46 protein-coding genes and 1 tRNA gene (1 of these 47 running past the window's edge) are annotated in these 57,671 nt (G+C 69.9%); 17 read left to right on the forward strand and 30 right to left on the reverse strand.

Features of this window, described 5'->3' with window-relative positions; all coding sequences use genetic code 11:
- Positions 1-155 precede the first annotated feature (155 nt).
- Positions 156-1,493, forward strand: a complete 1,338-nt coding sequence (locus ACIBLA_RS31660; RefSeq protein WP_399200593.1) for an FtsX-like permease family protein — start codon at positions 156-158, stop codon at positions 1,491-1,493.
- Between the two features lie 84 nt (positions 1,494-1,577).
- Here the strand turns inward: ACIBLA_RS31660 and ACIBLA_RS31665 are convergent, their stop codons facing one another.
- Positions 1,578-1,706, reverse strand: coding sequence for a hypothetical protein (locus tag ACIBLA_RS31665; protein WP_363245272.1), 129 nt, complete (start codon positions 1,704-1,706; stop codon positions 1,578-1,580).
- Between the two features lie 152 nt (positions 1,707-1,858).
- Here ACIBLA_RS31665 and ACIBLA_RS31670 point away from each other — a divergent pair, with 152 nt between their 5' ends.
- Together ACIBLA_RS31670 and ACIBLA_RS31675 are read left to right on the forward strand one after the other, a co-directional pair.
- Entirely contained in the window at positions 1,859-4,480 is a 2,622-nt protein-coding gene (locus ACIBLA_RS31670) for a bifunctional FO biosynthesis protein CofGH (protein WP_399200594.1), read from the forward strand.
- Between the two features lie 119 nt (positions 4,481-4,599).
- Positions 4,600-5,715, forward strand: a complete 1,116-nt coding sequence (locus tag ACIBLA_RS31675; RefSeq protein ID WP_363245274.1) for an ADP-ribosylglycohydrolase family protein — start codon at positions 4,600-4,602, stop codon at positions 5,713-5,715.
- A gap of 65 nt (positions 5,716-5,780) precedes the next feature.
- On the opposite strand, the gene ACIBLA_RS31680 is transcribed toward ACIBLA_RS31675, so the two are convergent.
- The 4 genes from ACIBLA_RS31680 to ACIBLA_RS31695 form a co-directional block, all read right to left on the reverse strand.
- Positions 5,781-7,355 carry a sodium:solute symporter family protein gene (locus ACIBLA_RS31680; protein ID WP_399200595.1) on the reverse strand — a complete coding sequence of 525 codons (1,575 nt, stop codon included), beginning with the start codon at positions 7,353-7,355 and terminating at the stop codon, positions 5,781-5,783.
- Between the two features lie 465 nt (positions 7,356-7,820).
- Positions 7,821-8,030: a DUF397 domain-containing protein gene (locus ACIBLA_RS31685; protein ID WP_363245276.1), complete on the reverse strand. Its 210-nt coding sequence runs from the start codon at positions 8,028-8,030 to the stop codon at positions 7,821-7,823.
- Between the two features lie 203 nt (positions 8,031-8,233).
- The gene (locus ACIBLA_RS31690) at positions 8,234-9,091 is read right to left on the reverse strand and encodes a helix-turn-helix transcriptional regulator (RefSeq protein ID WP_363245277.1); all 858 of its coding nucleotides are present in this window, start codon (positions 9,089-9,091) and stop codon (positions 8,234-8,236) included.
- Between the two features lie 256 nt (positions 9,092-9,347).
- Complete coding sequence (locus ACIBLA_RS31695; protein ID WP_242571894.1) at positions 9,348-10,067, reverse strand: GPP34 family phosphoprotein; 720 nt, start codon at positions 10,065-10,067, stop codon at positions 9,348-9,350.
- Positions 10,068-11,629: 1,562 nt separating this feature from the next.
- On the opposite strand from ACIBLA_RS31695, the gene ACIBLA_RS31700 reads away from it, so the two are divergent.
- Positions 11,630-13,348 (forward strand): serine hydrolase, encoded by a 1,719-nt coding sequence (locus ACIBLA_RS31700; RefSeq protein WP_399200597.1) that lies wholly within the window; start codon positions 11,630-11,632, stop codon positions 13,346-13,348.
- A gap of 194 nt (positions 13,349-13,542) precedes the next feature.
- The gene (locus ACIBLA_RS31705; protein WP_399200598.1) at positions 13,543-15,348 is read left to right on the forward strand and encodes an MFS transporter; all 1,806 of its coding nucleotides are present in this window, start codon (positions 13,543-13,545) and stop codon (positions 15,346-15,348) included.
- An 11-nt stretch (positions 15,349-15,359) separates the two neighbouring features.
- Here ACIBLA_RS31705 and ACIBLA_RS31710 read toward each other — a convergent pair whose 3' ends face one another.
- The 4 genes from ACIBLA_RS31710 to manD form a co-directional block, all read right to left on the reverse strand.
- Positions 15,360-16,409, reverse strand: a complete 1,050-nt coding sequence (locus ACIBLA_RS31710; RefSeq protein WP_399200599.1) for an L-idonate 5-dehydrogenase — start codon at positions 16,407-16,409, stop codon at positions 15,360-15,362.
- Positions 16,406-17,833, reverse strand: coding sequence for an MFS transporter (locus ACIBLA_RS31715; protein WP_399200600.1), 1,428 nt, complete (start codon positions 17,831-17,833; stop codon positions 16,406-16,408). The genes ACIBLA_RS31710 and ACIBLA_RS31715 overlap by 4 nt, the downstream gene beginning before the upstream one ends.
- Before the next feature lie 72 nt (positions 17,834-17,905).
- The gene (locus ACIBLA_RS31720; RefSeq protein WP_399200602.1) at positions 17,906-19,390 is read right to left on the reverse strand and encodes a mannitol dehydrogenase family protein; all 1,485 of its coding nucleotides are present in this window, start codon (positions 19,388-19,390) and stop codon (positions 17,906-17,908) included.
- Positions 19,387-20,595, reverse strand: a complete 1,209-nt coding sequence (manD, locus tag ACIBLA_RS31725) for a D-mannonate dehydratase ManD (protein ID WP_363245283.1) — start codon at positions 20,593-20,595, stop codon at positions 19,387-19,389. The genes ACIBLA_RS31720 and manD overlap by 4 nt, the downstream gene beginning before the upstream one ends.
- Positions 20,596-20,846: 251 nt before the next feature.
- Between manD and ACIBLA_RS31730 the strand changes: the two genes are divergently transcribed.
- The gene (locus tag ACIBLA_RS31730; protein ID WP_363245284.1) at positions 20,847-21,569 is read left to right on the forward strand and encodes a GntR family transcriptional regulator; all 723 of its coding nucleotides are present in this window, start codon (positions 20,847-20,849) and stop codon (positions 21,567-21,569) included.
- Positions 21,570-21,619: 50 nt separating this feature from the next.
- On the opposite strand, the gene ACIBLA_RS31735 is transcribed toward ACIBLA_RS31730, so the two are convergent.
- The 5 genes from ACIBLA_RS31735 to ACIBLA_RS31755 form a co-directional block, all read right to left on the reverse strand.
- Complete coding sequence (locus ACIBLA_RS31735) at positions 21,620-22,705, reverse strand: NlpC/P60 family protein (protein WP_363245285.1); 1,086 nt, start codon at positions 22,703-22,705, stop codon at positions 21,620-21,622.
- Positions 22,706-22,739: 34 nt separating this feature from the next.
- Positions 22,740-23,222, reverse strand: coding sequence for a poly-gamma-glutamate biosynthesis protein PgsC/CapC (locus ACIBLA_RS31740; protein WP_399200604.1), 483 nt, complete (start codon positions 23,220-23,222; stop codon positions 22,740-22,742).
- A complete protein-coding gene (pgsB, locus tag ACIBLA_RS31745) occupies positions 23,219-24,850 on the reverse strand; it encodes a poly-gamma-glutamate synthase PgsB (protein ID WP_399200605.1) in 1,632 nt (543 codons plus the stop codon). The genes ACIBLA_RS31740 and pgsB overlap by 4 nt, the downstream gene beginning before the upstream one ends.
- Positions 24,851-24,856: 6 nt before the next feature.
- Positions 24,857-27,217, reverse strand: coding sequence for a HAMP domain-containing protein (locus tag ACIBLA_RS31750; protein WP_363245288.1), 2,361 nt, complete (start codon positions 27,215-27,217; stop codon positions 24,857-24,859).
- Between the two features lie 221 nt (positions 27,218-27,438).
- A complete protein-coding gene (locus tag ACIBLA_RS31755) occupies positions 27,439-28,743 on the reverse strand; it encodes a CapA family protein (protein WP_363245289.1) in 1,305 nt (434 codons plus the stop codon).
- A gap of 20 nt (positions 28,744-28,763) precedes the next feature.
- Between ACIBLA_RS31755 and ACIBLA_RS31760 the strand changes: the two genes are divergently transcribed.
- Positions 28,764-29,777: a hypothetical protein gene (locus ACIBLA_RS31760; protein ID WP_363245290.1), complete on the forward strand. Its 1,014-nt coding sequence runs from the start codon at positions 28,764-28,766 to the stop codon at positions 29,775-29,777.
- Here ACIBLA_RS31760 and ACIBLA_RS31765 read toward each other — a convergent pair.
- Positions 29,764-30,138, reverse strand: coding sequence for a peptidase inhibitor family I36 protein (locus ACIBLA_RS31765; RefSeq protein WP_355185645.1), 375 nt, complete (start codon positions 30,136-30,138; stop codon positions 29,764-29,766). The two genes, ACIBLA_RS31760 and ACIBLA_RS31765, sit on opposite strands and share 14 nt — an antisense overlap.
- A 272-nt stretch (positions 30,139-30,410) precedes the next feature.
- On the opposite strand from ACIBLA_RS31765, the gene ACIBLA_RS31770 reads away from it, so the two are divergent.
- Both ACIBLA_RS31770 and ACIBLA_RS31775 read left to right on the forward strand, forming a co-directional pair.
- The gene (locus ACIBLA_RS31770; protein WP_399200606.1) at positions 30,411-30,818 is read left to right on the forward strand and encodes a VOC family protein; all 408 of its coding nucleotides are present in this window, start codon (positions 30,411-30,413) and stop codon (positions 30,816-30,818) included.
- A gap of 206 nt (positions 30,819-31,024) precedes the next feature.
- Positions 31,025-32,254, forward strand: coding sequence for a PQQ-binding-like beta-propeller repeat protein (locus tag ACIBLA_RS31775; protein ID WP_399200607.1), 1,230 nt, complete (start codon positions 31,025-31,027; stop codon positions 32,252-32,254).
- Between the two features lie 63 nt (positions 32,255-32,317).
- Here the strand turns inward: ACIBLA_RS31775 and ACIBLA_RS31780 are convergent, their stop codons facing one another.
- Together ACIBLA_RS31780 and ACIBLA_RS31785 are read right to left on the reverse strand one after the other, a co-directional pair.
- Positions 32,318-32,533, reverse strand: coding sequence for a DUF397 domain-containing protein (locus ACIBLA_RS31780; protein WP_399200608.1), 216 nt, complete (start codon positions 32,531-32,533; stop codon positions 32,318-32,320).
- A gap of 5 nt (positions 32,534-32,538) precedes the next feature.
- Entirely contained in the window at positions 32,539-33,417 is an 879-nt protein-coding gene (locus ACIBLA_RS31785) for a helix-turn-helix domain-containing protein (RefSeq protein ID WP_399200609.1), read from the reverse strand.
- A 272-nt stretch (positions 33,418-33,689) separates the two neighbouring features.
- Here ACIBLA_RS31785 and ACIBLA_RS31790 point away from each other — a divergent pair, with 272 nt between their 5' ends.
- The 5 genes from ACIBLA_RS31790 to ACIBLA_RS31810 all read left to right on the forward strand — a co-directional run bounded on the left by ACIBLA_RS31790 (position 33,690) and on the right by ACIBLA_RS31810 (position 39,516).
- Entirely contained in the window at positions 33,690-34,124 is a 435-nt protein-coding gene (locus tag ACIBLA_RS31790; RefSeq protein WP_399200610.1) for an ATP-binding protein, read from the forward strand.
- Positions 34,121-34,552 (forward strand): DUF6415 family natural product biosynthesis protein, encoded by a 432-nt coding sequence (locus ACIBLA_RS31795; protein WP_399200611.1) that lies wholly within the window; start codon positions 34,121-34,123, stop codon positions 34,550-34,552. The genes ACIBLA_RS31790 and ACIBLA_RS31795 overlap by 4 nt, the downstream gene beginning before the upstream one ends.
- A 278-nt stretch (positions 34,553-34,830) precedes the next feature.
- On the forward strand, positions 34,831-36,303 hold the full coding sequence (locus ACIBLA_RS31800) for an alpha/beta hydrolase (RefSeq protein ID WP_399200613.1): 1,473 nt from the start codon (positions 34,831-34,833) through the stop codon (positions 36,301-36,303).
- A 170-nt stretch (positions 36,304-36,473) separates the two neighbouring features.
- Entirely contained in the window at positions 36,474-37,718 is a 1,245-nt protein-coding gene (locus ACIBLA_RS31805; RefSeq protein WP_399200614.1) for a PP2C family protein-serine/threonine phosphatase, read from the forward strand.
- Between the two features lie 595 nt (positions 37,719-38,313).
- Complete coding sequence (locus ACIBLA_RS31810) at positions 38,314-39,516, forward strand: acyl-CoA dehydrogenase family protein (protein WP_399200650.1); 1,203 nt, start codon at positions 38,314-38,316, stop codon at positions 39,514-39,516.
- A 53-nt stretch (positions 39,517-39,569) separates the two neighbouring features.
- On the opposite strand, the gene ACIBLA_RS31815 is transcribed toward ACIBLA_RS31810, so the two are convergent.
- The 10 genes from ACIBLA_RS31815 to ACIBLA_RS31860 form a co-directional block, all read right to left on the reverse strand.
- The gene (locus ACIBLA_RS31815; RefSeq protein WP_363245300.1) at positions 39,570-40,142 is read right to left on the reverse strand and encodes a GAF domain-containing protein; all 573 of its coding nucleotides are present in this window, start codon (positions 40,140-40,142) and stop codon (positions 39,570-39,572) included.
- Positions 40,139-40,792: a GTP-binding protein gene (locus ACIBLA_RS31820; RefSeq protein WP_399200615.1), complete on the reverse strand. Its 654-nt coding sequence runs from the start codon at positions 40,790-40,792 to the stop codon at positions 40,139-40,141. Before ACIBLA_RS31820 ends, ACIBLA_RS31815 begins: the two co-directional genes overlap by 4 nt.
- Positions 40,782-41,156 carry a DUF742 domain-containing protein gene (locus ACIBLA_RS31825; protein ID WP_363245302.1) on the reverse strand — a complete coding sequence of 125 codons (375 nt, stop codon included), beginning with the start codon at positions 41,154-41,156 and terminating at the stop codon, positions 40,782-40,784. The genes ACIBLA_RS31820 and ACIBLA_RS31825 overlap by 11 nt, the downstream gene beginning before the upstream one ends.
- A 2-nt stretch (positions 41,157-41,158) precedes the next feature.
- On the reverse strand, positions 41,159-41,548 hold the full coding sequence (locus ACIBLA_RS31830) for a roadblock/LC7 domain-containing protein (protein WP_363245303.1): 390 nt from the start codon (positions 41,546-41,548) through the stop codon (positions 41,159-41,161).
- A 91-nt stretch (positions 41,549-41,639) separates the two neighbouring features.
- Positions 41,640-43,958 (reverse strand): ATP-binding protein, encoded by a 2,319-nt coding sequence (locus ACIBLA_RS31835; protein ID WP_399200617.1) that lies wholly within the window; start codon positions 43,956-43,958, stop codon positions 41,640-41,642.
- Between the two features lie 709 nt (positions 43,959-44,667).
- Positions 44,668-46,269, reverse strand: coding sequence for a hypothetical protein (locus ACIBLA_RS31840; protein WP_399200618.1), 1,602 nt, complete (start codon positions 46,267-46,269; stop codon positions 44,668-44,670).
- A 374-nt stretch (positions 46,270-46,643) separates the two neighbouring features.
- The gene (locus ACIBLA_RS31845; protein ID WP_363245307.1) at positions 46,644-47,711 is read right to left on the reverse strand and encodes an MAB_1171c family putative transporter; all 1,068 of its coding nucleotides are present in this window, start codon (positions 47,709-47,711) and stop codon (positions 46,644-46,646) included.
- Entirely contained in the window at positions 47,704-48,210 is a 507-nt protein-coding gene (locus tag ACIBLA_RS31850) for a hypothetical protein (protein ID WP_399200619.1), read from the reverse strand. Before ACIBLA_RS31850 ends, ACIBLA_RS31845 begins: the two co-directional genes overlap by 8 nt.
- A complete protein-coding gene (locus ACIBLA_RS31855; protein ID WP_399200620.1) occupies positions 48,207-48,644 on the reverse strand; it encodes a helix-turn-helix domain-containing protein in 438 nt (145 codons plus the stop codon). The genes ACIBLA_RS31850 and ACIBLA_RS31855 overlap by 4 nt, the downstream gene beginning before the upstream one ends.
- 330 nt (positions 48,645-48,974) lie before the next feature.
- Positions 48,975-51,467: an SdrD B-like domain-containing protein gene (locus ACIBLA_RS31860; protein ID WP_399200621.1), complete on the reverse strand. Its 2,493-nt coding sequence runs from the start codon at positions 51,465-51,467 to the stop codon at positions 48,975-48,977.
- 288 nt (positions 51,468-51,755) lie between these two features.
- Between ACIBLA_RS31860 and ACIBLA_RS31865 the strand changes: the two genes are divergently transcribed.
- The gene (locus tag ACIBLA_RS31865; protein ID WP_399200651.1) at positions 51,756-52,499 is read left to right on the forward strand and encodes a hypothetical protein; all 744 of its coding nucleotides are present in this window, start codon (positions 51,756-51,758) and stop codon (positions 52,497-52,499) included.
- Between the two features lie 41 nt (positions 52,500-52,540).
- On the opposite strand, the gene ACIBLA_RS31870 is transcribed toward ACIBLA_RS31865, so the two are convergent.
- Positions 52,541-53,896, reverse strand: a complete 1,356-nt coding sequence (locus ACIBLA_RS31870; protein ID WP_363245311.1) for a right-handed parallel beta-helix repeat-containing protein — start codon at positions 53,894-53,896, stop codon at positions 52,541-52,543.
- Positions 53,897-53,983: 87 nt separating this feature from the next.
- Here ACIBLA_RS31870 and ACIBLA_RS31875 point away from each other — a divergent pair, with 87 nt between their 5' ends.
- On the forward strand, positions 53,984-55,147 hold the full coding sequence (locus ACIBLA_RS31875) for a Dyp-type peroxidase (RefSeq protein ID WP_399200622.1): 1,164 nt from the start codon (positions 53,984-53,986) through the stop codon (positions 55,145-55,147).
- Positions 55,148-55,254: 107 nt separating this feature from the next.
- Here the strand turns inward: ACIBLA_RS31875 and ACIBLA_RS31880 are convergent, their stop codons facing one another.
- Positions 55,255-56,088 carry a PIG-L family deacetylase gene (locus ACIBLA_RS31880; protein ID WP_399200623.1) on the reverse strand — a complete coding sequence of 278 codons (834 nt, stop codon included), beginning with the start codon at positions 56,086-56,088 and terminating at the stop codon, positions 55,255-55,257.
- A gap of 456 nt (positions 56,089-56,544) precedes the next feature.
- Positions 56,545-56,620: transfer RNA gene (locus tag ACIBLA_RS31885), tRNA-Arg, on the reverse strand.
- A gap of 287 nt (positions 56,621-56,907) precedes the next feature.
- On the opposite strand from ACIBLA_RS31885, the gene ACIBLA_RS31890 reads away from it, so the two are divergent.
- Positions 56,908-57,671: the beginning of a PQQ-binding-like beta-propeller repeat protein gene (locus ACIBLA_RS31890; RefSeq protein ID WP_399200624.1), read on the forward strand. Its footprint extends 1,399 nt past the window's final position; only the first 764 of its 2,163 coding nucleotides appear in the window; the start codon lies at positions 56,908-56,910; its stop codon lies beyond the right edge, outside the window.

Below are 57,671 nucleotides of genomic sequence, written 5' to 3' on the forward strand. Positions count from 1 at the left end.
ACTCCGTCGTCTTCCTCGCCGACGGCCGACTCGCCGGACACCTCGACCGGCCCACCGTCGACGCCGTCGCCGAACGCCTCGCCCACCTCGGCGACGACACCATCAGCCGGCCGGCCGCCCCGACCGCCAACACCACGTACGCGGGGGTCTGAGCCATGTTCTCCCTCGCCATCAGCTCCATCCGCCGGCGCCCCGGACGCTTCATCGCCACCCTGCTCTCCACCTTCCTCGGCGCCGCCGTCATCATGACCTTCAGCTCGATGCACGACACCGCCGCGGCTCCGGGTGTCGACAGCCTCAGCAAGGAGCCCATCACCATCGCCGCGAACGTGGTCGGCGGCTACGGCGCCCTCCTCGTCTTCTTCGCCATCGCCTCCACCCTCACCGTCAACGTCCGCCAGCGCGGCGAGGAGATCGCACTGCTGCGCCGGAGCGGGGCAACTCCCGCCCAGATCAAGCGGATGGTGGTCTTCGAGGCCGCCTCGGTGGGGATCGCCGGAACGCTGCTGGCGATCGCCCCCGCGATGATCGGCGGCGAGCAACTGCTCAACGTCTTCAAGGACACCGGCCAGGTCGCCGACGGCGTCGACCACGTCTTCGGGCCCATCGCGCTCACCTTCGGCGCCGCCATCACGCTGCTGGCCTCCGTCGGCGCCGCGTTCCTCGCGGTCCGCCGGGCCACCAGGGAAGCCGCCGGGGGCCGCAAGTCCCGTGGCCGCGCGAAGAACGTCGCCGGCTTCGCCGCCCTCCTCCTCGGCGTCGGCGCCGTCGGCTCCACCTTCGCCATGGACAAGACGGACGTCGCCCTGATGGCCGCCCCCGGCTACGGCGCCATCCTGCTCGCCGCCGGCTTCGCGATCCTCTCGCCCGCACTGCTGCGCATCCTGCTCGGCGCCCTGTCGGGGCCGCTGACCCTGCTCACCGGCGCGAGCGGCTATCTGACCGTCCACAACATGCGGCAGCGCGCCACCCAGCTCTCCAGCGTGCTCATGCCGCTGATCCTCTTCATCAGCATCGCCTCGGCCATCTTCTACATGCAGATCATCGAGAACGACGCGGCCAAGGCCGCCGGGCTCACCCGGTCCAGCGACGACAAGAGCATCCAGACACTCAACTTCGTGATCGCCGGCATCATCGTGATCTTCGCCTGCATCATGCTGGTCAACAGCCTCTACGCGGCGACCACTTACCGCACCAGGGAGTTCGGCCAGCAGCGTCTGTCCGGCGCCACGCCGGGCCAGGTCCTCGGCATGATCGGTCTGGAATCGCTCATCCTGACCGTGTTCGGCGTGTTCTTCGCGACGCTGTCGGCGCTCGCCGGGATCGTCTCCTTCAGCATCGTCCGCACCGACACCGCCGTCCCGGACCAGAGCCTCACGATCTGGCTGGTCGTCGTCGGCATCGGCGCCGTGGCGACGATGGTCACCAGCGTGGGTACGGCCTACCGGGGCCTGCGGACCCCGGCCGTCGAGGCGGTGACGCTGGCGGCCTGACATGACACGACGTACAGCCGCAGAGGCGAGGGGCAGTCGCACCCAGCGACTGCCCCTCCGGGCGTCTCCGCCCGACCGGCCGCCTCACCCGGTGTCGTACGCGCACGGCGACACGACCGTGCCGCTGAACCGCTCCTGATAGTCCGACCAGTCGAAGGCAAGCCGGATGTCGCCCGGCTCGGTGGCGCCCTCGAAGCCCAGCACGTCGTACATCTCCTGGGAGATGCCGCCGATCCGGCCCGCTGCCGTCCTCGCCGGTCACCTCCTCCCCGTTGTTCATGTGATCGACGTTATTCCCGGATACCCGAATGTGGGGATCCGCTCATGTACTCATCTCGCGGCCGGGATTCTCCGACCCCGCTCGTATGCTCGGAGATATGACGACGAGCGTCCCGTCCGCGAACCCCGCCCCCACCGCCAACGCCATGCGCCGCGCCCTCAAACGTGCCAGGGACGGTGTCGCGCTCGACGCCGCTGAGGCCGCCGTCCTGCTCCAGGCCCGCGGCGACGACCTGTTGGACCTCGCCGCGTCCGCCGCGCGCGTGCGCGACGCCGGGCTCGAAGCCGTCGGGCGCCCCGGAGTCATCACGTACTCCCGCAAGGTCTTCATCCCGCTGACCCGCCTGTGCCGCGACAAGTGCCACTACTGCACCTTCGTCACCGTCCCCGGCAAACTCCGCCGCGCCGGGCACGGCATGTATCTGTCGCCCGACGAAGTCCTCGACATCGCCCGCGCGGGCGCCGAAATGGGCTGCAAGGAAGCGCTGTTCACGCTCGGCGACCGGCCCGAGGACCGCTGGCCCGAGGCGAAGGAGTGGCTGGCCGCCGAGGGGTACGACGACACGCTCGCGTACGTACGGGCCATGGCCATCCGCGTCCTGGAGGAGACCGGGCTCCTCCCGCACCTCAACCCCGGCGTGCTCAGCTGGACCGACTTCCAGCGGCTCAAACCCGTCGCGCCCAGCATGGGCATGATGCTGGAGACCACCGCCACCCGTCTCTGGTCCGAGCCCGGCGGCCCGCACCACGGCTCGCCGGACAAGGAACCCGCCGTACGGCTGCGGGTGCTCGAAGACGCCGGCCGGTCCAACGTCCCCTTCACCACCGGCATCCTGATCGGCATCGGCGAGGACTACGCGGAGCGCGCCGACTCCCTCTTCGAGCTGCGCCGCACCGCCCGCGCGTACCACGGCATCCAGGAAGTCATCGTCCAGAACTTCCGCGCCAAGCCCGACACCGCCATGCGCGCCATGCCCGACGCCGAACTGGAGGAGCTGGCCGCGACCATCGCCGTCGCCCGCCATCTCCTCGGCCCGGCCGCCCGGATCCAGGCCCCGCCCAACCTCGTGGACGAGGAGTACGCGCTCCTCATCGGCGCCGGCATCGACGACTGGGGCGGCGTCTCGCCCCTCACCCCCGACCACGTCAACCCCGAGCGCCCCTGGCCGCACATCGACCAGCTGGCCGAACGCACCGCCGCCGCCGGCTTCGAGCTACGCGAACGGCTCACGATCTACCCGGAGTTCATCGGGCGCGGCGAGCCCTGGCTCGACCCGCGTCTGCTGCCGCACGTGCGCGCGCTCGCCGACCCCGCGACGGGCCTCGCCCGCACCGACGTCACACCGGCCGGACTGCCCTGGCAGGAGCCCGACGAGGGCTTCACCGCCACCGGCCGCACCGACCTGCACCGCACCATCGACACCGAGGGCCGCACCGGCGACCGGCGCGACGACTTCGATCACGTGTACGGCGACTGGGACGCGCTGCGCGAGGCCGCCGCGCCCGGCATGGTGCCCCAGCGCATCGACACCGACGTCCGACAGGCCCTCACCCAGGCCGCCGCCGACCCGACGAAGCTCACCGACGACGAGGCACTCGCGCTGCTGCACGCGGACGGGCCCGCGCTCGACGCGCTGACCCGGATCGCCGACGAACTGCGCCGCGAGGTGGTCGGCGACGACGTCACGTACATCGTCACGCGCAACATCAACTTCACCAACGTCTGCTACACCGGCTGCCGTTTCTGCGCCTTCGCCCAGCGCCGTACGGACGCCGACGCGTACACCCTCTCCCTCGACCAGGTCGCCGACCGCGCCGCCCAGGCGTGGGACGTCGGCGCCGTCGAGGTGTGCATGCAGGGCGGCATCCACCCCGACCTGCCCGGCACCGCGTACTTCGACATCGCGCGCGCCGTGAAGGAGCGCGTCCCCGGCATGCATGTGCACGCCTTCTCGCCGATGGAGGTCGTCAACGGCGCGTCCCGCACCGGGATGTCCATCCGCGAATGGCTCACGGCCGCGAAGGAGGCCGGACTCGACTCGATCCCCGGCACGGCCGCCGAGATCCTGGACGACGAGGTGCGCTGGATCCTCACCAAGGGCAAGCTGCCGACGGCCACATGGATCGAGGTCGTGGAGACCGCGCACTCGCTGGGCATCCGCTCCAGCTCCACGATGATGTACGGGCATGTCGACCAGCCCCGGCACTGGCTGGGGCACTTCCGCACGCTGGCAGGCATGCAGCGCAAGGCGGTTGAAGCGGGCCGCGAGGGCTTCACCGAATTCGTCACGCTGCCCTTCATCCACACCAACGCGCCCGTCTATCTGGCCGGCATCGCCCGCCCCGGCCCGACGGCCCGCGACAACCGCGCGGTCATCGCGATGGCCCGGCTGCTCCTCCACCCGTACATCACCAACATCCAGACCAGTTGGGTCAAGCTCGGCACGGAAGGCGCCGCCGAGATGCTGCGCTCCGGGGCGAACGACCTCGGCGGGACACTGATGGAGGAGACCATCTCCCGGATGGCGGGCTCCAGTTACGGTTCGTACCGCTCGGTCAAGGACCTCGTCGCGATCGCCGAGGCCGCGGGCCGCCCGGCCAGACCGCGGACCACGCTGTACGGCGAGGTGCCCGAGGAGCGCGTACGGGCGGCGACGGCGTCCGACGGGCACCTGCCGGAGCTGCTGCCGCTGCTGCCCGCGGAGTGACACGGGGCCGGTGGCCGGGGGACGAACCGGCCACCGGCTCGCCCGTGCCCAACGGTCCGTTCCCGTTCGATTACAGTGCTGCGCCAGAGCGCGTTCCACGACACGGGAGGGAGGGACGCGTGAACAGGCCAGCCACCGCCATATGGGGCCGGGCGGAACAGCAGGACTTCCGCAGCCGGGTCCGTGGGTGCCTTCTCGGGGGAGCCATCGGCGACGCGCTGGGAGCGGGGGTCGACACGCTCACCCTGGACGAGACCAGGACCGCGCACGGCGCCGAGGGCGTCACCGACTTCGCCTCCGCGTACGGCCGGCGCGGCGCGGTCGCCGCCGCCACACAGCTGACCCTCTTCACCGTCGACGGCCTCATCCGCGCCCAGGTCCGGCGCGACATCGGCGCCTGGCACCCGCCGACCGACGTGCACCGCGCGTATCTGCGCTGGGCCGCCACCCAGAGCGACTGGGGGCCCGACGAGCGCCGCAAGGACAACGGCTGGCTCGCCCAGGAGGAGTGGCTGTACGCGCGCCGCGACCCCACCCGGTCCTGTCTGACCGGGCTGGCCGACGACGTGATGGGCACCCTGGAGAAGCCGAAGAACCCCACCGCGCGCGACGCGGGCGCGCTGGTGCGCTCGGCGCCGTTCGGGCTGCTGGTGGGCTGGGAGCCGGAGTTGGTCTGCCAGCTCGCCGTGGAGTGCGCGGCGCAGACGCACGGCCATCCCACGGCGTATCTGGCGGCCGGTGCCTTCGCGGTGATCGTGCACGGTGTCGCGCGCGGCGAGAGCGTCGAAGCGGCTGTGCAGCGGTCCCTGGCGCTGCTGGCCCAGCGCCCCGGCCATCAGCCCGTCACCGACGCGCTGGGGCAGGCACTCGGAGCCGTACGGCAGGGAATCCCGACACCGGGGCGGGTCGCGCTGCTCGCGGAGGGCGGGGCGGCGGAGGACTCGCTGGCGGTGGCCGTGTACTGCGCGCTGGTCGGCGAGGACATACGCCACGGTCTGCGGCTGTCCGTCAACCACGACGGGCCGTCCTCGGCGACGGGGGCGCTGAGCGGGGCGCTGCTCGGCGCGATGCACGGGGAGACGGCGCTGCCGCCCGCGTGGCTGGCGGAGTTGGAGGGCCGCGCGACGCTTCTGGAGATCGCGGACGACTTCGCGATGGAGATGACACAGGGCCCGGCGCTGCACGGCCCCTCGATGACGACGTCGGGCTGGCTGACGCGGTATCCGCGCGGCTGAGGGAGGGCGGTGCCGGGCCCGGTTGAGCGCGTCCGGGCCCGGCACCGGGCCGGGGAACAGGTCCGTCAGCCGGAAGCGCCCTCGCGGCCGGGCTGCTTCGCGTCACCCGGCTCCGCCGGCATGGGCACCGCCGCGAGCGCGGCCGGGCCGTCGTCGTCGTTGTTGATCTTCTCCAGTACGGCGTCCCGCTCCGGTGTGTCCTCCGGCTTGACGAAGCCGATCACGACGTAGAGGACGAGCGAGACGGCGAGCGGGATCGACACCTGGTACTGAAGCGGCACCCCGCCGTCCACGTTCCAGCTGATCGGGTAGTTGACCAGCCAGAAGGTGACCAGCCCGACAGCCCAGCTGATCAGCGCGGCCGTGGGCCCGCTCCTGCGGAACCAGGGCAGCAGACCCAGCATCAGCGGAATCGCGATCGGCCCCATCAGTCCGGCGACCCACTTGATGACGACGGTGATGATGTCGCCGAAGAAGGGCGAGTTGACCTGCGTCGCGATGGCCATCGACAGACCCAGGAAGAGCAGCGTCGTCCAGCGGGCGGCCAGCAGCCCGGCACGGGTGTCCCACTCCCGTACCCTGCGCGACACGGCGGGCATGATGTCGCGGGTCACGACCGCCGCGATGGCGTTCGCGTCCGACGAGCACATGGCCATCGTGTGCGAGAAGAAACCGACGATGACCAGACCCAGCAGGCCGTGCGGCAGCAGCTGCTCGGCCATCAGCGCGTAGCTGTCGGCCGGCACGTCCGTGTCGATGAGGACCGGCGCGACCCACATCGGGAAGAACAGCACCAGCGGCCAGACCAGCCACAGCACCGCCGACAGGGCGCCGGAGCGGGTCGCGGACCTGGCGGAGTCGGTGGCCATGTAGCGCTGCGCCTGGTTCCACATGCCGCCGTTGTACTCGAAGGTCTTGATGAACAGATACGCGATGAGGAAGACCATCATGTACGGCCCGGCCAACGGCTCGGTGTGGCCCTGGAGTTCGGGCTCGTCCCAGACGTTCCACAGGCTGCTGAACCCGCCCAGCTCCGCCATGACGGCCACGAGCATCGCGATGCCCGCGACGAACTGGATGATGAACTGGCCCAGTTCGGTCAGCGCGTCGGCCCACAGCCCGCCCACGGTGCAGTAGACGGCGGTGACCGCGCCGGTGATCAGGATGCCCATGTTCAGAGAGACACCGGTGAAGACGGACAACAGGGTCGCGATGGCGGCCCACTTGGCGCCGACGTCCACGATCTTCAGCAGCACACCCGACCAGGCGAGCGCCTGCTGGGTGGGCAGGTTGTAGCGGTTCTTCAGATACTCCAGCGGCGAGGAGACACGCAGCCGCGAGCGCACCCGGTTGAGCCGGGGGGCGAACAGCCGGGCCCCGATCGCGATGCCGATGGCGATGGGGAACGACCAGGTGACGTACGACGTGACGCCGTAGGTGTAGGCGATGGCCGCGTACCCGGTGAACATCACCGCGCTGTAGCCGGACATGTGGTGCGAGATGCCGGACAGCCACCACGGCATCTTGCCGCCGGCCGTGAAGTAGTCATGGACGTCGCCCACGCGCTTGTGGGACCAGACGCCGATCGCGACCATCACGCCGAAGTATCCGATGAGCACGGTCCAGTCGAGACTGTTCATGTGCCCCCTCCAGGGGTCCGCCATGTGAACATGGATGCGCTCCGTCAGAGTGCGTCCGGTCAGCGGAGCCCCCGTGCGGGAGTGGGGACTTCGGGGATTGAACCGCTACTCGCAGCGATGGGTCAAGAGTTCTATCGGTCATAGACGTGAATGGAAATCAGAAAGCCGAACCATTTTGCTAGTTCTTGACCTGGCGGGGCGTTGTCGTGAACGTGACGGGAACCACACGATGGGCGGGCACTCCGTCAGAACGCGGTGGCACGGCGGCAACGCAACAGAACGACCGCACGGGATGCGGGTCCCGTGCGGCCGATTCGAGAGGGATCTCGTTGTGAAGTGAGGGCATGGCCGAGCCCTCTCGGCCAGGACGGCGGACCGGTCGAGAGGGCTCAATCCGAGCTGTGACGTTGTGTGTTGTGGGGTGATGTGGGGTGTGTGGTTGTGGTGTGGGGGTGCGTGGGGGGCTCAGCCGAGGTCGAAAGCGCCCTGGTTCATCTCCTGCACGAATGTGGTCCACGCTCCGGGGACAAAGGTGATCGACGGACCTTCCGGCGCCTTCGAGTCCCGTACGGCAATTGCCCGCATCACGGGAGACTTGACTTCGACGCACGCGCCGTTTCCGCCGGAGTACGAGGACTTCGTCCAGGTGTCCGTAGCGCCCTGAAGAATTGCCATGTTCGGTTCGCTCCGATTCAGCAAGTGGTGTCAATGCGCCAACTTCTTGCTGGCAAGATCGACGCTACTAGCCGGGATCCGTCCGTGGGATGGCCGTTCACTCGACCGGATGAGATATACCGGTGGACTCTTACGATATGAGTCCACCGGGTGTATTCTGCCGCGCCCGCGCCACTCTTCCCGAACTGTCTTCCCGAACTGCCTTAGCGGGCGTATCCCTTGGCGATGTCCGAGACGAACTCGCGGGTCTGGTCCACATTCAGCGCCTGCGCGCGAAGATGTTCGTACATCACGCTGTACTTCTGGACGTCGTTCGCCTTCTCCAGATAGAGGTCACTCGTGACGCCCTCGATGTAGACCACGCTGGAATCCGTGGCGTCCGGGAATTCGAGGATCGCGTAATGCCCGCTGATGCCGGGATGGGCGCCCATGTCGAACGGCAGCACCTGCACCGTGACATGGGGGAGTTGGGACAGTTCCACCAGGTACTCCAGCTGCTCACGCATCAGATGCTTGCCGCCGACCACGCGGCGCAGCGCCGACTCGTCGATCACGGCCCACAGCCGCAGCGGCTGTTCGGGCGCGTTGATCCGCTCCTGGCGGCGTACGCGAACGCTGACGCGCTTCTCGACGTCCGTCGGCGAGGTCTCCGGGAGCGCGCCGGTGATCAGGGCCTCCGCGTAGCCCCGTGTCTGGAGCAGGCCCGGCACGACCTGCGGCTCGTAGACGCGCAGTGAGGCCGCGTCCGTCTCCAGGCCGATGTAGACGCTGTACGGGATATCGCCGAAGGCATGCCACCAGCCTTGCTGGCGTGAGTCCTTGGCCATTTGCATCAGCGATTCGACAATGCGGTTGTCCTCGACCTCGTACACACCGCAGAGGTCGCGGACATCGCGCTGGCTGATGGAACGGCGACCGTTCTCAAGGCGGCTGATCTTCGACTGCGAGACCAGCAGGCGCTCCGCCACCTCCTCGGCCGTCATGCCTTTCAGCTCGCGGAGCCGGCGCAACTCCTGGCCCAATCGGCGTCGCCTGACGGTGGGATTGACACTGGACGCCACGGAAACGGCACCTCCTGCTGAGTAACTGCGTAGCTCTGTGTGTCTACGTCTCAGCAGACTGCCACCGATGGCCCCAACTGCGCTGGAAAACGGCCACAGAGGGGAAAGCGCGGGCCGTGATTGGACATACCGCTGCGGACCCTGTAACCGGGCGCGCGACGCGCGGGGCAGCCGATGGTACGGCTGGCCCCGCGCGTCTCTTGCGGCTCCCGAACCGGGTCTCTGGGGACGTCGGCGCGGCGGAACGCGGTCCTTTTCAGTGCGCCGCGACGCGGGCCATGCTCCCGCGGTGCGGTTGCATCGGGACGGCCGGCGGTCGGCCTCCCGGTGCGGGATTGCGGCGCGGCTGTGCGGCCACGCCGTTCTGAACGTCCATGACGGCGTGCGCCACGAGACCGCCCATGGGGTCGTGCCGGATCAGGTCCCGGAGCCGGGAGCGCGACGAGCGCCCCTCGTTACCGGGGTACAGGTGCTTGCCGAGTCCGACCGCGTGGGCCAGTGCGGCGAGCGCCGCGGTCCGCGGGTCCGGCGGTACGCCGGTGCGGATCGCACTGTCCAGCCGTGACCTGATGTCGCGGCTGATCGCCGTCTCCGTCGCCTGGTAGCGAGTCGTCGGCAGTACTCCGCACATCTGGCCCGCCACGGCATGGACCATGCCGCACCGCTCCAGATGCGAGAGGTAAATCTGGCGCAGCCCCAGTCGGGGCCCGCCGATCCAGTGAACTGCGCGAACCGGACTGCCACGTCTGCGCAGCAGTTCCAGCGCGGAGTCCAAAGTCGGATCTCCGGTCGGCCGTGGCATCACCACGGCGATACGATCCCCGTCAGGGGCTATCCGTCCTGCCAGAGCCAGCTCCACTAGCTGTGCTCCGGCCAGGCCGAGGTCGAGCGACTGCGGCTGCGCTGTGGTACCCGTGGCCGGGTCCAGAGCGAGCAGCAGAAGCTCCTCCGGAATTGTTCTGCGGCTCCTGCCCATCCATGCCTCCCCGCGTGGATGAATGACAGGGTGACCCCTCTCACATTGGTCTGTCGAGGGTGCCTGGTCGCTTTGTGCGGGAACCGTTATGTATGTCGTTCTCGTCTTGCGGTCGGGCTGTGGTTTCACACAGGACACTGATATTCGGTTCGGAGAGTGCGGCGGTGGAGCGCGCGAGCGCGCTCGCGAGGGCCGCACACGCATGAGGAGGCACGGTGGCGGGCGAGTCCCCCGACAGGTCGGAGCAGCGGAAGTCGTCGGGGGAGGCGACGGCGACTCGGGAGAAGGACCCGAGGTTGGCGGTCTTCCGTGAGTCGGGTGCCACTGCCGGGGAGGCGGAACCGGGCGACGCCGACACACCCAAGGACGCGCCACCGACGTCCGCCGGTTCCTCGAACGCCCCGGAGCCCGCTGCCGACCGGTCGACGGCGGTTTTCACGGTCCGGGGGACGACGGACGACATGGAGGTTGCCTCCGAGGCTCCTGAGGCCGCTGAGGCGCATGTGACGGCTTCTGAGGGGCCGGAACGCGAGGGGGAGGCCGGGCCCGCCGCCGACGAGGAGCCGGTACGACCTGCGGGCGCGGGGGCAACGCCCCCGAAGGGCTCGCCCGAGCCGGATCCCGAACGCGAACGGGAGCCCGAACTGGAATCCAGGACTGAACCCAAGTCCGCCCCACCAACGGAGCCGACGCCGGAGCCCGAGCCCGCGAAGCCGGTTACTGGGCCGGGGCCCGGCCTCGCTTCGGCGCCTGCCCGGCGAGCGGCCGAGAAGCCCGAGCCTGCGATGCCGGCTGACGGACGTGAGCGGCCGGGCGAAGCCACTCCGGCGGAGCCGGAGCCCGGCCTCGCTTCGGCGCCTGCCCGGCGAGCGGCCGAGGTGCCTGAGCCTGCGCAGTCGGCTGATGGGCGTGAGCGGCCGGCCGAAGTCACGTCGGCGGAGCCGGATGCGAAGGCCGCGTCGACGTCGGAGCGGGGGCCCGCTCAGAGCGGGGCCGGTGAGGCCGTACCCGCGGCTGCGCCGGAGGCTGAAGTCACCCCGGCGGAGCCGGAAGTGGCGCCCGCGCCCGCTCAGCTGGGTGCTGGCGAGGCGAGCGACCAACCTGGCGTTGATCGGAAGACGGCCGTCTTCCGGGCGCTGACGCCTGAGTCCGCGTCGGGGGCTGAGACCCCCTCGGCGAAGCCGGATGCGGAGTCGGCCCCCGCGCAGCCGGTTGCTGGGCCTGAGCTGCCGGCTGAAGTCCCTTCGGCGAAGCCGGAGCCCGGCCTCGCTTCGGCGCCTGCCCAGCGGGCGGCCGAGGAGCCCGAGCCTGCGCCTGCGAAGCCGGTTGACGGGCCTGAGCGGTCGGCGGAAGCCACTCCGGCGGAGCCGGATGCGAAGGCCGCGTCGGCGTCGGAGTGGGAGCCCGCTCCGAGCGGGGCCGGCGAGGACGTACCCGCGGCTGCGCCGACGGCTGAAGTCACCCCGGCGGAGCCGGAAGCGGAGCCCGCGCCGGCTCAGTCGGGGGCTGACGAGGCGAGCGACCAACCTGGCGTCGATCGGAAGACGGCCGTCTTCCGGGCGTTGGCGTCCGAGTCTGCCCGGCCGGGGGGCGATGAGTCCGCGCCGGAGGCCGAGACCCCCTCGGCGAAGCCGGATGCGGAGTCCGCCCCCGCGAAGCCGGCTGCTGGGCCCGAGCTGCCGGCTGAAGCTCCTTCGGCGGAGCCGGAAGCGGCTCCCGCGCCCGCCCCGACGGCGGACGCCGGCCCCGCCGAGCCCGGTGTAGATCGGAAGACCGCCGTCTTCAAAGCGGTCAAGCAGCCCGGTGTCGATCAGCCCACCGCCATGCTGAAGCTGCCGCCGCAGCCGCCCGCCGCGCCCGCGCAGACCGAGCTTCCCGCCGAACGCACCAGCAAATTCGTGCCCCTGCTCCCCGACGAGGTGCGCGTTCCCGCCAAGCCGCCGGAGGCGCAGGGCGGGGTCGTCGAGGTTGAGCGGACGCGGCAGCAGCCCATGCCGCCGTTGCCTCCGCTCGATCTGCTCGCCGAGCTGACCAACAAGCCGGCGCCGCCCGAGACGCCGACCCGTACCGTCGTCAGGCGGGTCAAGATCTGGACGCCGCTGCTCGTGCTCGTGCTGGTCGTCTTTGCGGTCGTACAGGGCGTACGCCCGCTCCCGACGCCCTCGTTGAACCTGACGACGAAGTCGACGTACGCCTTCGAGGGCGACAAGCCCGCTCTGCCCTGGCCCGGTGAGGGGCAGGGTTACATGGCGGCGACCGGGCTCGGCACCGTCGACTCGTTCGGGGAGCAGAAGGCCGTGCCGATCGGCAGTGTGGCCAAGGCGATGACCGCGTACGTCGTCCTGAAGGACAAGCCCCTGAAGAAGGGCGCCAAGGGCCCCTCCATCACGGTCGACGCGAAGGCCGAGGAGGACGGCGGGCTAGACGCGCAGGGTGAGTCGACGCTCAACACCGTGAAGGAGGGCGACACGCTCACGCTGCACGACGCGCTGGCCGCCCTCATGATCCCGTCCGCGAACAACATCGCGCGGCTGCTGGCCCGTTGGGACTCGAACGGTTCCGAGGAGGCGTTCGTCAAGAAGATGAACGACACCGCCCAGGAGCTGGGCATGAAGAACACCAAGTACACCGACCCCTCCGGCCTGGACGCCACGACGGTGAGTTCCGCCGAGGACCAGGTCAAGCTCGGCCAGAAGCTGGTGGAGATCGAGGCGCTGATGGACATCACCAAGCTCCCCGAGTGGACGGACCCCTCCGGCAAGCTCTGGCGGAACTACAACACCCTCGTCCCGTACGACGGCGCTCTCGGCATCAAGACCGGTTCGACCACCAAGGCCGGCGGCAATCTCCTCTTCGCCGCGCACAAGACGGTCGGCGACACCGACCAGCTGATCGTCGGCGCGGTCCTCGGCCAGCACCAGGCGCCGATCATCGACACCGTCAACGCGGTGAGCAAGGACGTCATGCTCGCGACCCAGGACGAGTTGGAGAGCGCGACGATAGTGAAGAAGGGCGCGGTCGTCGGCGAGGTCGACAACGGCATGGGGACGACCGTGCCGGTCGTCGCCACCGAGGACGTGAAGGCCGTCGGCTGGTCGGGCCTCACCGTCAAGCTCGAACTGATCGGCAACGGCAAGGACGTACCGCGTTCCGCCGCCGCCGGGACGCACGTCGGCCTTCTCACCGTGGGCGAGGGCAAGAGCCAGGTGAAGGTGGCCGTCGCCCTCCAGAGCGACCTGGCCGAGGCGTCGTTCGGCGACAAGCTGACGCGGGTCGGCTGAGCCCCCGTCCGCCCGCCGGTACGGGAGGGCGCCGGAAACGGCGTCCTCCCCGCCCCCGGCCGCGTGCTAGCGTCCGAAGATCAGGGCAGCCAGGCAACTCGGGACGCGGGGACGGCGTCCTTACTTCTTCCAGGTCCGGACGGACCGCTGGGGGGCCGGCACACCGGGCTGACGGTGAGACGGGGAGAGTCGCAGTGACCACCGCTGAGCCGACGCGCGCCGACGGCAGCATCACCGAGCCCACCGGCGCGGCCGGGCCGCCGGATTCCGTACCCGAGCCCGCCAAGGACCTGCGCAGCCGCGTGCTGCGGCACCCCGTCCTGCTCACCGGCACGGTCGCCGGGGCCGTACACCTGCTCTGGTTCTTCTTCTTCGCGAACAGCGGCGGCGACATCGCCGCGCAGGACGCCTGGGCCGAGTTCGTCGGCCGCCACCCGGACTCCGCGTACAACCTCGCCTGGTACGGCGGGATGCACCCCGTCTCGTACAGCGTCGTCTCGCCCTACCTGATGTCGCTGCTCGGCGTCCGTACGACGATGATCATCGTCGGTACGGTCTCGGCCGCCCTGACCTCGCTGATCCTCTACCGCGTCAAGGCCGTCCGGAATCCGCTGGCGTGCTCGTTCGCCGGCGTCTTCGCGTTCCTCTGCAACGCGCTCTCCGGCCGCGTGACCTTCGGTCTCGGCACGATGTTCGCGCTCGGCGCCGTCGCCGCCGTCTTCTGCTGGCCGCATCGCTGGCGCTACAAGCGCTGGGCCAAGGCCGTGGTCGCCGCGCCCCTCGCCGGGCTGGCGACGGCCGCGAGCCCGGTGGCGGGGCTGTTCCTCGGTGTCGTCGCCGCCGCGCTCTTCCTCAACAACCGGCGTCCCGGCGCGTACGCGATCGGGCTCGCCCCCGTCGCCGTCGTCGCGCTCTCCGCCTGGCTGTTCCCGTTCTCCGGCACGCAGCCGATGTCGCTCGGGACGGCGTCGATGCCCTTCATCTTCTCCGTCCTCACCTTCTTCCTCGTGCCGCGCGCTTGGCGCACCGTCCGTACCGCCGCCGCCGTCTACGGCATCGGGGTGCTGCTGACCTGGGTGATCGACTCGCAGATCGGCTCCAACGTCTCGCGGCTCGCGATGATCGTCGGCGGCGTGGTGCTGCTCGCCGCGCTGCCGTACACGTCCCCGCGCTCACGCAGGTGGTACGCGCTGGTGCTGGCCTTCGCCGGGCTCAACTTCTGGATCGGGTACAAGGGCGTCGACGACATCATCCGCACCGCGCCCACCGCGTCCTGGGCGCGTGAACTGGCCCCGCTGGTCAACGAGTTGCAGGAGGTCGGCGCCGAGCGCGGGCGGGTGGAGGTCGTCCCGGCCAGCAGCCACCGCGAGGCGTCGGCGCTCGCGCCGTACGTCAACCTGGCCCGCGGCTGGAACCGGCAGGCCGACATGGAGCGCAACCCGCTCTTCTACGACGGCAGCCTCACCGACGACAACTACCGTGCCTGGCTGGACCGGTGGGCCGTCCGCTACGTCGTGCTGCCCAAGGGCCGGCCCGACAACGGCGCGGGCCTGGAGGCGGAGCTGGTGCAGCGGGGCCTGCCCTATCTGACCCATCTGTGGGGCGACGCCAACTGGCAGCTCTACGAGGTCCAGGACCCGATGCCGCTCGCCGATCCGCCGGCGGTCGTGCGGCGGGCGTCGGCGGACGAGCTGACCATAGTGGTGAAGACCGCCGGGAAGGTGCTGATCCGTATCCCGTACTCGCGCTGGCTCGCCGTGGTGGACGAGAAGGGCGAGAGCCTGGACCGGCCGGAGGAGACGGCCGCGTCCAAGGCGGACGGGGAGAGTCCCAAGAGGTTCACCAACCCCAACGGGTGTCTGTTCCGGGCCGAGAAGAACGCCGACGGCGACGAGTGGACGGAGCTGCTGGCCCCGCGCCCGGGGACGTACCGCGTCGCCGCCCCGTATCAGCTCCGGCCCGGCACGCCCTGCCCGGACGAACTGCGGGACGCCGACTGAACGACTGACCCTCATTCTCCCGGGCCGTCTCCCTGCGTCGTGCCGCCCAGTCGCAGCATGACCTTGCTGCTTCCGCTGGCGGCGGCCACGGCCAGCGCCTCGTCCGCCCGCGCGAGGTCGAAGCGGTGGCTGATGACCGGGGACACGTCCAGTCCGTCCCGCATCGCGAGCAGCGCCTCGTCCATCTCCTCGACGAAGCGGTACGAGCCGATCCAGGTGATCTCCCTGGTCACCAGGTCACCGAGGACGGCGGGTACGGGCGAGCCCGGCAGATTGCCGACCTGGACGAGGGTGCCGCCGCGTGCGGTCGCCCGCAGCACCGGTCCCAGCGCGGCGGGGGCTCCCGAGGCGTCGAAGGAGACCTCGATGTCCTCGGGCAGTTCGGCGCCGGAGGAGACGTCGACCGTGCGGTCCGCGCCCATGGCACGGGCGACGGCGAGCGACGCCTCCGAGATGTCCGAGGCGATCACGGCGGCGGCCCCGTGATGTCTCGCCGCCGCCACGACCAGCGCCCCGATCGGGCCCGCGCCGTTGACCAGTACGGTTCTGCCCCGCAGATCCCCGGCGCGGTGTACGGCGTGGAGGGCCACGGCGAGGGGTTCGGCGAGGGCGCCGTGCTCCGTGGGCACCCCCTCGGGCAGCGGCCGTATCTGCGCCGCCCGCACCACGCGGTACTCGCTGAATCCGCCGTCGGTGTGCGGGTCGAAGGCGGCAGATCCGAAGTACCGGATGCGCCGGTGGAGGTTCGTGCGGCCGGCGATCCGGTCGGGCAGCCGTTCGTCCCCGACAGGCTCCGCGGGGTGGACCGTCACCGGCTGACCCGGCGTCAGCCCCCCTACGTCCGGGCCGAGTCCGGCGATCCGGCCGGCGATCTCGTGTCCGAGCACCAGTGGGTGCCTGAGCGCGGCGGTCCCGGAGAGGCCGTGCTTCCAGTACGCGACGTCGGAGCCGCAGATCCCGCCCCACTCCATGGCGACGAGGACTTCTCCGACGCCCGGCACCGGACGGGTGCGTTCGTCGATCCGCAGATCGCGCGGGCCATGGACGACGACGGCCCTCATACGGCGTCCTCCAGCCGCACCAGGTCGCGTCCGCGGGTCTCGGGGGCGAGGAACGCGGAGACCAGGGTGATCAGCGAGTAGACGACGAGCATCGCGGCGATGGGCCACCAGCTGCCGGTGACGGCGGTGAGCGAGGCCGCGATGACCGGGCCGACCGCGGTGGCGAGGATGCCGCCGATCTCCTTGGACAGGGCGAGCTGGGTGAAGCGGGTCCGGGAGCCGAACAGTTCGGCCATGGTGACGCTCTCCAGGGAGAACAGCCCGAGGACACCGAGGTTGAGCCCGAGGACCATGCCGAGCATCAGGGCGGAGGTGCTGCCGGAGGTGACGAGCAGCATCATCGGGAAGGCGAGGGCCATGGTCAGCAGCGTGAGCGCGATATACATCGGGCGGCGGCCGAAGCGGTCCCCGAGCAGGCCGACCAGCGGCACGGTCACGAAGCCGAGCAGCGATCCGTAGAGGATGGCGTCGGTGGGGACCGCCCGGCCGGCGTCCAGGTTCGTGGCGATGTAGCCGACGAGGAAGGTCTGGATCAGGCCCGAGTTGCCGGCCTGGCCGAACCGCAGCCCGAGGGCGAGGAAGAACGCCTTGCCCTTGCGCTGCCGGATCCCGGCCTCCAGGACGCCGGCCTGCTTCTTCTCCGGGGCCGACTCGGGCAGGGCCGATTCGGCGCGGGCCGATTCGACCAGGGCCGACTCGACCTCCGTACGGGACATCGCGACCCCGTCGACGACGTCCGCCCGCTCCTCGAAGACCGGGCTCTCCTTGAGGTTCCTGCGCAGCCAGACCGCGAAGATCATGAGCGCGAAGCTCAGCAGGAACGGCAGACGCCAGCCCCACGAGAGCAGTTGCTCCTCACTGAGTACGGCCAGCAGGATCGCCCAGAGTCCCGACGCGGCCAGCGTGCCGGAGTTCGTGCCGAGCGACACCAGCGAGGAGACCAGGCCCCGGCGCTTGGCGGGGGCGTACTCGGCGAGCATGACGGTGGCCCCGGCGATCTCGGCGCCGGCCCCGAAGCCCTGGACGAGCCGCAGAACGACCAGCAGGATCGGGGCGAGGATGCCGATCGTCGCGTACGTGGGCAGCGCACCGATCAGGGTGGTCGAGGCGCCCATCAGCAGAATCGTCAGGTAGAGCACCTTCTTGCGCCCGATCCTGTCGCCCATGCGGCCGAAGTAGACGGCGCCGGCGAGCCGGGCGACGTACCCGACGCCGTATGTCGCCATGGCGGCGATCAGGCCGATGGCGGGACTGACGTCGGGGAAGAAGATTTTGTTGAAGACGATGGCGGCGGCCAGCGAGTAGAGCTGGAAGTCCATGAACTCCATGGCCGTGCCGAGCCAGCCGGAAACGGCGGCTCTGGTGAGATCGCGTGTGGTGCGCGTGGCGGGGCCCGTGGGCTCCGTGCGCGTGGTGTCCGTCATGCGTGAACTCCGTTGTTCAGGGCCGTGCTTGTACGGGTGCGGGTGCGGGGACGTATTCGGTGGGTGTCGGGGTCAGAATTCGATATGGCCGGCTCGCAGTGCGGGGAGCCTGGCCGATACGCCGGAGACGAGCGTGTCGTCCCCGGCCAGATCCGTCGCTCCGAGTACCTGGAGCAGCCGTCGGACCGTGTCATGGAGACCCGCCGCCCCTTGCCAGCAGTCGGCGAGCGCCGCAGCGGCGGGGTCCGTCGTACCGAACAGCTGGCCGCCGTCCTCGGCGGGGCGGGTGGAGTTCGCCCAGGCGGCCAGGGCGAGTTCGAGGACCGGGGTCGGCGTCCGGGCCGCGCGGAGCGCGTCGAACCACCGCTCCGGGATCTTCAACGACCCGTCGGAGCCGATCTGCCGGAGCAGGTGCCGCATGGCGGGGTTGCGGAACCGCTCGACGAGATCGCCCGCGTAGGCCGCCGGGTCCGGGCCGCCGGCGGGCAGGGTCGGCCCGACCTCTGTACAGAGGTTGCGTACGAGCCGTTCGCCCCAGTCGGTCGCCAGGACGTCGGCGACGGTCGCGTGCCCCGCCGCGGCGCCGAGATAGGCGAGGGCGGAGTGCGCCCCGTTGAGCAGCCGCAACTTCGTGAGCTGGTACGGCACCACATCGGGGACGAACAGCGCGCCGTCGAGTTCCCAGGCCGGCCGCGGCCCGGCGAAGGAGTCCTCCAGGACCCACTGCCGGTACGGTTCGCCGGTGACCGGCACCGCGTCGCGTACGCCGAGCGCGGTGCGGGCGGTCTGCCGGTCCGCGTCCGTCGTCGCGGGCACGATCCGGTCGACGACCGTGGAGGGGAAGGCGACCGAGGCGGCCATCCAGTCGAGTACGTCCCGCCGCTCCGGCCAGGGCGACGCCTCCAGGAAGCCGCGGACGACCGTGGCGAGCGCGGCGCCGTTCGCGGCCATGTTGTCGCAGGAGACGACGGTGATCGGGGCGCTTCCGGAGCGCATCCGCGCGGCGAGTCCGGCGGCGATCCGCCCGACGACCGTGCCGAGGTCCCCGGTCTCCCGCGCCGCCAGGTCCGCCGCGATCTCCGGTGCGCGGGTGTCGAGTTCACCGGTACCGGGGCGGCGGTGGTGCCCCTTCTCGGTGATCGTCGTCGTGACCACGGTGACCTCCGGAGAGGCGAGCAGCGCGTCGACCCGCTCCGCGTCGGGACGCATGGCGAGCGCTTCGGTGACCGACCCGACGACGCGGGTCGCGGGCCCGTCCGGGCGGCGTTCGGTCACCGAGTAGAGGCAGTCCTGCGCGCGCATCGCCGCCACCACGGGCGCCGAGCGCGGGGCGACCGCGGCGATGCCCCAGGGCTCCCCGGAGCGGGCCGACGCGTGCTCGGTGTAGACGGCCTGGTGCGCCCGGTGGAAGGCGCCGAGACCGAAGTGGACGATACGGGGCGGGAGTTCGCTGGGATCGACGGCCGGGCGCAGTCCGGGCGCGATCCCGCCGAGCGAGGCACGCCCCAGCAGCGCCGAATCGATGCCGCCCGTCGGGGGCGGAGTCAGGTCGCTCACCAGTCATGCACCGACCCGTCGAGGCGCCGCGCGACGGGCAGATAGCGCGCCTGGTAGGGGAATCGCTCCGCCGCCTTCTCGTCGTACGCGACGCCGAGGCCGGGCTCCTCCGACGGATGCAGCATGCCGTCCGCGAAGGTCACCCCGCTGCGGAAGACCTCCATGGTCTCGTCCGCGTGCCCCATGTACTCCTGGATGCCGAAGTTCGGGACGGTGATGTCCACATGCACCGCGGCGGCGAGGGAGACAGGTGAGAGGTCCGTCGCGCCGTGCGAGCCGGTCCGTACCTGATAGAGGGCGGCCAGGTCGAAGATCCGGCGCAGGTGGGTGATTCCGCCGGCGTGGACGACGGTGGTGCGTACGTAGTCGATGAGCTGCTCGGTGATCAGGTGCTGCACGTCCCAGATCGAGTTCAGCACCTCGCCCACCGCGATCGGTGTCGTGGTGTGCTGACGGATGAGCCGGAACGCCTCCTGGTTCTCGGCCGGCGTCGGATCCTCCATCCAGAACAGCGCGCTGTCCTCGACGCTCTTGCCGAAGCGGGCCGCCTCGATGGGGGTGAGCCGGTGGTGCACGTCGTGGAGCAGATGGAAACCGAAGCCGAAGCGCTCGCGCACGGCCTCCAGGTAGGCCGGTGCGAACCGCAGGTACGCCTCGGTGTCCCAGGGCTGCTCGTCAGGGAGCGACGTGGCGGCCGGCTCGTACACCTTGCCCTTGCGGACCCCGTAACTGCCGCCGACATTCGGTACGGCTGCCTGCGCGCGTACCGCCTTGTAGCCGAGGTCCAGGAACCGTTCGACATCGTCGAGCAGGGACGGGACGTCCGTACCGCTGGCGTGCGAGTAGACCGTGACGCCGTCGCGCGAGCGACCGCCGAGCAGTTGGTAGACCGGCAGGCCGGCGACCTTGCCCTTGATGTCCCACAGGGCCGTGTCGACGGCGGAGATCGCTGTCATCGTCACCGGGCCGCGACGCCAGTACGCACCGCGGTACAGGTACTGCCACATGTCCTCGATGCGCGCCGGGTCCTTGCCGATCAGCAGCGGAACGAGGTGGTCCCGCAGATAGCTCGCGACGGCCAGCTCGCGGCCGTTCAGTGTGGCGTCGCCCAGGCCGGTCACGCCGTCCGACGTGGTGATGCGCAGGGTGACGAAGGTCCTCCCAGGGGAGGCGACGAACACCTCCACGCGTTCGATCTTGCTCACAGGTTCCACTCCTTCGGACGATCCCGTACGGGCGCGACTGGTATACAAGCATCGGTCGGGAAGTGATGCAATACTTGTGTGGCAGTATTTGTGTGGCGTACGGCGCGTACGGGCGCGCGCGGGCCGTGCCGTGGCCGATACGGCTGCCGATGCGGCGGCCGGGATGTGTGAGCGGTGCTTCGTCGCAGGTCAGAGCGGCTATCTCGAATGAGAGGGCGTCAGGCGTGACAGCACCCCGATACGATGAGCGCATGCCTCGATCGAACCAGCGGCGGACCAGCCGCCGCGCCGTCTACGCGACGCTGCGCCGCAAGGTTCTGACGCTGGAGTTCCCGCCGGGCTCGGCCCTGTCGGAGAACGAACTCGCCGCATCGCTGGGCGTGAGCCGCACGCCGGTCCGGGAGAGTCTGATCCTGCTGTCCGAGGAGGGCCTGGTCCAGGTCTTCCCGCAGGTGGGGTCCTTCGTCTCACGTGTCGACCCGGCCAGGGTGGCCGACGCGCAGTTCCTCAGGGAGGCCGTGGAACTGGCCTCGCTCGAAGACCTTCCCGGCCTTCCCGCCGAGCTGGACCCGGAACTGGTCGACGAACTGCGGCGCAATCTGCGGGAACAGCAGCGGCCCGGTCTCGGCCTGGAGGACTTCTTCGAGCTGGACGAGGCCTTCCACCAGACGCTCCTGCGCCTCAGCGGCCACGGCAACGCCTGGACGACCGTCGTCTCGGCCAAGGGCCACCTGGACCGCGCCCGCCGCCTCGGGCTCTACGACACCGCCACGTCGTCGGGTTTCGCCGCCCAGCACGTCGAAATCCTCGACGCGGTCCTGGCCGGCGACATCCCCCTGGCCCGCGCGGCCATGCGCACCCATCTGCGGGCCGTCTTCGACGACGTCGAGCGCATCAGGGCACGCTCACCGGAACTCTTCGCGACGGACTCGGGCGCGGTTCCGGTGCGACGCAACATCGTGATGTGGGAGTGACCGGGGGCGACGGCCGCGCGCCCGGCCAACTTCCGTCAACTTCCGCCGACTCAGAGGCGCTTGGCGCTGCGCATCGTCTTCGCGTAGTAGCCGTTGCCGTCCAGGCGTGACGTGCCGCCCTTGTCGCCGATCGTCGGGCCGTTGACCTCCTCGCGGCTGGAGACGAAGATCTGGTGGCCGTCGGTGTCCACGCCCATGTAGATCCCGACGTGGTCCATCCGCTCCTTGGTCCGCGCGTCGAGCTTGAAGAAGACCAGGTCGCCCGGCTGAAGGACACTGATCGACTTCGGCCGCTCGTACGGCGGCGAGCCCCCCGACAGCTTGATGATGTCCGTGCCGGTCTGCGAACGCGCCATGCCGTTGGCGGTACGCGGCAGGCCGTCACCGCTCTTGTCGTCGGCCATCAGCGGGAAGCGGCCCCGGTAGCCGAAGACCGTCCTGATGAAGCCCGAGCAGTCGATGGAGCGGTAGCGCTTCTGCTCCGGCTGGATGGTGGTGCCGTCGCGGAAGGTGTAGGGGATGCCCAGGTAGTCGTAGAAATCCGACTGTTCGAGCCGGTAGTCCGCGCCCTCGCTGCCCTCGGGGTTGATCGGGCCGAAGTCCGCGTCACCGGCGTACGGGGTGCCCTCGCCGTCCTCCTTGACCGGGGCGCCCTCGACGTACTGGAAGGCGTACGCGAACAGGTCGTCCTCCTCGCTGCCGAAGAACTCCTCGAACCAGTCCTTGAACCACTTCTCCTTCTCCGCGCCCTTCTTCCACGGCTCGGGCATCAGCCGCACCCAGTTCTCCGTCACCACGCGGGACTTGGTACTCGTCGGCTCGGAGAACGTACGGCTCGGCCCGGTCAGCGTCGCGGTGCGCGCGCCGTCGGTGAAGGTGGCGAGCACCGCCCCGCTCCCGGAACGCAGCACGGAGCGCTCGGGGTTCTTCAGCCGTTCCCACTTCTGCTCGCCGGACCGCGCGTCGCCGGCCGACGTCAGGTCCGGGGTGTCCGTGATCGCCTGGACGGCGGGCGCCTTCGCCTGCTCGTCCTTGCGCAGCTCGACGGTCAGGTACGCGCTGCCGGCGAGCAGCGCGATGACGGTCGTCGCGTGCAGGACGCGGCGGGCGCCGCGTTTCTTGGCCTTGGCACTCATGAGAGGTCAGCTCCGTCAGGGTCCAGTGGTCAGGTCAGGTGGTGGGCAGGGCGCCGAGCAGGATGCCGGCGGTGAGCACGACGTACGCCATGAGCGTGACCGTGCCGGTGGCGAGGATGGTCGCCCCCTTGGGCTGGCGGACGAGCTGGTACGCGATGAGGCCCGGCACGATGAAGCCGAGCGTCTGGTTCGCGTACAGCAGCGGGAATTCCAGCGACAGCACGAACATCACCGTCGCCTGGAGGAGCACACCGATGAGGACGACGGCGGAGAACAGCCGCTTTCCGTAGAGGATCACGAAGCGCTGGACCAGGAGCGTGGTCACGTACGTCAGCACGGTCACACCGACGACCATGGCGGCGCGCTGAAGGTCCTCGACGAGGGTCAGGGCGAGCCAGCCGGGGGTGATCATGCCGCCGGGGGAGAGGTTGGTCGTCAGATAGCAGATCAGGGAGAACATCAGGCCCAGGCCGATGCCTATCGCGGCGATCTCGGGCGTGAGGACTGCGGGGATCAACGGGGTTCTCCAGGATTCTGCGGAGTGCGGGGGGTGCGGGGGTTCTGTGGGTGCTGCTGCTCGCCCTCAGCCGGCGCGGGGGTCGGCATGTGTACGGGCTCGAAGGGGCCACGGGGCTTCGCGGCCGGGCGCTGGTAGCGCTCCTCGTACGCCTGGGGATAGGGCTGGAACGGGTCGATGTGGGGTGAGTAGCGCTGGAGCTTCATCGTCTCGTCGTGGCGCGGGTGTTCAGCGGCGTTCGGCGACGCGGGTGGCTGCTGGGCGGCCAGCCGGGCCACCAGTTCACTGGCGGGCGCGATCGCGGGCCGGGGGGTCTGCTGCGGTACGACGACGACCGGCAGGGCCGCCGTCTCGGCCGGGTCGCCGGCCGGGTCAGCCGCCGGAGCCGGCGCGGGCACGGGGTCCGCGGCCCCGGTTGTGGCCGCAGCTGTGTCGGGGTCCGGCGTCTCGTCCGCCGGCAGCTCCGCCAGGTGCTCCAGCAGCAGCTCGCCCTGCCCGTGGATGTTGCCGATCGCGACCAGCGACGACTCGGGCCCGAGCCGCCCCAGCAGCTCCCGCATGAACTCCTCGGGATCGCGCTTGTCACCGCCCAGGTCCACCGCCCGCGAGCGCCAGTCCGCCGGAATGGCGTCGATCGCGCTCTTCGCCGGGTGGCCGATGACGAACACCTGGTCCGGCTGGAGGTCGGGGATGATCTCGCCCATCTGGCCGTTGCGCTCGACACGGTCGGGACGGCAGTTGATGACGACGTTCAGCGGGCGGGCGATCGCGCCCAGGTCGAGCAGCTGGTTGATGTTCATCAGCGTCGACTCGGGGTCGTTCGCGGCGAAGACGTTCGCGAACCGCAGCCGCTTCCCGTCCGGTGTGAGATACCGCTCGACCGACAGCACACCGGGGTCCGGCGGTGCGTCGTACATGCCCTGGAGCGCCGTCTCGCGCTCCACGCCCAGCAGTTCGGCGACCTTGAGCGCGATCGACACGTTCTCCTTGAACGTGAACCAGCTGAAGCCGCGCAGCTCCTCGTCGCTGACCGTCTCCGGATCGGCGTAGATCAGCCGGCAGTTCCGCGCGTCCGCCTCCTCCTGGAGGATGTCGAAGCGGTCCTTCTCCGCCGTGACGCAGATGCCGTCCTCCGGCATCGAGCGCGACAGCGAGCGCGCCACGTCGTCCAAGGTCGGCCCCATCTCGGCGAGATGGTCCTCACGGACGTTGCACAGCACGCCGATCGTGGAGCGGATCAGCTTCGACTGGTTGATCTCCTGGAGGGCCGGCATGACGGCCATGCACTCGATGACCAGCGCGTCGGGGTTGTACGCCGCCGCGCGCCGTACGATCCCGATCTGCTCCACCACGTTGGCGATCCCGAACTTCCGGTAGACCGGCTCCTCGGTGGCGTCCGGGTGGATGAAGCGGGCCGCCGTGCCGGTGGTCTTGGCGACGGTGACCAGGTCGCCGCCGCGCAGCGCGCCCGCGCAGAGCCGGGTGATGGAGGACTTGCCGCGGATGCCGTTGACCAGCACGCGGGAGGGGATGCGGTTGAGGTTGGTGAAGTGGCGGCGCTGCTCGACGACGCCGGCGACCAGCAGGAACGCGGAGCACACCAGCAGGACGGTGTAGAGGAAGAGCACGGTCGGTCAGTTCCTTCCGGCGGGGGCCCGAACGGGGCCTGCGGCGGGGGCCGTTGCCGCCCCGGCGCCGTCCCGCTTGCGTTGTTCGAGCACCTGCTGGCGCAGCAGTTCCAGGGAGCGGGCGATGGCGCCGACCTCGTCGTGGTGGCGCGGGTAGAGCACGGTGCGGCGGTCGCCGTCCGCCAGGGACTCGGCCTGCCGGGCCACCTCGCGCAGCGGCCGTACGACGATGATGTGCAGCCAGCCCAGGCACGCGGCGGCGGCGGTGATGCCGAGCAGACCGGCCAGCACGGTGCGGTTCTGGAGGCTGTACTCGGGGATCGCGAGCCCGGCTGCCGGCTGCCAGCTCACGACCGACCAGTTGAGTGACTTGGCCGCGCCGCCGCCCACGAACGGGGCCGCGCCCGCCACCTGTACGCCGTCGCCGTCGCGGTACACGACGGCGCCCGCGCGGGCGCTGACGCCGGTCTTCTGGCTGGTGCCGGCGGCCAGTTCGGTCAGCCGCGCCGACGGCAGGTCCTCGAAGGCCAGATAGCCCGAGTTGCCGCCGAGGACGCGCCGTTCGGCGTCGACGACACGGATCTGGCCGAGCCCTGGCCGCTTGAGGAGCGAGTTGATGAAGTCGATGCGGAACTCGCCGACGACCGTGCTGCCCTCGCGTCCGGGCAGTTCGGCGTAGCTGGCGATGACGGGCTCCGTACCGGAGTCGTTGAGGACGGCGATGGGGTCGGCGAACGGGCGACCGTCCTTGCCGTCGCCCTCCTTCGTGTCGGGCAGCCGGGGGGACTCGCCCGACTGGGCGAGGATCCTGCCGTCGGCGGCGCGTACGTAGAGCGAGCGGTAGCGCGTGTGGTCGGTGCGGGTGCGGTCCAGGACCTTCGTCATGTCCTCGGGCGAGGTGCGCTCGCCGAGCAGACCGGCGACGGACACCAGGTCGGCATGGCCCTCGTTGAGCGAGCGGCGCACCCGGTCGGAGAGGGTGTCGGTGCGCTCGCGCTGGTCGTTGGTGACCTGCTCCGGTACGACGGCGGTGGCGTCGGCCCGGTTGAGCAGGAGCAGCATCGGGGCGGACCAGACGAGCAGCAGGATGCCGCTGACGGCGAGCAGGGCGCGGGCGCCGATCCGGCCCCGGCGGACGGGCCGTGCCGCGCTCCCGTCCCCGCTTCCGCCCTCGTCCGTGTCGGGGCGCTCCCCGAGGAGCTGGCGGCGCAGCCGCTCCAGCGCCTCCCCGATCCGGGCGCCCTCGCCGTGGCGGGGCACCCGGACCGGCCTGGTCAGATCGCCGCGGGTGAGCCGGCGGCTCTCCAGGAAGAGCCGCAGCAGCGGCCGTTGGACCGTACCGAGCAGGACGCCGACGGCGAGCGCGCCGATCAGCAGTAGCGCACCGGCGGCTATCAGCCCGAACAGCGGGTCGGTCACGCGCGTCGGGTCCTCGGCGACGTCCACCATGGCGACGACGGTCAGCCCGAGGGAGGTGGCGACGGTGCCCTTGCCCGGCTCCGGGCCGGTGAGGGCCGCGTAACCGGCGATGGCGCGGTCGCCCTGGAAGCTGTCGCCGCGCAGGCTGCCGCTGACTCCGGTGTAGCCGCCCTCGCCGGGGTCGTTGGCCTTGAGGGGGTGCTCCTCGGCGCGCTTGGCGGCGACCTTGGCGAACGCCTTGAGCTGCTTCTTCGACCGGTCGACGCCGGTGCGCTGGTCCTCGGTGAGGACCTGCTCACTCTCCGGGATGCCGTCGCTGCTGAGGATGTGGCCGGTGCTGTCGACGACGGCGATGGAGCGGAACTTTCCGAGGCTGATCCCGGGGAAGCGCAGGCTGCTGGAGGCGATGAGCAGTTGCTGGGGCTGCCCTTCCCAGGACAGCACCTGGAGCGAGAGGAGCCGGGTCTCGCCGTTGGCCAGCCGCACCATACGGGGCCTGAGCCCGCCCTCCTCGGAGAGCTTCGCGGTGTCGATGGCGGCGACGGGCACGTTCTCGCCGCGGGCCGCGAGCATCCGGCCCGAGGAGATCTCGACGACGGCCGTGCCGACCCACTTCTGGTAGACGCTGCCGATCTTGTCGACCACCGCGTCCGGCTGGGCCGGGTCACCCGCGTTGAACAGACCGGCGGTCCTGGCCAGGTCGGCGGCGCTCTCGTCGATGGAGGCCCGCATCGCGACCGCGCCGTCCTCGGCGAAGTGCTGCTGCGAGGTCATGACGGCCTTGGGAACGGATTCCTCACCGGCGCGGCCGAAGCCCAGGGCCGTGATCCCCGCGAGGGAGAGCAGGAGCGCGGACAGGACCGCGATGGGCGGGCGTATACCGCCGAGGAGGGACATGTCGGCCCGCCTGCGGACCTTGTGCCGTCGCTTCGCGGGCGAAGCGGCCATGAGCGTTCCCTTTCGGATGTTCGTGAGCGGCGGGTTCTGGGCGCGTGTGCGGACGCGCGGGGAACAGACCCAGCCGAAGGAGTCCGACTCCCATGCCTTGGGGAAGGTTGCACGAAGAGTGATCAGTGTGATGTGTGCGACGTTTGGACCGCTCAGTTCCGCAAACGCGCGCGGGCGGAGGCGCGCGGCGGCGAGCTGCCGCCGCGCGTCATGCTGCCGCGTCAGTCAGGCAGTTCGCTCAAAGGGCGCAAACCGTCCTTCGATGCGCCCCGGTTGAGCATCGTGCCGCGGGTGCGTTCGAAGGCGAGGCGGTACTGGGCGCGTTCCTCGGGGGACAGCTCCTTGTCCGCGCGCAGCGCGCCCGCGATGTCCAGCAGGCGGTGGTCCGTCGCAGCGCCCTTGGTGCCATCGGTGGCCGTATCGGCTTCGGCGTCCGCGTCCGGGTTCGTGTCCGCCTCGCCCTCCTCCTCCGGCGGGATCGTGACGAACGTCGGCGCGTACCGCGCCTGCACGTCCCACCCGCCGCCGGACTTCTTGCGGAACTCGAACCAGCCGATCGCGCCTTCCTCGGTCAGCCCGGACGGCACGTCGTGCCGCGCGAGCTGGTTCCCGAGGCCGTACGCGATCCAGGTGCCGTCCACCTTCTCCATCGGCTGCACCACGTGCGCGTGGTGGCCGATGACCAGGTCGATCCCGGTCTCCTTCGCCAGCCGCCGGGCCAGCTTGAGCTGGGAGGCGCTGGGGTCGGGGTGGTGCTCCCGCCCCCAGTGGATGCTGAGGATCACCGCCTCCGCGCCCGCTTTGCGGGCCGCCTTCTCGGCGGCGGCTATCGCGTCGAACGAGTTCTCGTTGGCGAGCCACGGCTTGTCGGCCGGCACCTCGCGGCCGTTGAACCCGAAGGCGTACGAGAGCTGGGCGACCCGTACCCCCTTCACGTCCACGATCAGCGGCTTCGCCGCCTCCGCGGCGCTGCGCGCGGAACCGGTGTGCTTCAGCCCCGCCGCGTCCAGCGCGTCCAGCGTGCGGTTGACGCCCCCGACGCCGTCGTCCAGCGTGTGGTTGGAGGCCGTCGAGCACGTGTCGTAACCGGTCTTCTTGATCGCCGTAGTGATCTGCGGCGGCACCAGGAAGTCGGGGAAGCTCCGGAAGGGCCCCTTCGGCCCGGCCACCACCGGCTCGAAGTGGCAGATGGCCAGATCCGCCTTGCTGATGACGGGCTTCACCCCGGCCATGATCTTGGTGAAGTCCGGGTCCGGCACGTCCGCGCCGACCTTCTTGCCGACCGCCTCGGGGACTTCGGTGACACCGGCGTCCCGGTACGCCTGCTGGGTCAGCTGCGGATGGATCAGGATGTCGCCCGCCGCGGCGACGGTGAACGCCGGCTCACCCTTGGGCGCCCCCGCGGCATCGCCGTCACCGACGAGGGAGCAGCCGGCCGCCGTCGTCGCGAGGAGCGCGAAGGCCAGAGCGACGGTGCTCCGGGGCAGGCGGCGGCCTATGAAGGATGTGTCTCTCTGTGGTCTCACCCTGATACTTTCGCTCGAACATGAGCCCCGATCCGACCAAAAAGATAGCGGCAGCGATCAACCTGCCGCGAACCGCCGTACTCCTGGCACTCCTGGTGGCGGCGGTGGCCGTGGTCGTACCGGCGCTCGACAAGGCCCGCACCGACGACCCGTCCCCGGGCCCCGGCCCGACGGACGCCCCCTCGTCCGGCCTGGAACGCCGGCTCTCCTCGTACGCCTCCGACGTCGTCGCCGACTCCCGCTTCCGGCCCCCGGACCGCGCCGAACGCGAGGCCCTGGCCGAAGGCGTCGCGCTGTACGTGGACGGAGAGCACACGAAGGGCGCGCGCCGACTGGCCGACGTGGACTTCGGCGTCCGGATCGTGCGGGACGCGCCCCCCGGGCGCCGTTACGCGGAGATCGCCGACCGTACGGACGAGACCCGGCGCGGCTGGGGCCGGGTCTACGTCGACCTGGACACCCCACCGCGCTACAGCGTCCAGGTCCCGCACCCGGTCGCCGACGCGTACACCGAACGGCTCGGCGCGGGCGTCCTGCGCGGCGCGCCCGGCGGGGTCCTGGTGATCGCGGGCGCCCACCGCCGCGCGGGCGACGGCGACGCGGCCGACGTCGCGCACCGCCGGGACACCGTCTTCCACGCGGTCTCCGCCGAACTCGTCGACCGCGGGCTCCCCGGCATCCAGGTCCACGGCTTCGCCGACAGCAGCGTCCCCGGCCGCGACCTCGTGGTCTCCACCGGCGCGGGCACCCTGGCCCGCCCCCAGGCCCGCACACTCGCGACCGCGCTGGACGACGACGGTTTCCGGGTCTGCCGGGCCTGGGTGGACAAGTGCCCGCTCGAAGGCCGGAGCAACAAGCAGGGCAGACTCGCCGCCGACGAGGATGTTCCGTTCCTGCACGTGGAGGTGAGCCGCGCCGTCCGCGGCGACGCGGCACGCACGGCACGGGCGGTCGCGGCGATGGCGACGGCGGTACGGGAGTGGGGCGCCGGAAGTCGGGAACCCGGCGCCGTGCCCCGGGCTACTGGCTCTTGAACGACCGGATCTGGTAGTTGCCCTGGAGGTTCCCCTCCCCGCCGGACGGGGTGGAGCCGACCCGGGAGTTGTAGTTGGTCTGTGTGTAGTACTGCACCCGGTGGTTGGTGTTGTTCCGCACCGAGAGGACGTTCTGCCCGCGCTGGATGAACGAGCAGTTGTCGGCGGTATTGGCCCTCCTCTCGTCGGACCACTGGCATCGGGTCCCGCCGCCGTTCCAGTCGCTGTAGATGCAGAAGTAACCCGGCGAGCACGAGTAGGCCGCTGCGGACGGCGCGACGGCGGCACTGGTGGTCGGAACGACCCCGAGAGCGACGATCGCGGTGACCGTGGCGAGAGCCAACGAACGGAGACGAAGCATGATGAACTCCCTTTCGATACAGGCACGTAGCAGCACGAACTAACAGTTAGTGCCTGAAATAAATCCTTTACGTGACGTACATTGCCATTACTTCCCTCCCGCCCCCAGGCGCACTGCTCCCTGGTCGGGGGCACCCGAAGCGCACCCGCGCACTCCGGGACTGCCGCACGCCTTTCAAGACCACCGGAGCGAGTCCCGACTCCGGCCGACGGGACGGCGCCCGGCGGAAATCGACCTGCGCACGGTCCGCCCGCTGATGCACAGTGACCGCCATGACTTCTCGCGTACGACACGTGACCATCGACTGCGCCGACGCCTACCGCCTCGGCACCTTCTGGGCCGAAGTGCTCGGCGCCCGGGTGTCGGACGAGGACCAACCCGGCGACGACGAGGCGCTGGTGGCCGCGGACGGCATCACGCTGCTGTTCGTGGAGGTCCCGGAGGGCAAGACGGCGAAGAACCGGATCCACGTGGACCTCGAACCCCAGGACCGCACCCGCGAGGAGGAGGTCGAACGGCTCCTGACCCTGGGCGCCACCCTGGTGGAGGACCACCGCCGGCCCGACGGCCTCGGCTGGGCGACGCTCGCGGACATCGAGGGCAACGAGTTCTGCGTCGAACGCAGCAGCGGGGAACGGGCGGCGAGCGCGCCGGTGGACGGGGCCGTACCGGCGCCGTAGGTCGTGCCCAGCCAGTTTCCCGGCCGCGGCCCGATGAGCGCCGATGAGGCCGCATCAATGTTCCGGTTGGTTCACGGCGTTGTCCCGGCCGGGTCCTGGAGTCACCGGTGCCGGACCGGGAGCGTTAACGTACCTGGCCGCGGGGCCGCACGCCTTTGCGGGAGTGGCCTGCTCATGCTCATACGACTTCACGGGGGTACGGCGATATGTTCACGGGGTACGGCACAGCAGGTGCCAGGTCTTCCCGGCGGCGGATACTTCGGCTGGCCGGGGGCGGTCTCATGCTGACAGGCCTGGGGGCCGGAACGGCCGGCTGCCGCGAGGACGTGGCTGACGAGGAGGGCTCCAGGGGAGCCGGGAGCGCCGAGCCGTCCGAGGGCGCCACCCCTCAGGACGGGCAGGCGCCCAAGCCGCTGTGGACGAAGCCGATCTCGGCACAGACGTACGGGGACAACGACGAACTCGTCGCCGTGGACGGCGTGGTGGTGGCGACCGGTGATCCGCTGGCCGCCCTCGACGGGGCGACCGGCAGGCCGAAGTGGTCGCTGGAGGGCGGCGCGGTCCCCGGTGCGCCGCTGCTGCTCGGCAACGGCACCCTGTATCTGGCCAGTGGCAAGTACGACGGCACCGTCGGCGGGTACGACCCGGCTTCGGGCAAGGAGACCTGGCGCAGCCACCTGGGCAAGGAGTACCGGCAGCCGAAGCCGATCGCGGTGGACGAGAAACAGGTGTACGTCATCGCCGAGATCCTTGAGGACGACGGCTCGTCCTACACCAACGTGATCGCCGCTCTGGACACCGGCACCGGCAGGGTGGTGTGGAAGGAGCAGCGCGACGTCGGTACCGAGGAGAGCGGCGTTCACGCCGTCGTACAGGGCCGCCACCTCGTCTACACGGACTTCAAGAAGAACCTCACAGTCCGCGACACGGCCACCGGTAAGCAGGTGTGGACGCAGAAGACGACGAAGACGAACTTCAGTGTCTTCGCCGTCCACCAGGATCTGGTGATCGTCCCCCAGGGCCAGAAACTCCAGGCGTTCAACCTGTCCGACGGCGTTGAGAAGTGGTCCTTGCAGACCGACAAGTTCGACTCGTTCAGGGAGCCGACCGTCCTGGAGGACGTGCTCTACGTCGCGGACAGCGGCAGGACGCTCTGGTCCATCGAGCCGCAGACCGGAAAGAAGATCTGGCAGTCCAAGGACCTCGCGAAGGCGAACGTCCATGTACCCCGGCAGTTCGTCAAGGCGGGCGGCACCCTCTACGGAGCCACCGACCTCGACAAGCAGGGCGGCATCCACGCCTTCGACGCGAAGACCGGTGCCCTGCGCTGGACGTTCAACGACAAGTCCGGCGACTACCACGCGTGGATCGTGGCCACCGACGGCAAGCACGTCTACGCCCTGCACGGCAAGCAGCTCCACGCGCTTCCCGCGTAGCGGGCACAGCTTCTGAAACGTCTGTGGGCTGCCTCCGGGAGGGGGCAGCCCACAGCCCGGATGTCAGCGCCGGAACTCCCCCTCGGCGAGGGCACCGATGAAGGCGGTCCAGGCGTTGCCGGTGAGGACGAAGGCGGGGCCGTGGGGGTTCTTGGAGTCGCGTACGGCCATGGCGCCGCCGGGGAGGTGGGCGCCTTCGACGCAATTGCCGCCGTGGCCGTCGCTGTAACTCGACTTGAACCAGTCGGCACTGGTCAGCGCGTCAACCGTGGTTGTCATCGGGATCAAAACTCCTTCATCGCTTCCTTGATCATGCTCAGGGACTCTTCCGGCCCCGGAGCAAGGGCTTGCAGGTCGGTGAACGCTTCCTCGTACATCTCTACGTCCGCGTCGTGACGCGTCACCCAGTGGTCAGCCAGATTCTCCAGATACACGATGGGCTTCAGCGCGAGCCTGTCGCGGAACTGGAAGGTGGCGAATGCTCCACTCATCCCTCGATGAGCACCGGCCTTGAAGGGGACCACCTGCACCCGGACGTTGGGCACCGATGCGGCCTCAACAATGTGAGCGAGCTGCGCCCGCATCACCTCCGGGCCTCCCACCTGCCGGTGTAGCACGGCCTCACTCATGATCGCGGTGAATTTCAGCGGGGACTCCCTACGCAGGACCTCCTGCCGTGTCATTCGTAGCGCGACCATGCGGTCGATCTCCTCCTGGCTGAGACCGTCGTACGCGCGGTGATGGATGACCCGTACGTACGCCTCCGTCTGCAAGAGGCCGGGTACGTATTCGGACTCATAGTTGTGCAGAGCGGAGGCCGTGGCCTCCATACCGAGGAACGCTTTGAAACCAGGGCTGATGACCGGGCGGTGCAGAGGCGACTGCCACCAGTCGCGCTTCGTCTTGGTCACGGCCGCATACCCCTTGAGCACTTCGGTCGTCTCCGCGTCCGCTGCGTAGATCTGACAGAGCGCCATGATGTCCGAGGTCTCGACGGACGCGTTCTCACCCGTCTCCAGCCGGGTCAGTTTCGACGGGCTCCAAAGGAGCTTTCGCGTCACCTGACGAGATGTCAGTCCGGCATCCATCCGCAGCCGGCGCAGCTCACTGCCCAACTGGAGACGGCACAGAGCGGGCGTTGCCGACTCGATGTCCGTGATCATCTGCTGTCCTCTCCGCGTATTGCCCAGTGTGTCGGTGCTTCTTCGGCCTCCACAAGGAACGTTCTGCGTCTCGCCGGGAGTTACCGCGCCTCGGGGCGAACACCCCTCACGCGGGCGGGATTTCACGAAGAAACTTGATCGTGGAATCCTGTCAGAGCCGTCCCGATGTGGCCGATCCGATGCGAGGCTATACGCGTAGCTCACGCATCGCAGTCGATTCAACTCATTGCGTGAGTGTGGAGATTCGACGACAAGGACTCCCCATGCCCCCCATGACGCGCAGCGCAACTCCCGTCCCACCCATCGCAGTCGACATACGGGACGCCGTCCGCCTGAGCGTCTCGTTCCGCCCCCACACCCGCCGCGTCGCGAATCTGCGCCGCATCACAGGGACGCTTCTGCGGGAGGGCGACGTCCGGGAGGACGCCGTCGAGACCGTGCTGCTTCTCGTCAGTGAGATCGTCACCAACGCCGTTGTGCACGGTGGCGGCGACCGGGTCCGGTTCTCGATTTCGTACGGCCCGAGCGGCGACGTGCTCATCGAGGCCGACGACGGGTCGCCCGCGCGGATCGAGGTCCGTAACCCGGAAACGGAGGACGAGACGGGCCGCGGGCTACTGCTCGTCGCCGCGCTCGCCCGCGCCTGGGGCCGGCGCGGGACCCGCACCTGGTGCACCGTCGACACGCGGGAGGCGTCCGCCTCATGACGTCCAACCGCCGTACGCCCGGCGCCCATTGGCGTAAGCGACCGCTGAGGTTCGCCAAGGACTCGCGGACGCTCCACCGGCTACTCGCCGCCCTCAACCGCCCCCTCCCCATCGACTTCGCGACCATCTCCCGGACCGTCGCCCAGGCCCTCGACTTTCAACTCCCCCTGCCCGAGCGCGCCTGGGTGGACGCCACCACACTCACACTCCGCGGACATCTCCAACTCCTGCTGAGCGAGTACGACGGGGACACGGACGCCCCGTCATCGCTCGCCCTCCACAGGGACGCCTACCGGCTGCTCGAACTCTGCGGCACCTTCGACGCGACCACCCCGCCCCTGCACGCGTACGAGCTGATGCGCGCCCTGGCCGAGACCACCCGCTCGTTCGTCGACCTTCACGAAGCCGCGGGGGAACCGGACCGGTGAGCGCCGCCCAGGCCCAGGCCCTCTACGTCCTCGCGGTCATCGCCGTCGGCGGCTCGATCGTCGTGGCGCTGTGGCGCGGCTGCTGACCGTTCACGTCGAAGTGATGACGTATGTCACTGCCGGCTCGGCAGCGCTCGAAGAACACTGGAATCCGCAGTACACGCACTCAGGCAGGCCGCCGTCGGCCTCTACACCCCCATCGACGTGCTGGTCCGCATGAACGGCTGGCGGCGGGCCGTACCAAGCCCGCCCCCGTACGTCCCTCAGGAGAACAGCAGATGCGCAGAGTCTTGTCCGTCGCCCTCGCCGCCACCGCGGTGGCGGCAACCGCGATACCCGGAGCGTCGGTGGCGGCGACGCCGGACACCGTGCGTGCGGCGACGCCGGACACCGTCCGGTGGGGCCCGTGCCCGGAGGAGGCCGCCGCACCTCGTCTTGAGTGCTCGACGCTCGAAGTCCCGCTGGACTACCGGGATCCGGCCGGCCGGCAGATCGAGATCGCGATCTCACGGCTGGCGAGCGAGAAACCGTCGCAGCGCCGCGGCGTGCTGCTGACCAATCCGGGCGGCCCCGGCGCCGGGGGACTCATCTACCCGGCCGTTCTCGCCCTCGGGCTGCCGCAGGAGGTGCTGGACTCCTACGACGTGATCGGCTTCGACCCGCGTGGCGTCGGCCGCAGCACGCCGGTGACCTGCGATCTGACGCCGGAGCAGCAGGCACGCCGTAACTTCGCGCCGTACGCGCACACCGCGGCCGATGTCGCGCGGGAGGCGGGGAACGCGCGGACCATCGCCAAGCAGTGCGCCGCCTCGCGGACAGCGTGGATGCTGCCGCACACCACCACCGCGAACACCGCACGCGACATGGACCGGATCCGGGCGGCGCTGGGTGAGCCGAAGCTCTCGTATCTCGGTGCCTCCTACGGCACCTACCTCGGTGCGGTGTACACGACGAAGTTCCCCGAGCGCAGCGACCGGATCGTGCTCGACAGCAACCTGGGCCCCGGCGGCTATGACGTCACGGCCATGCGGATGTTCGCCCGTGGAATGGAGGAGACGTTCCCGGACTTCGCGGCGTTCGCGGCCGCGCACCCCGAGTACGGTCTGGGCACCACACCGCAGCAGGTGACCGCGAAGTTCTTCGAGCTCGCGAAACGGCTGGAGGCGACACCGGTCCAGGGCATCGACGGGACGTTGTTCCGCGGGATCACGTTCGACAACCTCTACAGCGACGCGCTCATGCCCCAGCTGGCCAAGACCTGGCAGGCGCTCGACACGGACCGGCCGCTGCCGCCCAACCCGCCGCCGGCGAACGTAGACAACCTCATGTCCAGCCGCTTTGCGGTGATATGCGGCGATACGCGCTGGCCGGGGACGGTCCGCGAGTATCAGCGTAATGTCGCGGTCGACCGGCTGAAGTACCCCATGCTGGGCGGGTCCACAGCCAGCATCGGACCGTGCGCGTTCTGGCCGGACAAGCGAGTCGAGCCGCCGGTGCGCATCGGTGACCGGGGCCCGTCGAACGTGCTCATGGTGCAGAACGAGCGCGACCCGGGGACACCGCTGGCCGGCGCCCAGAAGCTGCGGCGGGCCTTCGGGGAACGGGCCACGATGGTGACGGCCGACCAGAGCGGGCACGGTGTCTATCCGTTCGGCCGCAACACGTGCGCGAACGACTCGGTGACGGCGTTCCTGGCCACCGGGCAGCGCCCGCCGCAGGACCTCACCTGCGCGGCGGAGTCGAGCAAGTAGGAGGAGAGGAGACAGGTTCAACAGCCGGCGGCACCGTCGGGCTGTGCGGCGGGTGAACTCTCGTTTCCCGACACTCATCGTGTGACGTCCGGCTGGCCTGTTCTTCGTGGTCTGCTGTGATCGTTGGCCGAGCCGAGCAGGCTGTCGGGTGAGCGAGAGGAAAGCGCACAGTGGAGAAGGGCCGGTCGGAGGGCCGCAGAGTTGGGGTGGACCTGTCGGAGGGATTCGGCGAGCGGCTGCTGGGGCAGCTGCTGGACCGGGCTCACGAGATGCCGCCACAGCTCATGGCTCCGCTGGTGGCCGAGGAAGTGCGCCGGATCGGTGGCCGGGACGTGTCGATCCTGCTGCAGTGCTACGAGCAGCTCGAATTGGTCCCGCTGCCGGGAAGGGGGCTCACCGTCGGGGAGGCGCTGCCGATCGACGGGTCCTTTGCGGGTGAGGCATTTCTGCGCAAGACCGCGGCCGAGGAAGTGCGGGACGACGGCGTACGGCTGTATCTCCCGCTGCTGGACGGCAGCGACGAGGTCGGGGTGATGGCGCTCACCCTGGACACGGTCGATGACAACGACCGGCGGCTGCTGCGGCGGCTGGCCGGCCTGGTCGCCGACATGGTGGTGACCAAGGGCGCCTATACGGATCAGTTCTTCCAGGCCCGGCGGCGTCATCCGATGAGTCTGGCCGCGGAAATCCAGTGGTCCCTGCTGCCGCCGATGTCGATGACCACCCCACAGGTCTCTGTCGCGGGGATCCTGGAGCCGGCCTACGCCGTCGCCGGTGACAGTGTGGACTACGCCCTCAACGACGACATCCTGCACATGGCCATCATCGACGCGATGGGCCACGGTCTGAACGCATCCGTGCTGGCGACCGTCGCTGTGGGCGCCTACCGGCACGCCCGACGCGCGGATGTCGACCTCGCCGAGCTGTACGCCTTCATGGACAGAGCTATTGACCAGCAGTTCGGCCCGGACCAGTTCGTCACCGCGCAGATGATGCGCCTGGACATCGGGACGGGCCGGCTGCACTGGGTCAACGCCGGCCACCCGGCAGCACTGCTCATCCGGGGCCACCGGGTCGTGCAAGTCCTGGAGAACCCGGGGACACTTCCGGTCGGCTTCGGCGGTGCCGAACCCCTGACCTACTCCATTGAACTTCAGCGGGGCGACCGGGTGATGTTCTACACCGACGGCCTCGTCGAGGAACACCACGCAGGTCAGGAACAGTTCGGCGAAGGCCGCATGATCGACATCATCGAACAAGTCGGCCCGACCGTACGAGACGTGCAGCACATGGCCCGGAATCTGTCCCACGCACTCAAACGAGAGAGGGGTGGGACCACCAGCGACGACGCGACGATCTTCCTCGTCGAATGGCACGGCGGCACCGCCGACCACCTCACCACCCTGGACCTCTAAGTCCCCGGCCCCGAACAGGCCGCGCGGCGGCCGGTGTTGAGTCTGTTTTCGTACGACCCCCGGCTCACGGTGACCGGATATCTCCCGGCGCCACGCGTTTGAGACCCACGAGTCCGGCGACGGGCGACACGTGCACGGCGAGTGGAACGGGTACTCGGTCGCCGTGCGATTCACCGAGGACGACCTGATCGCGGCCGTCTCTCACGGTGTCCGTACGGGATCACAGAGTGCCCGAGCCGCGCCCGAATAGCCCGCAAACGTCCCTTGGCCTGTTTCATACCGTCGAACCTGGTCGTTCGCCGGGCGCGGAGGGGTCGTTTGCGGTTCGGATCGATCTACGCCCAGGGGCGGCCAAAACGTGAGAAAGGCCGGTTTGGCACAGAGTCAGGCGGACACGGGGCGTAGTCATCGCAGCAAACGACCCACAAACGACCCCTGTCCGGTGCTGCAACGAGAGCGGGAAATCGTCAGGGTGTAGGAGGGCCTGCCGCCGGTAGGGCAAGTTCCGGTTTCATTGGCCAAGCTGAGAGCACCGATCAGTTCTAACCATGTTGACAGTTGACAGATGTCTCATTCGAGAGGGCTGTACAGGCGCATGAGCGGCTACTTCACGACGGAGTTCCATGAGCGTCTCCGGGCGCAGGTCCGGGAGTTCGCCGAGGCCGAAGTCCGGCCCCGAATACCCGAGATGGAGGCGTCCAAGGCCGTCCAGCACGAGCTGTCCCAGCTCATCGCCTGGCAGGGCTGGCTGGGCGTCACCATCGACCCCGCGTACGGCGGCATGGGCGCCGGCCATGTCGCGAAGACCATCATCATCGAGGAGCTGTCGCGCGTCAGCGGGGCCATGGGCGCCATGGTGCAGGCCTCGCAGCTCGGTGTCGCGAAGATCATTCACTTCGGCAGTGACAGCCAGAAGAAGACCTGGCTCCCGCAGATCGCGGCCGGCAACTGTCTGCCGACCATCGCCGTGACCGAGGCCGGCTCGGGAGGTCACGTACTGGGCATGGAGGCGACCGCCCACCGCGACGGCGACGACTACATACTCAACGGCGCCAAGGTGTTCGTCGGCAACTCGCACGTCGGCGATCTGCACGGTGTCGTGGTGCGCACAGGACCGGGCAGCAAGGGCCTCTCCGCCTTCCTGGTGGAGGCGGACCGCCCCGGCTTCTCCCTCGCCCCGCACCGGCCCGCCATGGGCCTGCACGGGTTCTCCTTCGGCGAGCTGATCTTCGACAACTGCCGGGTGCCCGCGGCCAATCTGCTGGGCAACGAGGGTGACGGGCTGCCCGTCGCGTACTCCTCCAGCACCCTCTACGGCCGGGCCAACCTCACCGCCGTCGCCCTGGGTATCCACCGGGCGATCCTGGAGGAGACCGTAGCGTTCTCGATCGCCCGCCAGCGTTACGGTGACTCGCTCTCCGAACTCCCCACCATCAAGCAGAAGCTGGGGCAGATTCAGTCGGCGTTCATGACGGCTCGTCTGACGGCGTATCACGCGGTGCACCTGCTGGACCAAGGACTGCCCTGCGACGCCGAGTTGATGAACGCCAAGCTCGTGAACGTCGAGTCGGCGATGGACTCCGCCCGTACCGCCATGGAGATCCACGCGGCCATCGGTCTCTCGGCGGACCGCCCCATCGAGCGCTACACGCGCGACGCGTTCCACATCTTCGCGCCGGCCGGCACGTCCGACATCCAGCTCCAGCGGCTGGCGGAGACGGCGCTCGGCACCTCGAAGGGCGAGTGGTCACGACGACTGGCCGCCCACGCCGGGGCGGGGGCGGCTGTCGCCGTCTGAGTTCGGACTCCGAGACCGTCCGTGGACGGTCCGTCGTGAGGGAGGCCCGCGCCCTAGCGCGGGCCTCCACCGGTGCGCTGGTAGATCATGCGCATCAGCTCGTCGCGGCTCTCCTTGATGAGCTGCAGGGTGTCGCGGCCCGTCTCCTTGCCGCGCGGGTCCGTACCCACGAAGCAGACCGTGCCCAGCACCGTGTCCGTGCGCTCGTCGATGAGCGGGGCGCCCGCGTACGTACGGATACCGATCAGGTCCACCACCTCGTTCGAGGCGAACCGCGGGTACGCGTACACGTCCGGAAGCACCAGCGCCTTACGGCGGTTGAGCACGTCCGGGCAGTACCCGTGGTCACGGGACATGATCCGGCTGACCTCGGGGGCGCCGGCCTCCGGGCCTCCCGGACCGGACGGCGCGGACGGGGTGTGCAGACCGGCGAAGAACTGATGGCCGGTGATGAAGTTGACCATCGCGTACGGGGCGCCCGCCGCCTGCGCGAGCTTCGTCGCGAAGGCGTCGAACTGGGCGTCGGGCATGTCGCCCAGGCCCAGTTCACGCAGCTGGGCCTCCCGCCGCGCCAAGTCCATGTCGGGCGAAGGGAGATGCAGGCCCGCTTCGGTGTCGTAGGTCATGAGGTGGCTCCCAGATCGCTGGAGTACTGAAGGGGGGATGCGGGGGGCGGCGGTGCCTGTACGGCCTGCTCCCGCGCGCGGCGGAGCGAGACCGAGTGGGCGTAACTGACGAGTGAGACCAGTACGTGCTTCGCCGACGCCGGGTCGCGGGCGTCGCAGAGCAACACCGGTACGTCCGGCTTGAGTTCGAGCGCGTCGCGGACCTCCTCCGAGCTGTAGCGGTAGGCGTCGTCGGCCTCGAACTCGTTCACGGCGACGACGAAGGGCACATCGCGGCTCTCGAAGTACTCGACCGCGGCGAAGCAGTCCAGCAGTCGGCGCGTGTCGGCCAGCACGACGGCCCCGATGGCGCCCAGTGACAGATCGTCCCAGGTGAACCAGAAGCGCTGCTGGCCGGGTGTGCCGAACAGCAGCAGCACCATGTTCTGCTTCTGGAGGGTGATCCGGCCGAAGTCCAGGGCCACCGTGGTGGTCGCCTTGTTCTCGATGCCTTCCAGCCGGTCGGTGCCGGTCCCGCTGCTCGCCGAGGTCAGCGTCTCCTCGGTCGACAGCGGTTTGATCTCGCTGACCGCGCCGATCATGGTCGTCTTGCCTACGCCGAATCCGCCACCGACCACGATCTTCAGGGCGATGGGATCGTCAGACGACATAGGTTCGTAGCCCCTCAAGCACTGCCTCCAGCAGATTCGGATCTTTCGGGTCGGCCGTTCTCGTGGGCATCGCCATGATCAACGCCCCGGCGTCCAGCAGGTCGGAGAGCAGGATCTTGGCCACCTGGACCGGCTGGCCCAGGGTGGCGGCGACCTCCGCGACCGACCGCGCCTCGCCGCGGCAGAGCGCGAGACACTGGGCCGCCTCCGGACTGAGGTAGCCCTCCGGCGCCGTGGCGCGTGCCTTGAGGAGTGACGACAGACTCATCTCGTTCGTGGGCCGCGTGCGCCCACCCGTCAGGGCGTACGGACGAATTTCGTGCTCGTCGTCGTCCACCCAGGGGGTACCGTCTAAGGCCGCCATGATCAGTGCACCCGGTCGTCGACGGGGGACTGCCTGAACCGCGGCGGCGTACTGAGGTGTTCGGGCACGCTCTTGACCAGCTGCCCCATCTCGAAACCGACGGCGCCGAGATCGGCGCTGTCGGAGGCCAGCACACCCAGCACGGCCCCGGGGCCGGCCATGGACACGAAGAGCAGCCCGTTGTCGTGCTCGACCACCACCTGCCTGACCCTGCCGTCGGCGGGACCCTTGATGTCACGGACGCCGCCGGCCAGCGAGCACAGAGCGGTGCTGATCGCGCTCAGCTTGTCCGCCGAGTCGATGCTCAGACCGAAGGAATGCTTACGCACTCCGTCACTGGAAGCCAGGACAGCGCCTTCCGTACCGGGGACGCGCCTGATGAAATCAGCCATCAACCAGTCCAGATCGGGCTGCTGGGCCGAAAAAACTTCGTTTGGCAAGAGAGTGACTCCGTAAGTGGTTGGGCGACCGCCGAAGGCAGCGTCAGCTCGTCTGGTCGGGGGGCCCCTGAGGGCCGTCTTCCGCACTGGCGAGCCTGATGCCTGAGGCGAAACGAGCCATCAGATCCGGATTCGGGGCGACGACCTGCCGGTCGGCGTCGGCGAGCCGCGGGAACTCTGGTCCGCGGTACGTCTCGCTCCGCCGGGGCAGGGTGGGCCGACGGCCGGGAGGAGTGGTGGCGTCGCTCGGGGGTGAGGCCTGGGTGGAACGGGGGACCTCGGGGGGTGTGACGTCGGCAGAGCCGGGGGTGGGGCGTCCGGCGCTGGATTGGCCGGAGTTGGGGTGGGCGGTGGCGGAGGGCCGGCCGCCGCCGGGGTAGCCGGAGCTGGAGCCGTGGCCGGAGTCGGGGGCCTGGTGGCTCCCGGTGGGGTAGGGGGAGTCGGAGGGGGCGCCGGGGTAGGTGGCGGAGTGGCTGCCGGTGTAGCTGCCGGTCGGGTGGCCGCCGGTGTAGCTGCCGGTCGGGTGGCCGCCGGTGTAGCTGGTGCCGTTCTGGCCGACTCCGCTGTGGCCCGTGCCGTTCTGGCCGGTGCTCGCGGCGTACGCGGCGGGCTTCCGCCGGGGGAGCGGGATTTCGCCGGTGCTGCTGGAACTGCTCGTGCCGCCGATGCCGTTGGACCCGGCCGACGCCGTCGCCGTGGCGCCCGCCGTCGCGTGGGCCGAGGGCGAGCCGATGCGGCGTACGGGCGTCGTCGCCTCACCCTGTGACGACGACCCCTGACGACCGTTGGAGGCACGGGGGCCGGTCTCGGCGGGCAGCGGGCTGCGGTGGTCGAGCGCACCGGCCGCGGGCTGGGGGACCTGGTACGGCGAGGGCTGCTGCTGCGGCAGTTGGTGCGACGCGTGCTGCGGCACCTGGTGTGACACCTGCGCCGGCACCTGTGCCGCCGGCTGGGCGGCCGGCTGCGGGTGCGACGACCACGCCGCGCCCGACGAGGGCTCGGAGGAGACCGGTTCCGTCCGCTGCGAGCGGTCCACCGGCTGCTCCTGCTGCCGGTGCTGTTCCTGCTGCGGCGCCTGGCGCTGGACGGGCGGCGGCGGGGCGGCGTCGAGCAGCGCGCTCGGCAGTACGACGACGGCCTGGGTGCCACCGTAGATGTTGCGGCGCAGCGCGACGTCGATGTCGTGCCTGCGCGCGATCTGCGCGACCACGAACAGGCCGATCCGGCCGTCCTCCAGCTGCTCGCGGATGTCGAACTGGTCCGGCCTGGTGAGCAGCCGGTTCATCCGCTCCAGCTTCTCCGGCGCCATCGGCAGCCCGCGGTCGTCGATCTCGATCGCGAGACCGGCCGGGACGCGCTCGGCGCGCAGCGTCACCTGGGTCTCCGGGGCGGAGAACCGGGCCGCGTTCTCGACGAGTTCGGCCAGCAGGTGGATGACCTCGGCCGCGGCGTAGCCGGGCAGCGTGCCCTCGGGCGGCTGGATGACACGTACGCGCGCGTACTGCTCGATCTCGGCGACACCCTGGCGCAGCACGGTCGGCAGCGGGACGGGCTTGTTGATACGGCGGGGGACCGCACCACCCATCACGGCCAGGCTCTCCACCTGGCGGCGGAACTGGGTGACCAGGTGGTCGACGCCGAAGAGACCGCCGAGCAGGTCCGGGTCCTCGACCTCGCTCTCCAGATTGTCCAGCCGCGCCAGCGCGCGGTTGACCAGCGCGTGCAGCCGCTGGGCGATGTTGACGAACACGTCCACCTGCTGGCGCGCGCCCGCCTCGGCGACGGCGGCCAGCGCCTGGTGCTGCGCGAGGCGCAGGGTCTGTTCGAGATCCGCGAACGGATTGCCCTGGGCGACGGGGTGGGGCAGGGGGTCCGGCAGGTGGGGGCGCTCGCCGCGGCTGATCTGCTCCAGCAGCGCGGCGATGTTCTTCTGCCCCTCGGCGGTGACGGCCTCGAAGCGCTCGACCCACTGGCGGGCGGAGGTGGCGTTCGTGACCCGCTGCTCGTGCACGGCGACGGAGACGTCGGCGGCCTTACGGGTCGCGACGGCTATCGCGCCCACGCCCATGACGGCACTGGCGCCGACGGCCGACCAGGTGGCCACGGGGTTTCCGGCGAACTGCCAGGTGGACCACGCGCCGGCGGCCGTCACCACGACCGTGGAGACCGGCATCGCGACGAGAAAACGGATCCGCGAGCGCAGACCCTTCTCGGTGGCCAGATTGCGGTTGGCCTTCGCGAGGGCCTGGCTCGGGGCCAGGGTGACCGTCCGGGAGTTCCGGTCGGAACGTCCGCGACGCCGACCGCTACGACGGTCGGCTGGGGCGGCATGTGGGGCGGCGTGTGGGGATAGTTCAGGCATAAATGTCCTCGGTACGACGGGGACCGGCGGATGAAGGTGAAGGGGCCGCGCTTCGGGGCCGGCTTGGGGCTCCTGGTGCTTCGGGTGCATGGGCCAGGCGTCGCGGGCCGGCACGGTCTGGGACGCCCACCGGTTCACCGTCCCGGCCGCGGCCCTCCGGAGCCGCCGCGTCAGCCGGCCGATACGTCCGGGCCGGCGATGCGAGCAACAGGAAGCGGACCATGGGGATAAGGAGCCTTCACAGACGGGCAGTTGGGGCGGGACAGGCAAATGCCAGCGTCATTAAGAGCCAGAACAAGCTTGGTGTGTGGGCGCGTTCGCCGCCACGGGCGGAGGGGGTCGTTCAGCGGTCGCTTCATCCCAGGCGCTTCACAATGTGAACCAGGCAAAAGCGGCCATTGGCTCGAACGCAAAGAGCCCGTCGGCAGGGCACGCCGGAGATGCGACCGCCAAACGATCGATTTCGCGGTCCGCGGCGATCGATATGGCGTCGCACTTGTGGAGAACTTGAGAGGGATGTGAGGAAGAACCTCTCATGGCGTGCATCGCAATCCTCAGGTCAACTCTCCCCAGCGGTAAGGGACTTCAAACATGCTTGACCTCCACAACGAGGAGAATTGGTGAGGATGACCATGGGTATCCGTCAGCGGAGCTTGATTCAGAGCGGATATCCATGATGCGGGTCGGTTCGAATCGAGTTCAGTCGCGTTCAGTCGAGTTCACCGACGAAGCGCAGGACCTCGTCCAGCTGGTCCATACTGAGCAGCCGGCTGCGCGGCCGGAGCATGCCGGAGCTGCCGTACGCCCCCAACTCCTGACAACGGCGAAGCAGCCAGGGCCAGTCGATCGACAAATAGTCTGCCAGTGCCCGCAGTCGGAGTGCCGAGGTGGGTCCGTCGATCACGCTGTGTGCGCGGGCATGGTCGATCGCCTGGGTGTACGTACGGAGCTGGGACCGCTGATCCGTAATGCCGACCCGCCAAATACCGTCCGAGCGCAGCCAGTTGGCCACGACAACCCGGTCGTCGGGTGCCAGGACGAATTCGTCGATCTGCGAGTACTCCTCCTCGGCGCAGACCGATACGGACAGTCCGTGCATCTCCATCAGGGCGATGGTGAGAAAAAGCAGGATTCGCTCGTACGGCTCGCTGTCCTTGACGGACTGCTCCGGAATGCAGAACGCGTGCCCCGGCCGGACGGACGGATCGGGGCGCCGGGCCGCCGCACGGGTGAGGTGCTCGTGCTTGTGCCGGAAGAACAGCCAGGCCGCGCTCTCCTCGCCCGTCTGCTCACGCGTCCAGAAGAAAGGCGGTTCGGTCGCCTCTCCGAGATGGCGGTCGATGTGCAGCGCGCAGAAGTACGAGCCCAGCCAGGCGGCGCCCACCCGTGACAATTCGGGCATCGCCGAACGTGCCACCGCCGAGCGGGGCATCGCCAAATGCCTTTCCAGCTCACGCTGTTCACTGTCGAGGATGTGATCGTCCGCGAGGAGGCTGTCCTCCAGGTTGAGCATCGCCCACAGGATGCCGAAGGTCAGATCGTCCAGCCGGTACGGCTTCGGTATCGGCAGCGTCCCGCGCGGATCGGCGTCCAGCTGGTGGCGCGCACGGGCGGAGTCGAGCACGAACAGCCCCTCGCCACCGCTGCCGCCGAGCGAGGCCAGCAGCAGGGCCCGGCGTGCGGGCTGCACGAACGCGCGTAGATGCGGATTCTCCTCCACGGCGATCGATACGACGTCGTCCTGCGACGTCGCCTCGTACATCTGGGCGGGCACCGCCGTACCGTCGAAGATCCGCAGACCGTCCAGATACCAGAGCCCGCCCGTGCCGGCCGCCGCCTCCGAGGGGGAGAGCGAGGAACTGGACCACAGGGCGTCCATGGAGCGGGCGGTGGCGAGCGACGAGCCGTGCGGCAGCCGAGCGGGGACCACCTCGCGGCTGGGCACGCGCTGGAGCAGCAGGTCGACCTCGACGCCCAGCATGTACGCGAGGACGGTCGCCGCGTCGCCCTGGGGGGACTGCGTACCGGCCAGCCACCGCTTGAAGGTGATCCGGGAGACGGAGACATTGCCGACGCGGCTGTTGCCGTACTCCTTGGCGGCGCGGCGGGCGGCGAGGCTGAACTGCACGTCGAAAACGGCGAATTTGGCCCAGTTGAGCCGTTCGAGCAGCACCCGTAGGAGGGTGGGCGGGCGCTGCTCGGGGTGGACGGGGGGCCGCTCGGCGGTGCGGTCGGTGGCTCTCCCGGCATCCGTCCGAGCGGCCTTCCCGGTCGCCGTCTCGACCGGGTACGCGCTCTCGTCAGGGGTCACGAACCGAGCCCTCCTCGGACAACCGGAGTGGCGCGGTCAGATAGTCGAAGCGGAAGTTCCATCCAGCTGACTCACCCCTCACGGTCTCGTACGCACGGTCTCGAATGCCCATTCTGGCCTGTCGGCAGAGACATGATCACTCCGAGTCCGCATCGCTGTCCAGCAGAACCCTGGGCGGAGAGCCGACGGATAGTCAACAGCCTTCACTATTAAGGCAGTTGGTGAATGGGTGGTGTGGGGACGACGACGGCGGGCGGGTCACGGATCCGCCCCGCGCCCCACCCGCCCCGGTTCGCCACCATTCCGTCCCACCCATCAGGACGGCTTTCGCCCGAACTGTGCCAGAAGGGTCAGCACCCCGAAGAGGAAGATGATCACCAGCCCCGGCCGGCTCTCGCGATGGCGTGGTACGCGTCGGCGACACGGCAGAGGTATTCGGTGTCGCTGCCCAGGTCGTGGCCGCCCACGGTGGTCGTCTTGGCCGAACCCAGCGGCACGCCCTTCTCGCGGGCGTGCAAGGCTGCCGCGATCCGGGCGGCCTCGCGTTGGTCGTCCGCGAGCCCACCGCGGGTGGATTCCTCAACAGGGAGGTACGGGCGTATCGCCAGCAGACCGTCACGGATCTCGATCACTCGCCGGTACAGCTGCAACCGCGTGGGAAAGAGGGTGTGGCCGTGCAGCAGGCGCGGGGGTTCCAGCGCGATGGTGGGTTCGGCCCGGTAGAGGGCGAACCACAGCGGGCCGAGCCGCCGGTAGCGGCGGTAGCGTCGTATCCACTCGGCGATCGCCGGCACGGCGACCCCAACGAGCACACAGAGGTGGGCCGTTGTCGGCAGGGCTTTGCTCATCACGAAGCCCCTTCCCCACGAGAAGTCGATCGGGGCGCGGGCGGAGATCGCGACGAGGGTTTTACTGATCATGTAGCAGGCCGCCGCACCGATTCCCGCGACGACCAGGCCGAGACCGAGACGTAGTGCCACGTCCGGCGCTTCCAGCGCGTCCCGCAGGCAGAGCCGCGCGATGACGGTGAACTCGGTGAGCAACACCACGGCGTAGGCGATGCAGTACTCCATCACCCAGGGCGACTGCGGGTACAAGTTCGGGGTGAGAGCGAACAGAAGACACATCGCGGCACCGGCCAGGATCACCCACGCCGAGTGCGCGCGGGCGCGTGTGTCGTAACCGTGCAGGCGCAGCAGGATCTGGGCCCCCGCCCAGACGGCGCCGAGCATGGCGACATGGCCGACGAGCCGTTCGATGCCGGGCAAGCCGACGGCGCGCGTGCAGGTGGCAGCGGCGGGTGTCAGTGCCGTCTGTGAGACGGCGAGGCCGAGCACGCAGAGCCGCACGAGCCGGCGGCCCGGTGCGGGTCCCGCCCGCAGCCACAGCAGCATCCCCCAGGCAAGAAGGGCCGGAGCGTAGTTCCGCACCGCTTCACCCATGGTCGCGACCGTTCTCCAGCGCGGATCGAAGCCGGCCGACAACGGAGTCGTCGTCACGCGCAGGGCGGACGTGCTGGCCGAGCAACGACGCCAGGAACTCCGCCTCCTGCTCCTCGACGCTGGAATAGCCGGCGCGGCCCAACACCCGGCGGATCATGTTCGGGTCAAGGCTGGGCAGCAGTAATCGTGCCTGCTCGGCGGGGCTGAGGGTGACGGGGTAGTGATCGCACAGCATATGACCGATCTCGTGCAGCACGATGTGGTTCTGGTGCGGCACGGTCGTGTTCTGCTCGTACGCGATGAGGTCGGCGGTGTCGGTCGCGATCCACAGCCCGCACACGTCGGACAGGTCGGGCACCGGCAGCTGCTTGATCGGCCGCCCGCGGCGCGCACTCAGTTCAGCGCACAGCGTCGGCACATCGAACGAATCCGGCAGCTCCAGATCCCGAAGCACCGCGGCGCAACGGCGCCGCACCTTCCACCGCCTGGTCCCGATCACTGGTCCGCGTCGCCCGGCGGGTCAGGCAGACCCTCGAGTTCACGGACGCGGTCGACCATGTCGCTGATCGCCTCAAGACTCTTCGTCGACAACCCCCGTGCGCGCAGGGCGATCTGCCGCACCGGCGCGTCGCGCAGCGCGCTGAGCAGCGCGAGTTCGGCGTCGATGCGCTCGGCCTGCGCATCGTCGAAGAAGTACGCCGCAGGTACGCCGAAGAACGTCGCGAGAGCTTCCAGGTGACGCTTGGTCGGGTTGTCGCGCAGGCCTTTGCGCAGTTGCCACAGATAGGTCGACGAGATGGTGGGACCGCCCTGAGCCTTGATGGCTTCGGCGACCTCGTCGAACGTGTACTCGTCCCCTCCGGCCGGACGCACCGCGCTGAACAAGTGGTCCAGCTTCGTCGCCAGCGCGTCCCCGGCGATGTCGTCTGCCATCCCCGCATCGTACTCACCAACTGAAATAAATGTGAGTCTCCAATTCTGTCCATTCCAGTTGACGCACCCGGTCGTGCCCGTTACCGTCCTCCCGTCCCGGCGAATCTGCCGGGCGGTTCCACCGCATCGAAAGTGCTGGCAACCGCCCACACCACCGAGCCACATTGCGACGGGGGATGGTCGGCCACCGCGCGCCTGACCGACCGCCCACAGGGCGGTGCGCGCGGTGGCCGCACTCCGGCTTCCGGGAGGCGGTCCGGATGCCGGCCTGGACGGAACACGATCGACGGGCCGGTGCGTATCGCACCGGCCCGTCTGGGGTTGCGGGTGTCAGCGGTGACTGGCGCGCCGCTGACGGGTGACGAGGACGACTGCCGCACCCGCACCGAGCAGCACGGCGACGAGGGCGAGAGCCACTCGCAGGTCGGACACGCCGGTGTTCGCGAGTGAACCCGGTGTCCGGTCGCCGTCCGGTGCCGGGGTGTTGGGCGCCGGGTCCGTCGGGGGCGCCGGTGTCGGTGACTCGGTTGTCGGCGGCGTGGGTGTCGGCGATGGCTCCTTCGGGATGTACACGCCGGCGTCGATCGTGTGATCGACCCCACCTGCCTTGGCCGGTGCGGTGACCGGGGCGTACCCGTTGCACAGCCGGCCATTGGCCGGCGGGGTCACATTGGAGTCATGTACCCGGTCGTCACCGGTCCGCGGCAGAGTGAACCGCAGGTCGGCGGCGGCCGGCCGGCCCGGCACCTCGCTGGTGTCCGCCGTGCACACATCGAACTGCACGGTGTACTTGGCGCCCGGAGTCAGCTCGTACTCCGCTCCGACACCACCGAAGTAGTACTCACCGGCGGCATCGGTCGTGGTCGTGGCGACCTTCTTGCCGTCGGCGTCCAGCAGGTTGATCGTCGCATCCGGCAGCAGCACGTGCCCGGCGTCCTGGATGCCGTTGTGATCGCCGTCGAACCACACCACGTTGCCGATCTGGATCGGTGCGTTCGCCGCGGCGTACGCGATGTCGCCGAGGCCACCGGCCTTGCCGAACCCGTTCTGGTTCGGACCGACGAACTGGTAGGCGTTGGCGGCCGGATCGTTGCCGGGGCCGAGGCCGGTGGCGACGTCGTAGTAGCCGGTTCCGCTGGTGATGACCTGGCCGGTCGGGTCCATCTGCGTGCTGACGACCCACTGCTGCTGCGGGATGTAGGCGACCGATCCCAGCGACGACTCCTGGTGCGGTCCGGGCTGGGTCGCGGAGCCGCCGTTCGGGAAGAAGTCACCCGGGAAGTACTCGACGACGCCGCCGGGCTGGACCCCGTCAACGGTCGGGTCCGTGGCGTGGTCGGGGCAGTCTCCGGTGCCTTCCCACTCGTACCCGCCGGTGGGCGTGGCGCAGGCCATGTTGATGTCGCCGCCGGACATGCCGTTCTGCGGGGTGTCGTTGCCCGGCCTCGGGTCCAGCCCGCCCCAGCTCACGGCATCCATGAACCGGTCACGGAAGCCGAGGATCAGCGAGCCGTCGCGGGCGAAGGCCAGACTCGCCAGCTCCGGCTGCGGATCGATCATCGGGCCGTCGACGCTGCGGTCGTCCCAGTCCTCCAGGTCGGTGTTCCACGGGTTCCAGTGGTTGACCTGGTCGTAGTTGGCCCTGCCGGTGAGCACGGCCCCGCGCTCGAAGGTCAGCGGCTGGGACAGCACGGTGGTGAACTTCTTGCCGTCGTAGGTGGCGACGACGGCCTTCAGATCCGCGCGTTCCTGTGTGCTCTCCGCGCTGCACACGCCCCCGACGTACAGCGTGTTGTTGTGGGTGGCCACACTGAACGGGCGCCAGTCGTCGGCCGACGCGCAGCCCGGATCAGGGATCGGCACGGTCGCCTTGGGCGCTGAGGCCGTGGGCTTGGTGGCGTCGAAGCTGACGAGGCTGCGGGTGAGCAGGTTCACCGCGTACAGGGTCGAGCCGTCTTCCGACAGGTCCAGGCCGCCGATGCTCTCCTTGCCCGGTGCGTCGGTGAACCCGGCGTCCTTGATCAGGTTGTCGGTGTCGTGCGGCGTCTCCGTGGCGCCCGGCACCTTCGCGAACAGCTTCGGGGCGCCGTCGCCGTCGGCCGGCACGGTGTAGATCGCGTCACCGCCTTCCGGCCCGTATTCGGTGTACCGCCGGGCGAACGCCGACTGGAACAGCTGCTCGCGGTGCTTGTCGTAGGCCAGCCCGTAGGTCGTGCCCACCTGGTCCTGGGTGTTGAGCACTTCCGGACATGGCTTCTGGTCGGGGCAGTTGCCGCGGGCGTCCGTGCCGAACGCCACCAGTGCCCGGGTGTCCGTCCCGCCGGCACCGCTCTGGATCGGCACGAAATAGCGGGAGTCGGGCAGCGCGTAGTCGGCCGGGTCCCAGACCCCGGTGATCACCGAGTCGTCCTTGCCGTCCGAGACGTCCACGAACGTGGTGAAGCTGTCGAAGTGGTTCGGCGCGGTCGAGGCGGGCGCCGCCCGCAGATAGTCGCTGTAGGGGGCCGGGACGGTGACATCGACGCGGTACCGGCCGCCGGTCAGCTCGTTCGACGGCGGCACGATGACCTTTCCGGTGGCATCCGTGACACCGGTGACGTGATGGCCGGCGGGGTCGGCGACATCGACCTTCATTCCCCGCTGCGGCACGTCCATGGTCGAGTTGATCACGCCGGTGCCGAAGAAGTCCCGCAGCACCTGGACGGTCAGGGTGCCGTCGGAGGCCGAAGCGCTGGCCTGCCCGGCGCCGGTCAAGATCGTGCCTGTGCCGCCCACCAGTAAGAGGCCGGACAGCCCTAACCGCACCACTGCACGTAATGGCATGGCATTCCTCTAATCAGTCAGTAAGTCCGACGCCGAACGCCAACTCGGCAAATTCCGGGCCGAGTTTACAAGTTACTGAACGTCATGTCCGGCAAACGCAGAGTTTGTCGTCGGCTCGGCGGAGACCTGTTACTGTCGCGCCGCGTGCGGAGGATTCGAACGCGGAGCAACAGAACGCGGAGCATCGACATCAAGCGGGGCCCCCTGGGGCGCGAGGCAGGCCGGCGCCGCCGGTGGCCGAGGTTGCGCTGGGTGGCAGCCGCCGCCCTTGGCATCACGGCTGCCGCGATCAGCGCCTTCGTCCTCCTCGGCGACAGGGATGGCCCCACCGGCCCACGGGCGTTGACCTCGGACGAGGCGAACCGGCTGGCGGTCTCGCGGTTCCTCAACTACCAGGCGGGAGGCCGGGCGTTGACGATCACCGTGCCGAACGCCGCCGGCGGGCTGGTGATCACCGGATCAGTCGACTACCGCACCCACACCGGTTACGGGGTGGTGCGCGGGACCGGGCGCGACACGTCCAGCGACGGGCTGATCCAGTGGACGGCCACCACCGTCCTCGTCCACCCCATGACAGACCCCCCGGACGTCGCACCCGCGTCGCCGCCCGCGTCCGGCTGGCACAGCCGTCCGCTGCGGACATCCGGCATGGCGCTGGACAGCTCGCTGGCCATCGCGCTCGGCCTCGGCAGCGACCGGCCGGAGAACGCCGCACTGCTGCCGCAGAACGGCGCGGCATGGGTCGGGCGGGACAAGGTGAACGGCCATCGGACGGACATCATGAACGGGCCGGACGCCGCCAGTTCGTCCGACAAGGCCGGTGCGTCTCCCAAGCCCAGTACGCCCGGCACGCCCGCCAAGCCCGCCAAGCCCGGTACGTCACAGACCGTGCGCTACTGGATCGGCTCGGACGGCACCATGTACCGGGTTCAGGTCGGCATCGCCTCCGAGTCGCAGCCGGTGGTCTTCGACTTCGACACCAGGGCGTACGTCCCCGTCAAGCCGGTCCCCGGCGTCACACCGGCGCCGTAGCCGCCCCTGAGTCGTAGCCACCGCTCAGCGGTGGCCGCCCCTCACGAGGTCCGCACCCGCGCACGGGCGGCGAGCAGCGACTCCGACGGCAGCGCGATGTCCGCGAGATCCGCGATGTCCGGCAGTGCCGGAATATCCGGCACGACGGTGGCGCCCGTGGTGGTGGCGCGCGGGAACTCCGGCTGCGGGCCCGGCGCGGCCACGTCGGTGAACGGGATGCCCGCGGGCCCCGCCGGACTCGGCCAACTGCCGGAGGGCGTCGGTGACTTGGCTGGGACCGGGCAGGACGCGGTGTCCGCGAGCCCTGCGGGTACGGTCCTTCGAAGCTCGTTCCCTCGCAGGCAGTTGCCCTGTCCGCGGGTGGCGGTGGGGAACGTCCAGCCGACGTCGACGCCGTTGGCGGTGAAGGTGTTGTCCGTGATCCTGTTGCGGTCCGCCGTCAGGTCGGAGGTCGCGGTGATCACGAGCCCGGCGTTGGTGTTGCCGGTGATCCGGTTGCGGATGAACTGGTTGTCGCTGCCGCCGTCGACGCCGATACCGATGCCCCAGCCGCCGTCGGCCTGTTCGGGGGTCCGCGTCTGCTGGTTGTCCGCGATCAGGTTGCCGGCGACGACGGCGTCGCGCTGCGGGAGCAGCTTCTCCTGGTGGTCGGAGCTGGTGGTCAGTCCGACGCGGTTGCCGACCAGACGGTTGCCGGTCACATACATGTCGCCGCCGGCGTTGGTGCCTTCGTAACCGACCGCGTTGAGTTCGGAGACGTTGTCCCGCACCACGATCCGGCACGGCTTGCACTGGCCGACATAGATCCCCGAGTCCGCCCCGCCCGATGTGTAGGAGTGCTCGATGACACCGTTCTGCGCGGAGAACGCGTAGATGCCGTACAGGCCGTTACGGGTCGCGGTCACATGCGAGACCAGGAACGACTTCAGGAGCCTGACGGGTTCGTCCCCGGTGTCGTAACCGCCGCTCCCCGGCAGCCCGGCGACCGCCGCCGCCGAACCGGTGACCAGCACCCCGTTCTGCGTGTTCTTCTGCACGGTCAGGTTCTCCACGGCCACGCCGGGCGCGGTGACGACCACCCCGTTCGGCCGCCGCAACTGACCGTCGATGACCACCTTGTCGCGGGACTCGCCCCGCAGCGTGATGCGAGCGGTGTCGACCTTCACCGACTCGCGGTACGTACCCGGAGCCACCAGCACCAGGTCACCGGGCCGGGCCAGGGACACCGCGGCAGAGATCGTCGGGGCGTCGCCGGGCACCCGGATCGTCACCCGCGCACCGTCCGGCCGTCGGCCCTTGTCCGATCCGTCGTCGTCGCCGTCACCGCTGCTACAGCCGGCCAGCAGTGTCAGTGCGCCCAGTAACGCCGCCATCACGCGAAGTGCTGATCGAGACATGATTCCAGTCTGGCACGACGGCGAAATCCCCGCCGGAACAAGGAGGTTGAGCGGCGGACGCGAGGCCGGTGTGGCACTCTGCACATCATGGACCGCGTCGATCGCCACCCGTCACGCCGCGCGTTCCTCGACGTCACCGGCGCCACGGTGGCCGCCGGTCTCATCGCCGGGTGCTCATCGGACTCCGACAAGCCGGGGCGGCCCGCCCCCTCCGCTTCCGCGGCGGCCGAATCCACGCCGGTTCCGGCGACGGGCCGGCATCAGGCGGGCGTCACGTTTCCCCGGTCGGCCCAGCGCAACCTGCTGGCCGTGGTGGCCGACCTCGGCACCGTGGTCGCGCCCGGCCCGTTACTGGCCGAACTCGGCGAGACCATCCGCACCCTCACCGCCGGGTCCGACCCGCGGCTGCTGGGCCTGTCGCCCGGCGACCTGACCGTGTCCGTCGGCGTGGGTCCGCGGCTGGTGCGGACGGCGGGTGCCTCACTGCCCGGCGCGGTCGACCTCCCGCGGTTCTCCCGCGAGCGGATCGCCCCGCGGGCACGCGGCGGTGATCTGCTGATACAGATCTGCGCCGGCGACGCGCTGCTCCTACCGGTCGTCGCCGCCGCGCTCCTGGACCAGGCCGGTGACCGCGTCCGCGAACGCTGGCGGCAGTCCGGACGCCGCGGTACGGACGTGCCGGTCGCCAAGGGCCGCACCGCACCGCGCAACCTGCTCGGTTTCATCGACGGCATCGTGGGCCCGCACACGACCGCCGAGCAGGAACGTGACCTGTGGCTGGCCGGGCCCCCCGCGGTCGCCGGCGGCACCCTGGCCGTACTGCGGCGCATGGAACTCGACCTGACACGGTTCGCCGCCCTGTCCGTCGCCGAACAGGAGGCCGTCTTCGGGCGGCGCCGGGCCAGCGGCGTACCCCTCTCCGGCGGCACCGTCGCCTCCGGCCCGGAACTGGGCGCCAAGACGCCCGACGGGCGCTATCTCGTCCCCGTGGACGCCCACGTGCGCAGGGCGAACCCCACCGCGGTCGGCGTCGGCCACATGCTCCGCCGCTCCTACAGCACCGACGAGCCCGCACCCGGCCTGCTCTTCATCAGCTTCCAGAACGACCTGCGGACCTTCACGGCCACGCTCACCCGCATGGACACCTCCGACGCCCTGCTGCCCTTCACCACCACGACCGCCGGCGCGACGTTCCTGATCCTCCCCGGCTTCGACCAACAACACCCGCTCGGCTCCTCTCTGTTCGGCTGAGGCGGACACCGCGGGCCTCCCGCCTGCGCGGTTGACAGGTGTGTGTGATCCGCACGATCACGCGGAGGGGCCGATGAGCTTTCCCGGGCCTCGGCCGGCAGAGTGGATCAGCGCAGTCCGGCGAAGAGATCGTTCTCGGGTACGGCCGCGTCGGTGGTGTCCTTGACGCGTACGAAAGTCTCCGTGCCCATCAACTCGCCGAACCTCTCCTTGCCCATCTTGAGGAAGAAGATGTTCTCGCCCTGACTGGCGTGCGCGGCCAGCGCGTCGAACTTCTGGCCGCTGAACGCGGTGGTGTCCACCCACGTGGTGATCTCGTCGTCGGGGAGGCCCATCTCGGCCATCGCGGCGGCCTCGGCAGGATCCGGCTCCGGCATGTCCTCCTGAAACTCGCGCACGGTCTCCCCGAACCGCCGCATCGTCGAGCGGGGCACCGTGGTCCAGTACACCTTCGGGGTCAGCGCGGTCATCTCCAGCGCCGCCATCGTGATGCGGTGGGCCTGGATGTGGTCGGGGTGGCCGTAGAAGCCGTTCTCGTCGTAGGTGACGACCACATCGGGTCGGTAGTGCCGCATGAGTTCCGCGAGCCGGGCGGCGCCTTCCTCCACGGGGGTCTGCCAGAAGGATCCGGGGGCGTCGTTGCTCGGCCAGCCCATCATCCCGGAGTCGGCGTAGTCCAGCATCTCCAGATCGCTGACCTTCAGGACGTCACAGCTCGCCATGAGTTCTTGACGGCGCATCAAGGCGACGGCCGCCGGATCGTGACCGGGATCGCCCGGCTTGACACCCCCCGGTCCGTCACCGCAGCCGCCGTCGGTACACGTCACGAGAACCGTGCGGATGCCTTCCGCCGCGTACCGCGCGAGGATCCCTCCGGTTCCGGTGGCCTCGTCGTCGGGGTGGGCGTGTACTGCCATGAGCGTCAGGGGCCGGTCAGTCATGAAACAGTCCTTCTGTAGAAATACGTCTTGCTACCGGTACGCGGCGGGCGTACCGCGATCCTGGGTCCCGATCCTGGTGGGGCGGACGACGCTGTGGTCTCCGAGTTCCCCGCCCGCGCGGCGGCGGTCCCCCGGTCGATGCAACCGTGCCGACCGGGCCGGCTGTTCCCGGGCCGACCGCTCAGCCGTACAGGCGGCGACCTGCGAATCCGCATTTCCCGTTCGATCCGCCCCTTGGGACCGGTGTTTCTCCCGCGTATGGGGTCGGCCCCGGCACTTGGCCGACGACGACGGCCGTCTCTACGACGCCGTCGCGGACAGCCTCTCCGACTTGGGCTTCGGGAGATCAACTCCCCGTCCGCTCACGCACCGCTCACGCAAACGGCCCCGGACGAGGAGTCCGAGGCCGAATAAAGCCCTCCCTGGGGAGAAACCCCAGGTCAGACCGTCAGTGCGTGGTGCCCCCGGCAGGATTCGAACCTGCGACACCCGCTTTAGGAGAGCGGTGCTCTATCCCCTGAGCTACGGAGGCGGACCTGAGACAGGGTAGCGGACTCGGCGTTCCGGGGTGGGCCTCGGGTTGTTTGGGGGAGGGGTGGCCAGGTAAGGGTGGGAGGTCGCCGGGGTGGTCGCGGATCGCGTCGACCGCAGGACGGTGAGCAGGGCGGTCACGATAAGCTCACCGGCCTTCCCGGAGTACTGCGGGTCACCTCCCGCCTGACCGTGAAGAAGATCAAGGCGGAAAGCTGAATACGGGGGCGAGAGGGACGGGCGAGAGGAACATCGGTGCAGCCGCTGCGAGGGGGTGATCCGCGGAGCGTGGGCGATTACCGGCTGCTGGCCCGGCTCGGGGCGGGTGGGATGGGGGTCGTCTACCTCGGGCGGTCGCCGGGTGGGCGGCTTGTTGCCGTCAAGGTGGTGCGGGAGCACTTCGGGCGCGATGCGCACTACCGGGCGCGCTTCTGTCGCGAGGTGGCGGCGGCCCGGACCGTGACCGGTACGTTCACCGCCCCGCTGCTGGACGCCGCTCCCGACGCGCGGGTGCCCTGGCTGGTGATGGAGTATCTGCCGGGGCTGTCGGTACGCGAGGCGGTGGAGGGGTACGGTCCGCTGCCGCCCGACCCGCTGCGGCTGCTGGCCGGCGCCCTGGCCGAAGCGCTCGTCGGTATCCACCGGGCGGGCCTGGCGCACCGGGATCTCAAGCCGGGGAACATCGTGCTGAGCGCCAACGGCCCGCGAGTGATCGACTTCGGGATCGCGCGGCCGGAGGACGCCACCGAGATCACCGTTCCCGGAGCGCTCCTCGGCACGCCCGGATTCATGTCGCCGGAGCAGGCGTCCGGCGCCGCCGCCGGGCCGGCCGGTGACGTCTTCGCGCTCGGCACGGTGCTGCTGTACGCGGCGACCGGGGGCGAGCCGTTCGACGCCGGCGACCGGGCCGCCACCCTCGAACGCGTCCGGTCGGCACGCGCGGACCTCGACGGCATCACGGACCGCAAGCTGCGCGCCCTGGTGGCGGCCTGTCACCACCGCGAGCCCGAACGACGCCTCTCCGCAGCCGAGTTGCTGAACCGGCTGGGCGA

Source organism: Streptomyces sp. NPDC050433, assembly GCF_044458565.1.
Lineage (GTDB): Bacteria > Actinomycetota > Actinomycetes > Streptomycetales > Streptomycetaceae > Streptomyces.

Bases quoted from the DNA above. Each gene is read 5' to 3' on its own strand.
- ACIBLA_RS31660 (WP_399200593.1), top strand. From the start codon at position 156: ATGTTCTCCCTCGCCATCAGCTCCATCCGCCGGCGCCCCGGACGCTTC.
- ACIBLA_RS31665 (WP_363245272.1), bottom strand. From the start codon at position 1,706: ATGTACGACGTGCTGGGCTTCGAGGGCGCCACCGAGCCGGGCGACATC.
- ACIBLA_RS31670 (WP_399200594.1), top strand. From the start codon at position 1,859: ATGCTCGGAGATATGACGACGAGCGTCCCGTCCGCGAACCCCGCCCCC.
- ACIBLA_RS31680 (WP_399200595.1), bottom strand. From the start codon at position 7,355: ATGAACAGTCTCGACTGGACCGTGCTCATCGGATACTTCGGCGTGATG.
- ACIBLA_RS31685 (WP_363245276.1), bottom strand. From the start codon at position 8,030: ATGGCAATTCTTCAGGGCGCTACGGACACCTGGACGAAGTCCTCGTAC.
- ACIBLA_RS31695 (WP_242571894.1), bottom strand. From the start codon at position 10,067: ATGGGCAGGAGCCGCAGAACAATTCCGGAGGAGCTTCTGCTGCTCGCT.
- ACIBLA_RS31710 (WP_399200599.1), bottom strand. From the start codon at position 16,409: ATGAGGGCCGTCGTCGTCCATGGCCCGCGCGATCTGCGGATCGACGAA.
- ACIBLA_RS31715 (WP_399200600.1), bottom strand. From the start codon at position 17,833: ATGACGGACACCACGCGCACGGAGCCCACGGGCCCCGCCACGCGCACC.
- ACIBLA_RS31730 (WP_363245284.1), top strand. From the start codon at position 20,847: ATGCCTCGATCGAACCAGCGGCGGACCAGCCGCCGCGCCGTCTACGCG.
- ACIBLA_RS31735 (WP_363245285.1), bottom strand. From the start codon at position 22,705: ATGAGTGCCAAGGCCAAGAAACGCGGCGCCCGCCGCGTCCTGCACGCG.
- ACIBLA_RS31750 (WP_363245288.1), bottom strand. From the start codon at position 27,217: ATGGCCGCTTCGCCCGCGAAGCGACGGCACAAGGTCCGCAGGCGGGCC.
- ACIBLA_RS31760 (WP_363245290.1), top strand. From the start codon at position 28,764: ATGAGCCCCGATCCGACCAAAAAGATAGCGGCAGCGATCAACCTGCCG.
- ACIBLA_RS31765 (WP_355185645.1), bottom strand. From the start codon at position 30,138: ATGCTTCGTCTCCGTTCGTTGGCTCTCGCCACGGTCACCGCGATCGTC.
- ACIBLA_RS31770 (WP_399200606.1), top strand. From the start codon at position 30,411: ATGACTTCTCGCGTACGACACGTGACCATCGACTGCGCCGACGCCTAC.
- ACIBLA_RS31775 (WP_399200607.1), top strand. From the start codon at position 31,025: ATGTTCACGGGGTACGGCACAGCAGGTGCCAGGTCTTCCCGGCGGCGG.
- ACIBLA_RS31780 (WP_399200608.1), bottom strand. From the start codon at position 32,533: ATGACAACCACGGTTGACGCGCTGACCAGTGCCGACTGGTTCAAGTCG.
- ACIBLA_RS31785 (WP_399200609.1), bottom strand. From the start codon at position 33,417: ATGATCACGGACATCGAGTCGGCAACGCCCGCTCTGTGCCGTCTCCAG.
- ACIBLA_RS31790 (WP_399200610.1), top strand. From the start codon at position 33,690: ATGACGCGCAGCGCAACTCCCGTCCCACCCATCGCAGTCGACATACGG.
- ACIBLA_RS31795 (WP_399200611.1), top strand. From the start codon at position 34,121: ATGACGTCCAACCGCCGTACGCCCGGCGCCCATTGGCGTAAGCGACCG.
- ACIBLA_RS31800 (WP_399200613.1), top strand. From the start codon at position 34,831: ATGCGCAGAGTCTTGTCCGTCGCCCTCGCCGCCACCGCGGTGGCGGCA.
- ACIBLA_RS31810 (WP_399200650.1), top strand. From the start codon at position 38,314: ATGAGCGGCTACTTCACGACGGAGTTCCATGAGCGTCTCCGGGCGCAG.
- ACIBLA_RS31815 (WP_363245300.1), bottom strand. From the start codon at position 40,142: ATGACCTACGACACCGAAGCGGGCCTGCATCTCCCTTCGCCCGACATG.
- ACIBLA_RS31820 (WP_399200615.1), bottom strand. From the start codon at position 40,792: ATGTCGTCTGACGATCCCATCGCCCTGAAGATCGTGGTCGGTGGCGGA.
- ACIBLA_RS31825 (WP_363245302.1), bottom strand. From the start codon at position 41,156: ATGGCGGCCTTAGACGGTACCCCCTGGGTGGACGACGACGAGCACGAA.
- ACIBLA_RS31830 (WP_363245303.1), bottom strand. From the start codon at position 41,548: ATGGCTGATTTCATCAGGCGCGTCCCCGGTACGGAAGGCGCTGTCCTG.
- ACIBLA_RS31835 (WP_399200617.1), bottom strand. From the start codon at position 43,958: ATGCCTGAACTATCCCCACACGCCGCCCCACATGCCGCCCCAGCCGAC.
- ACIBLA_RS31845 (WP_363245307.1), bottom strand. From the start codon at position 47,711: ATGGGTGAAGCGGTGCGGAACTACGCTCCGGCCCTTCTTGCCTGGGGG.
- ACIBLA_RS31855 (WP_399200620.1), bottom strand. From the start codon at position 48,644: ATGGCAGACGACATCGCCGGGGACGCGCTGGCGACGAAGCTGGACCAC.
- ACIBLA_RS31860 (WP_399200621.1), bottom strand. From the start codon at position 51,467: ATGCCATTACGTGCAGTGGTGCGGTTAGGGCTGTCCGGCCTCTTACTG.
- ACIBLA_RS31870 (WP_363245311.1), bottom strand. From the start codon at position 53,896: ATGTCTCGATCAGCACTTCGCGTGATGGCGGCGTTACTGGGCGCACTG.
- ACIBLA_RS31875 (WP_399200622.1), top strand. From the start codon at position 53,984: ATGGACCGCGTCGATCGCCACCCGTCACGCCGCGCGTTCCTCGACGTC.
- ACIBLA_RS31880 (WP_399200623.1), bottom strand. From the start codon at position 56,088: ATGACTGACCGGCCCCTGACGCTCATGGCAGTACACGCCCACCCCGAC.